Source organism: Streptomyces sp. NPDC002926, assembly GCF_053591755.1.
Genome location: NZ_JBSFUK010000003.1, coordinates 226,343 through 283,045, shown reverse-complemented (window position 1 = coordinate 283,045; position 56,703 = coordinate 226,343). Strand labels below are relative to the sequence as shown.

Sequence of the window (56,703 nt, the reverse complement as noted above, 5' to 3'; positions counted from 1 at the left end):
CGAGGGCTTTGACGGCTTCGAGGGCGCGGAACTGTATCCACCGGACTCCGCCGAAGAGAACGAGTGGGTAGTGGTCTTCCGGTTCGCCCATGTCGAGCAGCTGACCGCATGGCTGGATTCCGGTGCTCGCCGCGACCTCATGGAGGAGGCGCGCCTGCTGTTCGAGGGTGCCCCGACGCAAGAGGTGCTGGCCGGCGGAGAGCCCGCCCCTCAGGAGCAGGAGGCGGTCACGGCGGTCATCTCCCATTCCGTGCGGCCGGGAAAGGAACGCGACTTCCTGCGGTGGCAGGACAAAGTCCTGAAGGTGCAGGAAAAGCATCCCGGTTTCAGGGGGACCGAGTTGTTCGAGCCGGTGGAGGGAATCCAGGACAAGTGGGTGGTTGTTTTCCGTTACGACACCCGCGACCACCTCGACGACTGGCTCGCCTCCGCCGACCGCGAAAAGCTGCTGGAAGAGGGGAACCAGTACTTCTCCGCGTACGACGTGCGCAAGATCGGGTCGGCGTTCAGCGGCTGGTTCCGCTTCGGGGAGGGCGACGAGGCAGGGATTCCGTCCAACTGGAAACAGGCCATGTCCGTCGTCCTGGCGCTCTATCCGACCGTGATGGTCCTGAATCTGACGGTGGGAAAGGTATTCGACGAATGGGGCATTCCCGGATATCTGGGCCTGTTCATCTCCAATGTGCTGAGCGTTTCCATCCTGACCTGGGTGCTGATGCCGCTCGTCAACAGCGCCCTCGCATTCTGGCTGCTGCCCGACCGGGCACGTTCCGCGCGTACGCATGTGGCCGGCGCCCTGGTCGTGATGCTGTGCTGGGCTGTCTTCCTCTTGATTTTCGGCCTGACCACGGACTGACGACTAGTCGACCAATGGGGTCATCATGGGCGGACGGACGCCGGCGCGGGCTATCGGGGGAGACATCGTCCGGCGGGGCGATCCCGGATACGAGAGCGCCTGGCAGGGCATTTTGTGGAACGGGATCAAGCCCCCGCGCTTTCCGGATGTCATCGTCCGGGTCGCCTCGGAACGCGATGTCCCGGAAGCCGTCGCACTGGCCCGCTCCGAGGGCCTGCGCATCGCCGTACGGTCGGGCGGGCACAGCTGGTGCGGCTCGCCACTGCGCGACGGCGGCATGCTCATCGACCTCTCCGCGCTCGGCCGGACCCATATCGACCCGGACTCCGCGACAGCGACCGTCCAGCCCGCCGCCACCGGCGGCACACTCGCCGCCGAACTCTCCCGCTACGGCCTGGCCTTTCCCACCGGGCACTGCGGATCCGTCGCCGTCGGCGGATATCTCCTCAGCGGCGGCCTCGGCTGGAATTCCGGCGCGCTGGGACCGGCGTGCGCGAGCGTGCGGCAGATCGAAGCCGTGACCGCTGCCGGCGAGGTCGTCACCTGCGACGCGAACGAGAACTCCGACCTGTTCTGGGCGGCGCGCGGAGCCGGCCCCGGCCTGTTCGCGATCGTCACCGGCTTCCGCCTCGCCCTGTACCCACGCCCGGCGGCCATCGTCACGACCACGTACGCCTTTCCACTGGCGGATGTCGTACCCGTGACCCGATGGGCCACCGCGGCGGCCACCGAACTTCCGCCGACCGTCGAGCTGTCCTTCGTACTCGGCACCGCCGACCCGGCCATGTCGGCGGCCACACCGAGGCCCAAGGTGATCATCGTCGCGGCCACCTCCTTCGCGGACAGCCAGGACGAGGCGACCCGCGCCCTCGGGCCGCTGCGGGTCTGCCCGCTCGCCGACCGTGCCATCTTCAGCCAGGCCGACGAACCGACCACCTTCGAGGCCCTTTACGACACCTCCGGGTCCCTGTGGCCGACGGGTCACCGCTGCAGCGCAGACACCCTGTGGTCGGGCGCGGACTACGAGATCCTGCTGTCCAGGCTCGCCCCTGTGGTCGCCACGGCCCCTTCGGAGAAGTCCCTCGTACTCGCCCCCGTGTCACCGGTCTCACAGGAGAAGACCCTTCAGCAGGAGATGGCCTTCTCGGTTCTCGGCGACAGCTATGTCGTCCCGTACGCGATCTGGGACTCCCCGGTGCGCGACGAGGCCAACATCGAGTGGCTGCGCCATGCCATGCGAACCGTCGAACCCCTCGGTACGGGCCACTACATCGCGGAAGCCGACCTCACGGCCGACCCCTCCCGGGCCCGCCGTTCCTTCAGCCCGTCCGACTGGGACCGCCTGGGCCGGCTGAAGGCGCGCTACGACCCCGAGGACCTCTTCTTCTCCTACCTCGGGCGATCGATAACCTGGGCCGCTTGACAGCTCCAAGCGGCGAGGTGACACGCGTTGTTCACGACCCGGCCCACCCTCCAGGGCACTTTCGGCATGGTGTCCTCCACCCACTGGCTCGCCTCGCAGTGCGCGATGGCTGTCCTCGAGGACGGCGGCAACGCCTACGACGCTGCCGTCGCCGCGGGATTCGTCCTGCATGTCGTCGAGCCGCATCTGTGCGGCCCCGCCGGCGAGGTACCGATCATCCTCGCGCCGGCCGACGGCGAGGTGCGCGTGCTCTGCGGGCAGGGGCCCGCACCCGCCGGAGCGAGCGTCGGCCACTACCGCTCCCTGGGCCTCGACCTCGTGCCCGGTACGGGGCCGCTGGCCGCCGCCGTGCCCGGGGCGTTCGACGCATGGATGGTGCTGCTGCGCGACCACGGCACCAAGTCCCTCTCCGACGTGCTGCGTTACGCGATCGGATACGCGGAGGACGGGCACCCGCCCGTCGAGCGGATCGGCGAGACCGTGGAGAGCGTCCGCGAACTCTTCGAGACGGAGTGGCCCTCGTCCGCCGAGGTGTACCTGCCGGGCGGCAGGGCCCCTGCCCCCGGTGAGCTGCTGCGCAATCCGGCGCTCGCCGCGACCTGGCGGCGGCTGATCGCCGAGACGTCCGGCGGCGGGCGCGTCGCCGGGATCGAGGCCGCGCGGAAGGTGTGGAGCGAGGGGTTCATCGCCGAGGCGCTGGTACGCCAGTCCGCCCGCCCCACCCTGGACACCAGCGGCGAACGCCACACGGGCACGCTGACGGCGGCCGACCTGGCCGGCTGGTCCGCATCCTACGAAGCCCCGGCGACGTACGACTGGAACGGCTGGACCCTGTGCAAGGCGGGTGGCTGGAGCCAAGGTCCCGCATTCCTGCAGCAGTTGGCGCTGCTTCCGGAAGAACTGCCGGAGTACGGCTCGGCCGCCTACGTCCATCTGCTCGTCGAGGGCTGCAAGCTGGCCATGGCGGACCGGGAGGCCTGGTACGGGGACGCGGCCGAAGTGCCCCTCGAGGCGCTCCTGTCGGAGCCGTACAACGCGGGCCGCCGCGCGCTCATCGGTTACAAGGCCTCGTACGAACTGCGGCCCGGCAGCCCCGCCGGCCGCACCCCCGTACTGAGCGCGCATGCCGGGGACGCGGCCGGCGGTGAGCCCGGATTCAACCCCATGGGGGTCGGTGAGCCCACCGTCGCCAAGGACGGCGGGACCCGCGGAGACACGTGTCACCTCGACATCGTCGACCGCTGGGGCAACATGATCGCCGCCACGCCGAGCGGCGGCTGGCTGCAGTCCAATCCCGTCGTCCCCGAGCTGGGCTTCCCGCTCGGCACGCGCCTCCAGATGGCCTGGCTCGACCCCGGCCTGCCCAACACCCTCACCCCGGGCCGCCGGCCCCGCACCACCCTCACGCCCTCGCTCGCACTGCGCGACGGCGTGCCGGTGATGGCCTTCGGAACGCCCGGCGGCGACCAGCAGGACCAGTGGCAGCTGCACTTCTTCCTGGCCGTGGCGCTCCGTCCGCCGGTACGCGGCGGGCTCGACCTGCAGGGCGCGATCGACGCGCCGGGCTGGCACAACGACAGTTTTCCGAGCTCCTTCCACCCACGTGGTACGCGGCCGGGCAGCGTGACCGTCGAATCCCGGACGGACCCTGATGTGATCACGGAGCTGCGGCTCCGTGGTCACGATGTGACGGTCGGTGACGGCTGGTCGGAGGGCAGGCTGTGCGCGGTCGCCCGGGACCCGCGTACGGGCGTGCTGTCGGCCGCGGCGAACCCGAGGGGAATGCAGGGTTACGCGGTGGGGCGCTGAGCGGACAGCGCGATGTCAGCGGGCCGTGCTTAGCTGGAAACATGATCGATGACTTTTTGAACGGTGATCTGTCCGACGTCGAGGAGGCGGTCCGCAAGGCGGCCGCCACCGAGATCACGCCGCGATTCCGGCAGCTTGCCGCGCACGAGATCGTCGAGAAGAGCGGTCCGCACGACCTGGTGACGACCGCGGACCGGCTCGCCGAGGAGCACCTCGCCGCGTCACTGACCGCGCTGCTCCCCGGCTCCGTGGTGGTCGGCGAGGAAGCGGTGCACGCGGATCCTTCCGTGTACGAGGCGCTGCGTGGTGACGCGCCCGTGTGGATCGTCGACCCGGTCGACGGCACCCGGCAGTTCGTCCGCGGTGAGGCGGGTTTCTGCACGCTGGTCGCCCTCGCCCAGCACGGCGAGGTGCTCGCCTCCTGGACGTACGCCCCGGTGCTGGAGGAGATGGCGATCGCGCTGCGGGGCGGCGGCGCCCGGCTCAACGGCGCGCCCATACGCTCGGGCTCGCCCGCCCCGGGCGCGGTGATCGAGGTGGCCATGTCCCACCCGGACTACACGAGCCCGGACCAGAAGAGCGCACTTCTGGGCCTGGACGTGCCCGGAGTGCACGGTCGTCCCTGCGGTTCGGCGGGCCTGGAGTATCTGGCTGTTGCCCGGGGCGAACTGGACGCCATTGCCTTTTCCTGGGAGAACGCATGGGACCACGCGGCGGGGCTCCTTCTGGTGACGGAGGCGGGCGGAGCGCAGACGACGGTGGCGGGCGAACCCTTCCGCATCGTGGGCGGCAATGCTCTCCCGTTCACGGCGGCGCGGGACGCGGACACGGCACGCCGGGTACGGAGCCTGTTGCTGGGATGAGGGGGCGGTCGAGCTGACGCCCGTATGGCTACCGCCGCCCCTACTGTCGGTGCCCGGGAATATCCTGGGGACCTTGGCCATCGGCTGACAAAGGAGTCCGAAGGTGCCGTCGATGCTCGATGCCGTCGTCGTGGGGGCGGGACCTAACGGACTGACCGCCGCCGTGGAACTGGCCCGCCGGGGCTTCTCCGTGGCGGTGTACGAGGCCATGGAGACGGTCGGCGGGGGCGCGAGGACCGAAGAGCTCACCCTCCCCGGCTTCCGCCACGACCCGTGCTCAGCCGTCCACCCGCTCGGCGCAGGCTCGCCCGCCTTCGCCGCCATGCCCCTGGCCCGGCACGGCCTCGAGTGGTTGCATCCCGAACTACCTTTGGCCCACCCCTTCCCCGACGGCACGGCCGCCGTGCTGAGCCGCTCGGTCGGGGAGACCGCCATGTCCTTCGGTGCCGGCGACGCCGGAGCGTACCGACGCCTCGTCGCCCCCTACATCGGCCACTGGGAAAGCCTCGCCGCCGACCTGCTGCGCACGCCCTGGGACGGGTTGCCCCGGGACCCGTACCGCTTCGCCCGCTTCGGGCTGACCGCGCTGCAGCCCGCCGACTGGCTGTCGCGCCGCTTCGAGGGCGAGCGGGCTCGCGGCCTGTTCGCCGGGCTCGCCGCCCACGCCATCGCCCCCACCAGCGGGCTCGCCACCGGCGGCGTCGCCCTGATGTTCGCGCTCGCCGCCCATGAGGTGGGGTGGCCGGTGCCGCGTGGCGGTTCGCAGGCGATCTCCGACGCGCTCGCCTCCTATCTGCGCGAACAGGGTGGCGTGATCCACACCGGCACGGAGGTGAAGCGGCTGGACGAGCTGCCTCCGGCCCGCGCGTACGTCTTCGACACCTCGCCGACCGCGCTCGCCCGGATCGCCGACCTCGGCCAGGCGTACAAGCACTACCGGTACGGCCCCTCGGCTTTCAAGATCGACTATGCGCTGTCGGGGCCGGTGCCCTGGACCGCAGAGGAGGCCCGCGCGGCGGGCACCGTCCACCTCGGCCCCACGGCCGGTGAGATCGAGGCGGCCCTGGCCGCCGCCGTCGGGGGCCGCGACCCCGAGGTCCCCTTCCTGATCACCGCCCAGCCGAGCATGATCGACCCGTCCAGGGCCCCCGCCGGCAAGCATGTCCTGTGGGCGTACGGCCATGTGCCGGCCGGGTGGGAGGGGGACGCCACCGAGGTCATCGAGCGGCAGCTGGAGCGCTTCGCGCCCGGTTTCCGCGATCTCGTGCTGGCCCGCGCCGTCGCCGGCCCGCCCCGGATCGCCCGGCGCAACGCCAATTACGTCGGCGGCGACATCGCCTGCGGTGCCTATGCCGGACTCCAGACGCTGATCCGGCCCAAGCTCGCCCGTGTCCCGTACGCCACCAGTCACCCCGCCGTATTCCTCTGCTCCTCCGCGACCCCGCCGGGCCCAGGTGTGCACGGCATGTCCGGCCACCACGCGGCGAAGGCGGTGTGGCGCCGCCTCCGCGCGGCCCGCTGAACCGGCGCATCATGGCCGTATGACACAGCACGACCCGGCCATCACCCTCGTACGCGGCGACATCACCCAGCAGCGGGTCGACGCCATCGTCAACGCCGCCAATTCATCGCTGCTCGGCGGCGGTGGCGTCGACGGGGCGATCCACCGGCGCGGCGGCCCGGAGATCCTGGCCGAGTGCCGCGCCCTGCGCGCCTCGCGTTACGGCAAGGGGCTGCCCACCGGCCAGGCCGTCGCCACCACCGCGGGCAACCTCGACGCCGGCCATGTGATCCATACGGTGGGCCCCGTCTGGTCCCGCGAGGAGGACAGGTCCGCCCTCCTCGCCTCCTGCTACCGCGAATCGTTGCGCGTGGCGGCCGAGTTGGGAGCCGAGACCGTCGCCTTCCCCGCCATCTCGACCGGCATCTACGGCTGGCCGATGGACGACGGGGCGCGCATAGCGATCCGCACGGTCCGCGCGGCGGCCCCCACGACGATCACCGAGGTGCGGTTCGTGCTCTTCGATGAACATGCGTACAAGGAGTTCGCGACGGCCCTGGCAGCGCAAGGATGACGTCGTTTTCTCGCTAGCTCCAGCCGTTCGGCATCCCCGATGCTTGACCCATGCACACCGACACCGAGCGCTGCGTACGTGCCGTCCGGTCGAAGGACGCCCGATTCGACGGCTGGTTCTTCACGGCCGTACTGACGACCCGGATCTACTGCCGCCCCAGCTGCCCGGTGGTGCCGCCGAAGGTCGAGAACATGACCTTCTACCCGAGCGCCGCCGCCTGCCAGCAGGCCGGATTCCGGGCCTGCAAGCGCTGCCGCCCGGACACCAGCCCGGGCTCGCCGGAGTGGAACGCCCGCGCCGACGCCGTCGCACGCGCCATGCGGCTCATCCGTGACGGGGTCGTCGACCGCGAAGGCGTACCCGGCCTCGCCGCCCGCCTCGGCTACTCCACCCGGCAGATCGAGCGCCAGCTCCTCGCCGAGCTGGGAGCGGGCCCGCTCGCCCTGGCCCGCGCCCAGCGCGCCCAGACCGCCCGCCTCCTCATCGAGACCACCGGCCTCCCCATGGCCCAGGTCGCCTTCGCGGCCGGTTTCTCCTCCATCCGCACCTTCAACGACACCGTTCGCGAGGTGTTCGCGCTGGCCCCGAGCGGACTGCGTACCCGCGCCGCGCGCAGCAAGTCCGCTCCACCGCGGACTCCCGGCGTGATCGCACTGCGCCTGCCGTACCGCGCGCCGCTCAACCCCAGCAACCTCTTCGGGCATCTCGCCGCGACCGGTGTCCCCGGCGTCGAGGAGTGGCGCGACGGTGCGTACCGCCGCACCCTGAGCCTCCCGTACGGCCACGGCATCGTCGCCCTCACCCCGCGGCCCGACCACATCGCCTGCCGGCTCTCCCTCACCGACCTGCGCGACCTCACCATCGCGATCAGCCGCTGCCGCTGGATGCTCGACCTCGATGCCGACCCGGTCGCCGTCGACGAGCAGCTTCGCAGGGACGGGCTGCTCGCCCCGCTGGTCGACAAGGCGCCCGGCCGGCGGGTGCCGCGGACCGTGGACGCCGCGGAGTTCGCGGTACGGGCGGTGCTCGGCCAGCAGGTCTCGACGGCCGCCGCCCGCACCCACGCCGGCCGGCTGGTCACCGCGCACGGCCGGGCGGTCGACGACCCCGAGGGCGGCCTCACCCATCTCTTCCCGTCCTCCGAGGCACTGGCCGCGCTGGACCCGGAAACCCTGGCGCTGCCCCGCAGCCGCCGCACCACGCTGACGACCCTCGTCGGCGCGCTCGCCGGCGGCTCGCTGCGGCTCGGCCCGGACAGCGACTGGGAGCAGGCCCGCGCCCAGCTGACCGAGCTGCCCGGATTCGGCCCCTGGACGGTCGAGGTGATCGCGATGCGCGCCCTCGGCGACCCCGACGCCTTCCTGCCCGGAGACCTCGGGATGCGGCGCGCGGCGGCTGAACTCGGTCTGCCCTCGACCCCGGCCGCGCTCACCGAGCGCGCCGCGGCCTGGCGCCCCTGGCGGGCGTACGCCGTCCAGTACCTCTGGGCCACCGACGGCCATGCCATCAACCACCTCCCCGCGTAAGGAAGTTCACCCATGACCAAGCGGCACACGGTCGTCGACAGCCCCTACGGCCCGCTGACCCTGGTGGCCACCGACGGGGTGCTGAGCGGCCTCTATATGGTCCAGCAGCGCCACCGCCCGGACGAGGAGACCTTCGGAGAACCCGATCCCGCGCCGTTCACCGGGACGATCCGGCAGCTCGATGCGTACTTCGCCCGCGAGCTGACGGAGTTCGACCTGCCGGTGCGGCTGGCCGGTACGCCCTTCCAGCGCGCGGTCTGGGACCAGTTGCGGCAGATCCCGTACGGCGAGACACGTACGTACGGCGAGCTGGCGGAGGCGCTCGGCAGCCCCGGCGCCTCCCGGGCGGTGGGACTGGCCAACGGCAAGAACCCGATCGGGATCATCGTGCCGTGCCACCGGGTCATCGGTTCGACGGGCAGCCTGGTCGGCTACGGCGGCGGACTCGACCGCAAGCAGCGGCTGCTGGCGTTCGAGTCCGGCATGCCGGACGACGTGCTGTTCTGATGTTCAGGCCCGTCCGATGTTCAAGCCCGTCCGGCGATTGAGGACGACCGGCTGCCGGGCGGGCCCGGTGACCAACGAGACTCCGGACGCACCGGACTACGCAAGCCGCTTCAGCAGCGCCGGCAGGCTCGTGCCGATCGGCTCGCGCACGATCTCGTCCGCCAGTTCGTCGTACGGCGTCGGCTCCGCGTTCACGATGGCGAGCCGCGCCCCGTGCTCCGCCGCGATGCCCGCCAGCGAGGCGGCAGGCTGGACCTGCAGGCTCGTACCGACCGCGATGAAGACCTCGCACGCCTTCGCGATCCCCATCGCCTCGGCCAGCACCGCCGGGTCGAGCCGCTGCCCGAACATCACCGTCGCGGACTTCAGGATCCCACCGCACGCCAGGCACGGCGGGTCCTCCTCGCCCGCCTCGACCCGGGCCAGCGCGTCCTTCATCGAGGAGCGGGCCTGGCAGCGCGTGCAGACCACCGTCCGTGCCGTGCCGTGCAGTTCGAGCACCTTGCGGGCGGGCATGCCCGCCAACTGGTGCAGTCCGTCGACGTTCTGGGTGATCACCCGGACGGCGAACCCGGGCTTCCGGTCCAGCTCGGCGACGGCATGGTGTGCGGAGTTCGGCTCGGCGCGCCAGGTCGTGCTTTCGCGCCGCATCACCCAGGAGCGGCGGCGGATCTCCGGATCGGCCATGTAGTACTCGTACGTGACGAGCTTCTCGGCCTCCGGATCGCGCCGCCACAGACCGTCCGGCCCGCGGTAGTCGGGGATGCCGGAGTCCGTGGAGATGCCGGCGCCGCTGAGGATCGCGACGAGAGTCATGTGGCGAGCCTACGCAGCGGTCCCTCGCGGCGGCGAGCCGATATTGACCGCCCTGGAGCAGCCCGACGGTCCGCGCGGTCAGGCGGGCCGCTGCCCGTTCTCCAGCTCCACCGTCCCGCTGCCCGTCTCCAGAGCGTCGAGAGCGGCCAGCACCCGGTGGCCCAGCGACCCCGGAAGGTACTCGCGGATCTCGTCACGGGGCACCAGCCGCCAGGAAACCAGCTCCTCCTCCTGCAGCCGGATCGCCGTGAACTGCGCCTCGGTCAGCACCCCGCCGTCGTACACATACGCGGCGATGGGCGGCCTCGCCTCGCCGGGCACCCAGTCGACCGCCAGCAGTGCGCCCGGCTCCACATCGAGCCCGATCTCCTCGAGCGTCTCCCGCCGCGCCGCCTGTCGCGGGGTCTCGCCCCGGTCCGACTCGATGGTTCCGCCCGGCAGCGCCCAGCCGGCACGGTAGTTGGGTTCGACGATCAGCACACGCCCCTGGCCGTCACGGATGAGAGCGGCGGCGCCGGCGAGGATGCGGGGCAGGGAGGCGATGTACGTGGCGTAGTCAGGAGTGGTCACTCGGGGAAGCGTAACGGGATGCAGAAGGGCGGCCCCTGACGCCCGGAGGGCGTTCGCGGGTCACCAGGATGTCGGTGCGGTCGGCGACGAACGCTCCGGCCCGGCGGAGTCCGCCGCCAACCGCACCGTGTGCTCCGCCAGTTCGCTGATCCGTACGCCGTCGAACCCGAACACCGCGCTGCGCACCCGGTCCTCCAGCGGTTCCGTCCACTGCGGCGGGATGGCGGAGGCCCCGCACAGCACACCCGCCACCGAGCCCGCCGTCGCCCCGTTGGAGTCGGTGTCCAGACCTCCGCGGACCGTGAGGCCGATGGTCGCGGTGAAGTCCCCTGCGCCGTACAGCAGTCCGGCCGTGATGACCGCGGCGTTCGGAACGGTGTGGATCCAGCCGAGGCCGCCCGTCTGCGCGGCCAGCTCGGTGAGCGTGTCGGACCAGGACGTCCCGGTGGCGTGCAGGGCTGCGGTATGGCGTACCGCGCGGGCGAGGCGGCAGCTCGCGGGGATGTGTTCCAGGGCCGCTTCGATCGCCTCGCGCGGGGTCTTGGCGGTGAACGCGGCGGCGATCAGGGCTGCCGCCCACATCGCGCCGTACACGCCGTTGCCGGTGTGGGAGAGGACCGCGTCGCGGCGGGCGAGCGAGGCGGCGCGGCGCGGATCGCCGGGGGAGGTCCAGCCGAAGATGTCGGCGCGGATGAGGGCGCCGATCCACTCCTGGTAGGGATTGTCGTGCGTGGCGGTGAGCGGGGGTCTGAGGCCGTTCGCGAGGTTGCGGTAGGCGGCCCGCTCGGCGGTGAACGTCTGCAGGAACGGGAGATGCAGCAGCCATGCCTCGCCCACCTGCTCGGTCGTGAAGCCGAAGCCGTGGGTCCGAAGGAGATGCAGGCCGAGGATCGTGTAGTCCACGTCGTCGTCCCTGCAACTGCCGTGGATCCGGCCCCGTACGCACTGGCGCCACTCGGGACGTAGCTCGAACTCGTCGGCGTCCGCGTCGGGCGGCGGCTCGGGGAGGTAGTCGGTGAGCGGAAGGGCGTCGGTGCGGCGCAGATAGCGGTCGATGCGGTCGCGGGTCCAGTGGTCGCCGCGCTCGACGGGTTTGCCCAGCATGTTGCCGGCGACTCTGCCCAGCCAGCCGCCGAGGATCCGGTCGGCGAGGTCGGCGCGCTGAAGGCCCATACGTCCGGTTTACCGAATCGGCGCCCGAACCGCGCGGTGGTGGGGGCATGGAGGTTTCGGCGGCCGGGCGGCGACGGCGGCCGGGCGGTGCGCCCGTTGCCCGGCTCGCGGACGCCGGCCACCGGGCAGCACCCCACTATGTTGCGGAATGTCGTGCCATGGTGGGGTGGCCTGCCCTCTGACCTGGCCGATAGGGTCGGGGAGGCGCGACTGCCTGTTCGAAAGCAAGGGATAGCAAGGTGACGGACGGAGCAGTTATTCAGCCCGCGCGTGTGCTCGTCGCGGCTGACAAGTTCAAGGGCTCTCTCACGGCCGTACAGGTCGCTGAGCGGGTGACGGCGGGCCTCCAGCGGGTGGTGCCCGGTCTGGCGGTCGAGACCCTGCCCGTCGCGGACGGCGGTGACGGCACGGTCGCCGCCGCGGTGGCAGCGGGGTTCGAGCGCCGGGAGGTCCGGGTGACCGGGCCGCTCGGTGAGTCCCTGACAGCGGCGTATGCCCTGCGGGATGGCACCGCGGTGGTGGAGATGGCGGAGGCCTCGGGCCTCCAGCGCCTCCCGGACGGCGTGTTCGCGCCACTCACCTCGACGACATATGGCTCCGGCGAACTGCTGCGCGCGGCGCTCGACGCGGGAGCGCGGACGATCGTCTTCGGCGTCGGCGGCAGCGCGACGACGGACGGCGGCGCGGGCATGCTGGCGGCGCTCGGCGGGCGCTTCCTGGACGCGGACGGCGCGTCGGTGGGGCCCGGCGGCGGCGGTCTGCGCGACCTTGCGTCCGCCGACCTGTCCGGCCTGGACCCCCGCTTCAAGGACGTGGAGCTGGTCCTGGCGAGCGACGTCGACAACCCCCTGACCGGGCCGAAGGGGGCGTCGGCGGTGTACGGCCCGCAGAAGGGCGCGACGCCCGGGGACGTCGCCACGCTGGACGCGGCGTTGGCGCACTACGCGTCCGTCCTCGGCCCGGAGCAGGCCGAACTGCCCGGCGCGGGTGCGGCGGGCGGTATCGGCTACGGCGCGCTGGTCGCCCTCGGCGCGAGCTTCCGGCCGGGCATCGAGGTCATGCTCGACGTGCTCGGCTTCGCGTCGGCGCTTGAGCGGGCGACCCTGGTCATCACGGGCGAGGGCTCCCTCGACGAGCAGACGCTCCACGGCAAGGCCCCGGCGGGCGTCGCGGCGGCGGCCCGCGCTCGGGGCATCGAGGTCGTGGCGGTCTGCGGCCGCCTGGCCCTGCCACCGGAGGCGCTGGGCAGCGCGGGCATCGGCCGTGCATACGCCCTCACGGCACTGGAACCGGACCCGGCCCGCTGCATGGCGGAGGCGGGGCCGCTGCTGGAGCGGGTGGCGGAGAACGTCGCGCGGGACTTCCTGAGCTGAGGCGGTGGGCCTGGGCGCCGCCCCGGCCTCCGGTCTGAGGGCCGGGGCGGGGGCTCACGCCCCCGCACCCCAGGGCGCCGGCTTCGCCGCGCGCAGCGAGCAGCTGAGACAAACGGCCACCGGCCCATGACCGGTCACCTCGGGCGTAGCCGCCCGCACAGGGCCGTGCACCCGGGGCGCGGCCACCGGCCCATGACCGGTAACCCGGGCGTAGCCGCCCGCGCAGGGCCGTGCACCCAGGGGAAGGTCATCCGCCCCCCATCACCCCCCGGTCAGGCGGAACGCGTCGAGTGCCAAGGTCATTTCGATCAGGTCCCGCGGGCGGCCCAGCGACCTGGACGTCAGCTGTTCGAGACGCCGCAGGCGGTTGAAGACCGTGTTCCGGTGGCAGTACAGCCGCGTGGCAGCCCGGCCCGCCGAGCCCCCGCACTCCAGCCATGCGTCCAGCGTCTCCAGTAGCAGCGCACGGTCCGCCGGGTCCAGGTCCAGCAGCGGGCCGAACACGTCCGCGATCAGGCGCGCCGCCAGTTCCGGCTGGCTCACCACCAGCGCCGCCGGGAGGCGTTCGTCGAGGCGTACGATCCGCTGCGCGCCGGGGCCGCAGGTACGCAGGGCCGTCTCCGCCAGACGCCGCGCCAGGCCCAGGTCCGCGAGGCCCGGCACCACCGGGCTGATCCCGCCAGGACCCGGGCAGTGCCGGTGAAGCACCTCCGCGAGCTCCGTCAGCCCCACCCCCGCCTCCAGCGCGACGACCGCGATCTCGTAATCCGTGCGCATCCGCCAGAAGAACCGGAACCCCTCCGACGCCGCGACCCGGCGGAACGGCTCACGGCCCGCCGCGCGCTCCACCCGAACCGCGACCACCGCGTACCGCCCCTGCTCCGGCAGGTCCAGGCCCGCCGCGGCACTGGCCGCCAGCCCCGGCGTGGACCTGCCCTCCAGCAGCGCGTCCAGCAGCGCCTGCACGCGCTCGTCGCTGCGCCGCTGCATCCCCTGTTCCGTACTGCGGTAAGCCTCCGCGGCCGTCGACGACTGCCGGTCCACCCCCGCCCACATGGTGGACGCCAGATGCACCAGCACCGGCAGTGCCTCCGGATCCTTCGCGGAGACGATCTCCAGCAGCTCGTCCCAGACGAGATAGCCCGCGTGCCGGTACGCGTACAGCACCAGATCCAGCGGAAGCCCCTGCTCCGCGCGCCGTCGGCCGAGCCGAGCCGCGTACTGGAGGTCCCGCCGTGGCGCCGACCGGGTCGCGGCCAGCGCTTCGATGCCGTACCGCATCGCCTCGCTGATCTGCTGCCAGTGCTCGTCCGGCGGCACAGCGAGATCGAACTGCGGTGAATGTGCCTGAAGTTGCTCGATGAGCAGGTCCGTCAGACGCGGCACGCGCTCCAGAAGCACCTGGGCGGCGCTCACCAGGACGGACCACTCACGCTCGGTGCGCGCTCTGCGACCACCCATGACCTGTGAGGATGCCAGCCCTTGTGCCCGTGCACAATGCGCGCGCCGCACCGCTGGTCATCCGCAGCGATTCGGGCATACCGCCTGGACGGTACGTCCGGCCGGTGCTGGTGTGTGCCCCCACAGGCAATTTCGAACAAGTCCGGAAAGGGGGTCTGCATGGCAGCCGCCTCACTCGAAGTGCGTGCGCTGTCCGTCGGCTACGGGCCGGTGCGGGCACTGCGCGACGTCACGGTCGATGTACCCGAGGGCGCGATCGTCGCCGTCCTCGGCGGCAACGGTGCCGGCAAATCGACCCTGCTGCGAGCCGTCTCCCGCACCCTCGGCTTTCAACGCGGCCACGTCACGTCCGGCAGCATCAGCTTCGACGGCCGCCCGCTCGACAGGCTGAGCGCAGCGCGGATCGTCGCCGCCGGCGTCGTCCAGGTACCGGAGGGGCGGCAGGTCTTCGCGCGGATGACCGTCGCCGACAATCTCCGGGCGGGCGCACTGGGCTCGGCCGGCGGGCGCCGGTCGGGCGCCGAGGCCCTCGCGCGGGTGCATGAGCTCTTCCCCGTCCTTGCCGACCGAGCCCACCAGCGGGCCGGACTGCTGTCCGGTGGCGAGCAGCAAATGCTGGCGATGGGACGGGCGTTGATGGCCCGGCCACGGCTGCTGCTGCTCGACGAGCCGTCGCTCGGCCTCGCCCCGCTGATGGCGGCGCGGATCGCCGAGACGGTGCAGGAGATCAACGCCACCGGCACATCGGTCCTGCTGGTCGAGCAGAACGCGGCGATCGCGCTGCGGCTGGCCTCGACGGCGTACGTACTCGACGTGGGTGAGGTCGCCCTCTCGGGTCCCGCGGACGAGCTCGCCTCCTCGGACGAGGTGCGCCGGCGGTATCTGGGTGTGGTGGACGAGGACGCGGCCGCGGATGCGTCCCGCGCGCAGGCGGCGGCGCCGACCTTGAGGAGGTGGCCGGCATGAGCATTCTGGAATCCGGCCGGCACGTTCGGCGCGAGATCCAGTTCGGGGCCCCCGCGCGCGGGCGGCAGCCCGCATCCGGCGGGGGGAACCGATGACCGACACCGCATCCGGCGGCGCCGTGCCCGCCCTCGAGGTCACCGACCTCACCGTCCGCTTCGCCGGGCTCACCGCCCTCGACTCCGTCTCCTTCACCGTCCGGCCCGGCAGTGTCCACGCCCTCATCGGCCCCAACGGCGCCGGCAAGTCCACCTCGTTCAACGTCCTGTCCGGCGTCTACCAGGCCACGTCCGGCAGCGTGCGCTTCGGCGAGACGGAGCTCACCGGGCTCCCTCCCGACCGCATCGCCGCCCTCGGCATCGCCCGTACCTTCCAGAACCTCGCGCTCCCGCCGCACGCCACGGTCGCCGACAGCCTGCTGCTCGGCCGGCACCGGCTCACCCGCGCCGGGTTCCTCGCCGCCGGGCTGCGGCTGCCGTCCGCCGCCCGCGAGGCGCGGCAACACCTGGAGCGGGTACGGGAGATCGCGGAGTTCACCGGACTCGGCGGCGATCTGGACCGGCCCGCGGGAGCACTCCCGTACGGAAAGCAGAAGCTCGTCGAGCTCGGCAGGGCCCTGTGCATGGAGCCGCGACTGCTGCTCCTCGACGAGCCCGTCGCCGGGATGACCGCGGACGAGCGGCGGCAGACCGCATCCGTCATCGCGGGCGTACGCGACAGCCTCGGCATATCCATCGTGCTCGTCGAACACGACATGGGGGTGGTGATGCGGCTCGCGGACGCCGTGACCGTACTCGACTTCGGGCGCCGGATCGCCGACGGCACCCCCGCACAAGTACAGAGCGACCCGGCCGTCGTACAGGCCTATCTAGGAACGGAGGCCCAGGCATGACGACCTTCACCGAACTACTCCTCGGCGGACTCTCCATCGGCGCCGTCTACGCGCTGATCGCGCTCGGCTTCGTCGTCATCTTCAAGGCCACGGAAGTCGTCAACTTCGCCCACGCGTCCCTGCTTCTCGCAGGCGGCTACGTCACCGCAGTACTTCACGACGACATCGGCTTCTGGGGCGCGCTCGCCGTCGGCATCGCGGGCGCGGCCCTCGTCGGCGCGGCCGTGGAATTTCTCGTCATGCGCCGCTACCGGGGCTCCGACCACAGCGTCCTTGCCATTGTCACCATCGGCGTCGACATCCTCCTGACCACCGAACTCACCCGGCGTATCGGCACGGACGTGCTCGCGCTCGGTGACCCGTGGGGTGACCGCGTCGTCACCATCGGGGACATCACCATCGCGGAGACCCGTATCGCCGCGTTCGTTTCGGCGGCTCTGCTCATCACCGTGTTCCTGCTCGCGTTCCGGTACACATCGTGGGGCGTGGCGATGCGCGCGGCGGCGGAGAATCCGCAGACCGCGGCGCTGATGGGAGTACGCCTGGGCCGTGTCTCGCTCGCCGCCTGGGCGGTCGCGGGCGCGCTTGCCGCGGTCGCCGCGCTCTTCCTCACCGTGTTCCCGACCCCGGGGCTCGAACGAGCCACCTCGCTCGCCGCACTCAAGGCCTTCCCGGCGGCGATCCTCGGCGGGCTCGACTCCACCACCGGCGCGCTCGCGGGCGGTCTGATCGTCGGTGTCACCGAGTCCTTCGCCACCGGCTACCAGAGCGAACTGTCCTTCATGGGCCGGGGGATCGGCGATCTCGCGCCGTATCTGGTGATGGTGCTCGTCCTGCTGCTCAGGCCCGCAGGGCTCTTCGGCACCAAGGAGCCCGCCCGTGTCTGAGACGCTGAAGACCCCCGAGGCAGACGCGGCACAGAGCCCCAAGGCGTACGTGAAGAGTCCCAGGGCGTACGTGAGGAGTCCCAAGGCGTATCTCTGGATCGCCGGTGCCGTCCTGCTCTTCGCTCTGCCCTTCTACCTCGACCGCTTCTGGCTGCAGGCCGGACTCTTCGCGATGGCCGCCGCGATCGGCGCGATCGGCATCAACCTCCTGACCGGCGCCACCGGGCAGTTGTCCATGGGGCACGCCTTCTTCCTGGCGGTGGGCGCGTACAGCTACTGCGTCCTGGCGGGCGACAGCGGCGTGGAGAACGGCCATCGCCTCGTCGGACTCGGACTTCCGACCTGGCTCGCCGCCGTACTCGCGGTGCTCGTCGCGGGCGCGGCGGGCGGCCTGTTCAGCCCCATCGCGGGACGGCTGCGCGGCGCGTATCTCGGCATCGCCACGCTCGCGCTGATCTTCATCGGCCAGCACGTCCTCTTCAACGCCCATGATCTGACAGGAGGGTTCAACGGCCGGGCCGTTCCGCCCCTCTCGCTCTTCGGCATCGTCTTCGACGACAGCGAGACCGTCATCGCAGCCGTCCCGTTCCAGTCCGCCGAGAAGCTCTGGTACGTGGCACTCCTCGCCCTCATCGGCTGCGGCCTGTTCGCCCGCGGAGTGCTGCGGGGCCGCCCCGGCCGCGCCATGAACGCCATCCGCGACCACCGCATCGCCGCGGGTGTCATGGGCGTCCCGGTCGCCCGCTACCGGGCCGCCGTCTTCGTCCTGTCCTCGATGTACGCGGGACTCGCCGGCGTACTGATCGCCCTGGTCTTCCAGCGGACCGTCCCCGAGTACTTCGGTGTGATCCTTTCGCTCGAATTCCTGGCGATGATCGTGATCGGGGGCCTCGGAACGGTCGCCGGCGCCGTCGTCGGCGCGGCCTTCGTATCCCTGCTGCCCCAACTCCTCACCCACTACAGCGACACCCTCCCGCTGGTCTCCGCCCCCGGTACGGGCGGCATCTCACCCGGCGAGGCATCGCGCTATCTGTACGGGGCCGCGATCGTCGCGGTCGTCCTCTTCCTGCCCGGCGGACTCACCCGTCTCATCACCTCACGCAAGACCCCTCGGGAGTAGACATGAAGCCACGTCTGTACGCGGCGGCGCTGGCCGCCGCCCTGACCCTGACCAGCGCCGGCCTCGCCGGATGCAGCTCGAAGGCCACCGACGGCGGCGGGAGCGAGAAGGACGCCGGAGGGGTGAAGACCGGTGACGGCGTCACGGCCAAGACCATCAACCTCGGCGTGCTGACCGACATGACCGGCGTCTACGCCTCGCTCGGCAAGAGCGTCACCCAGGCGCAGCAGCTGTGGGCGAAGCAGACCAACGCGGCCGGCGGCATCTGCGGCCGCACCATCGAGCTCACCGTCCGGGACCACGGCTACGACCCGCAGAAGGCCGTCGCCGCGTACACCGAACTCGAACCGAAGGTGCTGGGCTTCTCCCAGTTCATCGGCTCGCCCTTCGTCGCCGCGGTCAAGGGCCGTATCGACGGCCAGGACAAGGCACTCGTGGTGCCGCAGGCCTGGTCGGCATCGCTGCTGGGCAGTCCGTACATCCGGGTCGTGGGAGCGACGTACGACATCGAGACGATCAACGCGGTCGACTATCTGCTCAGCGAGAAGCGCATCGCCAAGGGCGACAAGATCGGTCATGTCTACTTCGAGGGCGACTTCGGGGAGAACGCGCTGAAGGGCTCGAAGTACGCGGCGCAGCAGGCGGGTCTGACCGTCGTCGAGCAGAAGATCAAGCCGACCGACAACGACATGTCCGCCCAGGTCGCCGCGCTCAAGAAGGCGGGCGTCAAGGCCGTCATGATCAGCGCCGGACCACGTCAGGCGGCCTCGCTGGTCGGCGTCGCCGCGGCGGGCGGCTTCAAGGTGCCCATGATCGGCAACAACTCCGCCTTCGCTCCGCAACTGCTGGCCACCGCGGCGGCGCCCGCGCTGACGAAGGACTACTACGTCGCCGCCTCCACCCTCCCCATCGGCGACTCGGGCGCCGGCCCGGCGAAGCTCGCAAAGGAGTACAAGGCCGCCTACCCCAAGGACGGGCTCGACAACGGAGTGGTCGCGGGCTACACCGCCGCGAGCGTCTACGGCGAGGTGCTGAAGAAGGCCTGCGCGGCCAAGGACCTGACCAGGGAGGGCATCGACAAGGCCCTGCTCACCGTCTCCTCGTACGACAACGGCTTCGGTATCACGAACAACTTCTCCGACCCCGCGGCACCGTCGACCCGGCAGAGTCTGATCATGAAGCCGGACCTCAAGGTGCCGGGTGGTCTGAAGGTGGTGCGGCCGGCGGCGGTGTCCAAGTCGGCGGAGTCGTACAAGACGGGCGGCTGAGTCACCCGTCCGGGGCAAGCCCCCGCCCCCTGCGCCGGCTCAGCGGCGCAGGGGGCCAGGCCCCCAGACCTCCGTATGCGGTCCTTCGGCCGCATGTCCTCAATCGCCGGACGGGCTTGAAAATCAAGCCCGTCCGGCGATTGACGCGCGTCCACAAAGAGGATCAGCCGTCCGCCGAGACACGGTGTGCCATCCGGCCCCGGAACTCCAGCGGGCCCGAGCCGTCCTCCCGCTCGAGATCCCCGGTGGGCACCGCCTCACCGCCGCATGGCGGTGTGAGCCAGATCTGCCCCTTGGGGATCTGCGCTGCGCGCCCCGGGAACGGCTGCCCGAGACAGGCGTCCCGCGCGGGAGCCCCGACCGGCCGCGGCAGCCGGCCGGGTCTCGAACCAGGTCTCGCACCCGGCGACCTCGGTGGGCCCGTACACGGGGATCAGGCCGCGCGCCCGGGGCGAGCTCCCGCCCCAGCCGCACCTGCGCGTCGAGCCGGAGCCGTTCTCCGCCGATCGCGGCCGGCGGCGGCCCCTACAGCTCCGTGCCGTCGTCCGGCAGCGAGGCCGCGGTGACCGGATCGGTGTCGGCCACGGGACATGACGAGGGCCCGGGTGCGGATCGCACCCGGGCCCTCGTCATGCACACGCACGGCTCTACGGGAGCTGCGCCGCCCTCGCCTCGCGGCGGTGCTCGCGGCGGTTGTCGCGGAACGTGTTCACACGCCGCGCCGTCGCGAAGAGCGGAATCGTCGCGGCCATCACGATCTGCAGCGCGCAGCCGGTCTGGAGCAGCACCTGACCGCCCGGAGCGTCGAACGCCCACGCCGCCAGCATCCCCATCGCCGCGACGATCCAGCCGAGCATCGCCACCGCGAGGACACCTCGCGGCTTGGGGTACTCGACCCGGCTCACCATCAGCCATGCCGTGCCGATGATCGCCAGCAGCGTCGGGATGAACGGCAGCTCGAGCAGCACGATCGAGACGACCGTGAGCGCCCCGAAGGGGCTCGGCATGCCCTGGAACATGCCGTCCTTCATGGTCACGCACGAGAATCTGGCAAGCCGCAGCACCACCGCCAGCAGCACCACGATCGCGGCCACCGCCGAGACCTTCTGCTGGGCGTCGTCCGCGACCATTCCGTACACGAGTACGAAGTACGCGGGGGCCAGCCCGAAGCTGATCAGGTCGGAGAGGTTGTCCAGCTCCGCGCCCATCGGCGAACTGCGCAGCTTGCGCGCCACGAGTCCGTCGCAGAGATCGAAGATCGCCGCGAGCAGCATCAGGATGACGGCGGTGGCGGCGCTGTTGCGCGCCATACCGCTCTCGTTGCTGCCGGTGAGGTGCGGGATGAGGATGCCGGTGGTGGTGAAGTACACCGCCATGAAGCCGCACGTCGCGTTACCGAGCGTGAGGGTGTCCGCTATTGACAGCCGCAGTGAGAGCGGCATGTCCTCCGCGTCGTCCTCAGCCTCGGCGACCCAGCCTGCCTGTGTATCAGGATCAATCACGGTCAATTCGAGTCACCCCCGCAGTCGTGGTCTGGCCGACCTCGACAGCGACGTCGACACCTTCCGGAAGGTAGATGTCAACGCGCGATCCGAAACGGATCAAACCGATGCGCTCGCCCTGCTCGACCTTGGTCCCCTGCGGCAGATACGGCACGATCCGCCGGGCAACCGCGCCCGCGATCTGCACCATCTCGATGTCGCCGAGCTCGGTGTCGAAGTGCCAGACAACGCGCTCGTTGTTCTCGCTCTCCTTGTTGAACGCGGGAACGAAACCGCCGGGGATGTGCTCGACGGAGGTCACGGTGCCCGCGAGGGGAGCGCGGTTGACGTGCACGTTCAGCGGGCTCATGAAGATCGCGACGCGAGTGCGTCCGTCCTTCCACGGCATGATGCTCTGCACCACACCGTCGGCGGGTGAGATGACGCGGCCCTGGGCGATCTCGCGCTCGGGGTCGCGGAAGAACCACAGCATGCCCGCCGCGAGCGCGGTGGTGGGCACGGCAATGGCCGCGGCACGCCTGGAGCGGCGTGCGCGGACCAGGCTGAGTGCGGCGGTGGCGACGGTCGGCAGAAGCCACGGCGATGCTCCGCGCGCGAGGCGGACACGGCCGCGTGGTGCAGAGGTTTGGCTGTGGGGCATGGATGACCTTCGTAGCGGATGATGCCGCGCTGGCAACGGGGGACGGCGGCTTTCGGGCGATGATATCGGTTGCCGGCCGCAACTGGGTAAGCCAGCAGCCGAGTCGGCGGCCGGAAGATGATGACAGGGTGTGATCCTCTTCGCGGCCATATCGACCCGAACGTGACATCAACCCTGGAAGCGGTACTCCTCGAGCAGCCGACGACCAATGATCATTTTCTGGATCTCGGCGGTACCTTCACCGATCAGCAGCATCGGAGCCTCACGGTAGAGGCGCTCGATCTCGTACTCCTTGGAGAAGCCGTAACCGCCGTGGATACGGAAGGCGTCCTCGACGACTTCCTTGCAGTACTCGGAGGCGAGGTACTTCGCCATCCCTGCCTCCAGGTCGTTTCGTTCCCCGGAGTCCTTTTTGCGTGCCGCGTTAACCATCATCGCATGTGCGGCCTCGACCTTGGTAGCCATCTCGGCCAGCTTGAACTGGATCGCCTGGTGCTGGGCGATCGCCTTGCCGAAGGTGTGACGCTGCTGGGCGTAGGAGACGCCCAGCTCGAAGGCACGCTGCGCGACTCCGCAGCCACGTGCCGCGACGTTGACGCGGCCGACTTCAACGCCGTCCATCATTTGGTAAAACCCGCGACCGGTGGTGCCGCCGAGTACCCGATTGGCCGGAATGCGCAGTCCGTCCATGATGAGCTCGGTGGTGTCGACACCCTTGTAGCCCATCTTGTCGATCTTCCCGGGGATGGTGAGGCCGGGGCGGACCTCTCCGAAGCCGGGCTCCTTCTCGACCAGGAAGGTCGTCATCGACTTATGGGGGGCTGTGCCCTCCGGGTGTCCTTCGTCACTCCGGCACAGAACGGCGACCAGATTGGACGTTCCGCCGTTCGTCAGCCACATCTTCTGGCCGGTCAGGACGTACTCGTCGCCGTCCTTGACGCCCTTGGACGTGATCGCCGACACATCGGAGCCGAGAGCCGGCTCGGACATGGAGAACGCGCCGCGCGTCTCGCCCAGCGCCATCCGCGGCAGGAAGGTGTCCTTCTGCTCCTGGGTGCCGTGCTGCTTGAGCATGTACGCCACGATGAAATGCGTGTTGATGATGCCCGAGACGGACATCCAGCCACGCGCTATTTCCTCGACGCACAGCGCGTACGTGAGCAGCGACTCGCCCAGGCCGCCGTACTCCTCCGGGATCATCAGCCCGAACAGGCCGAGTTCCTTGAGTCCTTCGACGATCTGTGTCGGGTACTCGTCGCGGTGCTCCAGCTCGGTGGCGACAGGAATGATCTCCTTGTCGACGAAATCCCGGACGGTGGAGAGGATTTCCTGCTGCACGTCGGTCAGACCGTGCGTCTGGGCGAGTCGGCTCATGGCTACTTCTCCTGTGCCTTCAGCTCCGGGCGGCCGGGCTGCTCGCCGCCGCGCTCCTTGATGTACGTCTCGGTCGGGACCATCACCTTGCGCCGGAAGACGCAGACGAGGGTGCCGTCCTGCTTGTAGCCCTTGGTCTCGACGTAGACGATCCCGCGGTCGTTCTTGGACCTTGACGGAGTCTTGTCGAGGACCGTGGTCTCGCCGTAGATCGTGTCGCCGTGGAAGGTCGGCGCGACGTGCTTGAGCGACTCGACCTCCAGGTTGGCGATGGCCTTGCCGGAGACATCCGGGACCGACATGCCGAGGAGCAGCGAGTAGATGTAGTTCCCGACGACGACGTTCTTCCCGAAATCAGTCGTCTTCTCCGCATAGTTGGTGTCCATGTGGAGGGGGTGGTGATTCATGGTGAGCAGACAGAAGAGGTGGTCGTCGTACTCGGTGACCGTCTTCCCGGGCCAGTGCCGGTAGACCGCGCCGACCTCGAACTCTTCGTACGTGCGTCCGAACTGCATCGCTTACGCCTCCGGGGCTTCGAACTTGGACGTGCGCTGCAGGCCCGCCGCGCGGCCCTTGCCCGCGACGACCAGTGCCATCTTGCGGCTGGCCTCGTCGATCATCTCGTCGCCGAGCATCGCCGAGCCCTTCTTACCGCCGGCCTCCGAAGTGCACCACTCGTAGGCATCCAGGATCAGCTCGGCGTGGTCGTAGTCCTCCTGGGAGGGCGAGAAGACCTCGTTGGCCGCGTCCACCTGGCCGGGGTGCAGCACCCACTTGCCGTCGAAGCCCAGCGCCGCCGCACGGCCCGCGACCTCGCGGTACGCGTCCACGTCGCGGATCTGCAGGAAGGGGCCGTCGATCGCCTGGAGGTCGTGTGTGCGGGCCGCCATCAGAATCCGCATCAGGATGTAGTGGTAGGCGTCCGCGCCGTAGCCGGGCGGCTGCTGGCCCACGACCAGCGTCTTCATGTTGATGGAGGCCATGAAGTCGGCCGGGCCGAAGATGATGGTCTCCAGCCGCGGCGAGGCGGCGGCGATCTCGTCGACGTTCACCAGGCCCTTGGCGTTCTCGATCTGCGCCTCGATGCCGATCCGGCCGACCTCGAAGCCCATCGTCTTCTCGATCTGGGTCAGCAGCAGGTCCAGCGCCTTGACCTGGGTGGCGTCCTGGACCTTCGGCAGCATGATGCAGTCGAGATTGGGGCCCGCGCCCTCGACGACCGTCACCACGTCGCGGTAGGTCCAGTGCGTCGTCCAGTCGTTGACCCGCACGACCCGGGTCTTGCCCGTCCAGTCGCCGTTGTTGAGCGCGTCGACGATGGTGTGCCTGGCGCCCTCCTTGGCGAGCGGTGCGCACGCGTCCTCCAGGTCGAGGAAGACCTGGTCGGCCGGGAGGCCCTGGGCCTTCTCCAGGAAGCGCGGGTTGCTGCCCGGCACGGCGAGGCAGGAACGCCGCGGACGGAGACGGTTCACGGACCCCGGGGAGCCGGTCGCGGAGCGGCCGTCAGACGGGGCGGTGGTGGGCGACGGGTGGGCGGTCATGCGGGGACCTCCAGAGGGTCGAGCTTGTTCGCTTTCCGGATCTCGTCGACAATACGGCCGATGATCTCGGTGATACCGAAGTCCTTCGGGGTGAAGACGGCGGCGACACCCGCCGCCTTCAGATCGGCGGCGTCGGCGTTGGGGATGATTCCGCCGACGATCACCGGAATATCGGCCGCGCCGGCCTCGCGCAGCCGGTCCAGCACATCGGGGACCAGCTCGGCGTGCGAGCCGGAGAGGATCGACAGGCCCACACAGTGGACGTCCTCCGCGAGCGCGGCGTTGACGATCTGCTCGGGCGTGAGCCGGATGCCCTGGTAGACCACTTCGAAGCCCGCGTCACGGGCACGTACGGCGATCTGCTCGGCGCCGTTGGAGTGACCGTCCAGGCCGGGCTTGCCGACCAGCAGCCGCAGCCTTCCGGAGCCCAGCTCGTCGGCGGTACGGGACACCTTCTCGCGTACGAGAGCGAGCGGCGTGCCCTTCTCTGCGGTGACCGCCACCGGCGCGCTGCTCACGCCCGTCGGCGCGCGGAACTCGCCGAAGACGTCGCGCAGCGCCCACGACCACTCGCCGGTGGTGACACCCGCACGGGCGCACTCGACGGTGGCGGCCATCAGGTTCATGGAGCCCGCGGCGGCCTTCTTCAGCGCGGCCAGGGACTCGGTCGCCCGGGCCTCGTCGCGGTTGTCGCGCCACTCGTGGAGCTTTGCGACGACACGTGCCTCGTTCGCGGGGTCGACCGTCATGATCGCGGTGTCGAGGTCCGCGGTGAGCGGGTTCTCCTCGGTGGTCTCGAAGATATTGACGCCGACTATCTTCTCGTCGCCGCCCTCGATCCTGGCCCGGCGCTCGGCGTGCGAGGAGACCAGCTGCGACTTGAGATAGCCGGACTCGACGGCCGCCATCGCGCCGCCCATCTCCTGGATCCGGCCGATCTCGGCGAGGCACTCGGTGACCAGGGACTTCACCTTGGCCTCGATGACATGCGAGCCCTCGAAGATGTCCTCGTACTCCAGCAGATCGCTCTCGTGCGCAAGCACCTGCTGGATACGGAGCGACCACTGCTGGTCCCAGGGCCGGGGGAGACCCAGGGCCTCGTTCCACGCCGGGAGTTGTACGGCCCTGGCGCGCGCGTCCTTGGAGAGTGTGACGGCCAGCATTTCGAGGACGATGCGCTGGACGTTGTTCTCCGGCTGAGCCTCGGTCAGACCGAGGGAGTTGACCTGGACGCCGTAGCGGAAACGGCGTTGCTTCTCGTTCTCGATGCCGTACCGCTCGCGGGTGACCTGGTCCCAGATGCGGCCGAAGGCGCGCATCTTGCACATCTCCTCGACGAAGCGCACACCCGCGTTCACGAAGAAGGAGATACGCGCGACCACATCGCCGAACTTCTCCGCCGGCACCTGGCCGGAGTCCCGCACCGCGTCCAGCACGGCGATCGCCGTGGACATCGCGTACGAGATCTCCTGGACCGGAGTGGCGCCCGCCTCCTGCAGGTGATAGCTGCAGATGTTGATCGGGTTCCACTTGGGGATGTTGGCCACCGTGTACGTGATCATGTCGGTGGTCAGGCGGAGCGAAGGACCGGGCGGGAAGACATGCGTCCCGCGCGACAGGTACTCCTTGACGATGTCGTTCTGCGTCGTCCCCTGGAGCTTGGTGACGTCGACGCCCTGCTCCTCGGCGACCACCTGGTAGAGCGCCAGCAGCCACATCGCGGTGGCGTTGATGGTCATCGAGGTGTTCATCTGGTCCAGGGGGATGTCCTGGAACAGCCGGCGCATGTCACCGAGATGCGAGACGGGGACCCCGACCCGGCCGACCTCGCCACGGGCGAGGATGTGGTCCGGGTCGTAGCCCGTCTGCGTCGGCAGGTCGAACGCGACCGACAGGCCGGTCTGCCCCTTGGCGAGGTTGCGCCGGTAGAGCTCGTTGGACGCCTCGGCGGTCGAGTGACCCGCGTACGTCCGCATGAGCCAGGGCCGGTCCTTCTGACGTTCAGTCATCTAAGGGCCTCAGATGTTCCGGAAGCGGTTGATGGCGTCGATGTGCTTCTCGCGGAGCTCCTCGTCGCGCACGCCCAGACCCTCGCGGGGTGCCAGCGCGAGCACGCCGACCTTGCCCTGGTGGAGGTTGCGGTGCACGTCGTACGCGGCCTGGGGGGTGTCCTCGAGGGAGTAGACCTTCGACAGCGTCGGGTGGATCTTGCCCTTGGCGACCAGGCGGTTGGCCTCCCACGCCTCGCGGTAGTTGGCGAAGTGCGAGCCGATGATCCGCTTGAGCGACATCCACAGGTAGCGGTTGTCGTACTCGTGGTTGTAGCCGGAGGTGGAGGCGCAGGTGACGATGGTGCCGCCCTTGCGGGTGACGTACACGCTGGCGCCGAAGGTCTCGCGGCCCGGGTGCTCGAAGACGATGTCCACGTCCTCGCCGCCGGTCAGCTCGCGGATGCGCTTGCCGAAGCGCTTCCACTCGCGCGGGTCCTGGTTGTGCTCGTCCTTCCAGAACTTGTAGCCCTCGGCGTTGCGGTCGATGATCGCCTCGGCGCCCATCGCGCGGCAGATGTCCGCCTTCTGCGCGCTGGAGACCACACAGATCGGGTTGGCGCCACCGGCCAGCGCGAACTGGGTTGCGTACGAGCCGAGGCCGCCGCTGGCGCCCCAGATCAGCACGTTGTCGCCCTGCTTCATGCCCGCGCCGTTGCGCGAGACGAGCTGGCGGTACGCGGTGGAGTTGACCAGACCCGGAGCCGCTGCTTCCTCCCAGCTGAGGTGCTGGGGCTTGGGCATCAGCTGGTTGGACTTGACGAGCGCGATCTCGGCGAGGCCGCCGAAGTTCGTCTCGAAGCCCCAGATGCGCTGCTCGGGGTCGAGCATCGTGTCGTTGTGGCCGTCCGAGGACTCCAGCTCGACCGAGAGACAGTGCGCGACGACCTCGTCGCCCGGCCGCCAGGCATTGACGCCGGGTCCGGTGCGCAGCACGACGCCCGCCAGGTCGGAGCCGATGATGTGGTACGGCAGGTCGTGGCGCTTGGAGAGCTCGGAGAGCCGTCCGTAGCGCTCGAGAAAGCCGAAGGTGGACACGGGCTCGAAGATCGAGGTCCAGACGGAGTTGTAATTGACGGAGCTCGCCATGACCGCGACGAGGGCCTCGCCCGGGCCGAGCTCGGGCACCGGCACGTCCTCGAGATGGAGGGACTTGCGCGGGTCCTTCTCGCGGGTCTCGAGACCGGCGAACATGTCGACCTCGTCCTTGTGCACGGTCACCGCGCGGTAGGACTCGGGGATGGGCAGTGCGGCGAAGTCGGCAGACTTGCTGTCGGTCGACTGGATCGCGTCCAGGATTTCCTTCACGGGGTGCCTCCGGCGAAGCGCGTTTGAGGGAACGCTGAGGGGAAACGTCGGGGTGCTGCTGCTGTGGAGGTGTGCCGTCGGTTCGGCGGGTGGTGCTGGTGGCAGCGCTGGTGTGCGCGTGAGGTTGCCTGTGACGCAGGCGTCCGGGCGCACAAACCGATGGTTTGCGGGGACAGCCGGCGTACGAATGGTCTCTGCACGCCGGCCGCCCGGACAACATCAACGTATGGCACCCCGTGCCAGGCCGCAAGACACTCGGTGCCAACAATTTCTCTCGCTTGTCATCTGGCGGGCACGTATGAGCAACAAACGGCCACCTGGAAGAGGGGTGGTCGTCACAATCCGTGTGCTCTTGTGCGCGGTCGGCCGCCGCTCTCCAGGCGAGGTGGAGGCATGTGCCAGGACCACGCCTCCGGTGACCCTGGTGATGGCGTCGGCCGGTGCGAGGGGTGATGGAGCGTCAGGAGCGCTTATTTCCGGGGGACTTGCCGGATCCGATGCGGAGGGTTCAACGGGTCCGCCGGAAGCGCCGGATACAGCGCGATCGCCGCACTCGGATCGCGCCCCACCCCGACAGCCGCTCGATCCTGTCCAGCCGGCACCGCATCTGTTGCGGTGGGCCCTGAGACGTTCCGCCGCGTGTAACGGACAGAAGTCGCTCTCGCTCCGGGCGACAAGCGTCCCGCGCGGCGCCGCCCGGTCGCCGCCCGCTCACGCAACGTGCCGGGCAACCACTCCGTGTATCGCCGGACCGGCCGGCTCTCCGGCCGGTCCGGCGAATTGAGGGGTCCCCACGCCCGCCGGGGCGGAGGGGTGGCGTCTCCGGGGCGGAGGCCCCGGTCAGGGGCTTGCGGCGGCCGGTCAGCCCCTGCGGTCGCCCAGCGCCCGCTCGATGGTGCGCATGACCTCGCTCAGCGGGGCGTCGGTACGGGCCACGGCCACCAGAACCTCGCCCTGTGTGCTGACCGAGGCGGCCGGTGCCGAGTCCGACGTGGCGCCCGGGGTGCGGCCGGCCTGGGAGCGGCCCGCCCCGATGCCCGTGCCGAAGGTGTCGCGGACGATCGCGAACGCGTGGTCGAGCTGGGACTCCACATCGCCCTGGCCGCCCGCCCGCAGCCAGCGGCGCAGCACATGGTTGTGCGCCGTGACGACCGCGGACGCGGCCACCTCCGCCAGCAGCGGGTCGTCGTTGCCGGCGTCGTGGTCGCGCTCGTCGAAGTGGCCCAGCAGATAGCGGGTGAACAGCCTCTCGTAGCGGGCCACCGAGGCGATCTCCCGCTCCCGCAGTGTGGGAACCTCACGGGTCAGCCGGTAGCGCTCGACGGAAACCGCCGGAGAGGCCGCGTACATCCGCATGACCTCCTTGATTCCCCTGCAGACCGTGTCCAGCGGATGCTCATGGGCCGGGGCCGCGTTGAGCACCGCCTCGGCCCGTACGAGTGTGTCGTCGTGGTCCGGGAAAATCGCCTCTTCCTTGGAACGGAAGTGGCGGAAGAACGTCCGGCGGGCGACCCCGGCCGTGGCCGCGATCTCGTCGACGGTCGTCGCCTCGTACCCCTTGGTCGCGAACAGCTCCATCGCCGCGGCCGCCAGCTCGCGCCGCATCTTGAGGCGCTGCGCGGCGGCGCGACTGCCCGCGGCACTCTCCGGAGCGTCGGTAGTGGCCTTCGTACGGCTGGGCTTGGCGGGCTGGGGCATGACCTGAACGTACTGCATTCGTGCAGGAGATCGCGCCTGCGGGGGCGGGTCGCCCGAAGGGCCGAGCAGCCCGCCCCAGCCCGCGCCGTGATCAGCGCCGGGCATATTCGCGGAAGCCACGTCCCGTCTTGCGGCCGAGGCAGCCCGCGGCCACCAGGTGCTCGAGCAGCGGCGCCGGCGCAAGGCCCGGGTCACGGAATTCGCGGTGCAGAACCTTCTCGATGGCGAGCGAGACATCGAGTCCGACGACGTCGAGGAGCTCGAAGGGGCCCATCGGGTAGCCGCCGCCCAGCTTCATCGCGGTGTCGATGTCATCGAGCGTCGCGTAGTGCTCCTCGACCATCTTGATCGCGTTGTTCAGGTACGGGAAGAGCAGGGCGTTGACGATGAAGCCGGCCCGGTCGCCGCAGTCCACCGGGTGCTTCTTGATCTTCGTGGTGACCTCGCGCACGGTGGCGTGAACCTCGTCGGAGGTCAGCACCGTACGGACCACCTCGACCAGCTTCATCGCCGGGGCCGGGTTGAAGAAGTGCATCCCGATGACGTCCTGCGGGCGCGAGGTGGCGCGGGCACAGGCGACGACGGGCAGCGAGGAGGTGGTGGTGGCGAGCACCGCACCCTCCTTGCAGATCTTGTCGAGGGTGGCGAAGAGGGCCTGCTTGATCTCCAGATCCTCGGCCACGGCCTCGACGGCGAGGTCGACCTCGGCGAAAGCGTCGAGCGAACCGGCCGGAGTGACCCGGGCCAGGGTGGCCTCGCGCGCCTCGGCCGTCATCCGGCCCTTGTCGACCGAGCGGGCAAGGGACTTGGCGATACGTGCCTTCGCCGTCTCCGCCTTCTCCGGGCTGCGGCCGGCGAGCACGACGTCGTAACCGGCCTTGGCGAAGACCTCCGCGATACCGCTCGCCATGGTGCCGGAGCCGGCCACGCCGACGGACCGGACCTCGCGGCCGCCCGTCGACGCCGATTCGGGCTGCGGCGTCAGGGCGTCCGGCACCGGGACCGAGCTGCCGGGAGCGGCGTACGAGTAGAAACCGCGGCCCGACTTGCGGCCGGTCAGGCCGGCCTCACTGAGCTGCTTGAGGATGGGGGCGGGCGCGTGCAGCCGGTCGTGGGACTCGGAGTACATCGCCTCCAGCACGGTACGGGCGGTGTCGATGCCGATCAGGTCGAGCAGGGCGAGCGGGCCCATCGGCAGTCCGCAGCCGAGCTTCATCGCGGCGTCGATGTCCTCGCGGGAGGCGTACTTGGCCTCGTACATCGAGGCGGCCTGGTTGAGGTAGCCGAACAGCAGACCGTCCGCGACGAAACCGGGGCGGTCGCCGACCGCGACGGGCTCCTTGCCGAGCTCGCGGGCGAGCGCGGTGACGGCCTCGACGGCGAGCGGGGAGGTCAGCACCGAGGAGACGACCTCGACGAGCTTCATGGCCGGGGCCGGGTTGAAGAAGTGCAGGCCGAGCACGCGCTCCGGGTGCTGGGAGTCGGCGGCGAGCCGGGTCACCGAGAGGGCGTTGGTGCCGGTGGCGAGGATCGCGTCCGGGCGGACGATGCCGTCCAGCGCCCGGAAGACCTGATGCTTGGCCTCGTACGACTCGGGCACGACCTCGATCACGAGGTCGGCCTCGGCCGCGGCCTGCAGATCGGAGAAGGTGCGGAAGCGGGCGAGGGTGTTCCGGCGCTCCTCCTCGGTGCTCCGCTCGCGCTCCACGGCACGGGCGGTGGAGGCCTCGAGCGCGGTGACGGCCTGGCTGGCGGCGGCGTCGCTGATGTCGATGCCGATGACCTCACGGCCGGCGCGGGCGAGGACTTCGGCGATGCCGGTGCCCATGGTGCCGAGGCCGACGACGGCAATGGTGTGGAGAGGGGTGTCCATCGGGGGACTCCAGGGATGAGTGACGACTGATGAGGAGCGCGCGCGAGCGGGAACGCCGAAGGGCGCCTGCCTGGCGGCATGGCTGCATAGAACGGGCGCACGGAAATTCGGCGCACCGGAAATGCGTGTCGAGGTGCGGGCCGACGGACCCTGTCCCGGAGTCACGTCGTACGTAATGCAGAACTACCGAACCGACAAAGCACTCGCGGCGGCTGCGTCACCAGGCCACCGTGAGCTGCGGGGGTTACCCGCTCACTTGAGCTTAACCCGCCGGTAACGAGCGCGCCATACCTGAGCGGGTGTGATCTGGATCGCCGGTCCTTCGTTGTCTCTCCCGCGGCCGTGGCCGGTCCTTGCCCAGTCCTTGGCCGGACCTGGTTGTCCTGGCCGGTCCGTCGCCTGTCTCCCGCCGATACGCTGACCGCCATGGACGAGGAGTTACGGTCGCTCGCGGGGCGGCTGCGCGGTGAGTCGGGCGGCTCGGTGGCGTACGAGCGACTGCTGGTGACCGAGGACCAGGAGGAGCTCGCCGGGGTCCTCATCGAACACGAACGGCCTCTGTGGGCACGGGAGATCGCCGCCTTCCGGCTGGGCTGCGCGGGAGACCGGCGGGCCTTCGAGGCGCTGGTACTGCTCCTCAACCACCGCGATCCCGCGCGCTGTGTCTCGGCGGCACACGCTCTGGCGAGGCTGAACGACCCCCGCACGCCCCGGGCGGCGGCCGCGCTCGCCACGAATGAGCTCCGGGTCGCCTACGCCCTGCTTCCGGTCCGGCTGCTCACGCGGCTGCGCGCGCCGGAGTCCGTACCGGCGCTGATCACGGTCCTGAGACGCCGGCTCGCTCCGGGCGACCCGCACTGGCGGGTGGCCCTGGCCTGCGTCGAGGGTCTCGGTGCACTGGGCGACAAACGAGCGGCCAGCATCCTGGGCTCGGCCCGCACGCACCCCCGGCTCACCGCGGCGGCGGAGGCGGCACTGGCCCGGCTGGGCTGAGCGCCCGGGCTGAAGGCCGAGCTCGCCGGGTGGGCCGGCCCTCGCGGGGGACAGCGCGCGGCCCCGGGTGCGAGCTGTGCCTGCCGGCCGCGGGCTCACGCCCGACCGTCCATGGCTCTACGCGGTCAGGGCGCGGGCGTACCGAACCTCCGGGACCGCAACGCCGTCCATCTCGAAAGGCTCCTCCGCGCCGTCGGGTGCGAAGCCCGCCTTCTCGTAGAAGCGGCGGGCGCGGTCGTTCTCCTTGAGGACCCAGAGCCGCATCTCACCGAACCCGTCGGCCGTGGCCCGCCCCGTCAGCTCCGCCATCAGCGCCTGCCCCACGCCCGTGGAGATCTGTTCCGGCAGCACGTAGATCGCGTACAGCTCGCACCGACTCGCCGTCGTGTCCTCGTCCCGGCCCGGTCCGCAGCAGCCCCACCCGACGACCTCGCCGTCGCGCTCGGCGACCACATTGGTGATGCGTCTGCCGCCCGTCGCGAGGAAGGCGCGGCGCTTCGCCGCGTCCTCCTCGACGCTCATCGCGTCCAGATACGACGACGGCATCAACCCGGCGTACGCGTGCTGCCAGCCCCGGACCCGGACGGTCGCGACCGCGTCGCAGTCGTCGATGCCCATGTCCCGTATACGGACCGTCATCCGCTAACCCTCCTCGGCGGTGATCGCGAACGCCTCTATCTCGACGAGCAGTTCGGGCCGGAACAGGGCCGCCACCTGGACCGCCGAGCTCGCCGGCAGCCGTCCGGAGTCGATCACCGCGTCACGTGCCGCACGGACGGCCGGAAGGTGCGCGACATCGGTGACGAAGTACGTCAGCTTGACCACGTCGTCGAAGGAGGCGCCCGCCGCGGCCAGGCAGCGGCGGAGGTTCTCGAAGACCTGCCGCGCCTGCGCCGCGGGGTCACCCTCACCCACGACCTTGCCGTCCTCGTCGAAGGCGCACTGCCCCGATATCGCCACGAACCGGCCGGTGCCCCAGACGACATGGCTGTATCCGGTGCCGGGAGCCACGCCTTCGGGTGCGTGAATACGCGTGAGTGGTGAAGTCATCCGTTCATCCTCGCCCACACCACTGACAATCCCGGCAGATTTCCCGGCCGCCCGCCTCAGAGCAGAGTCAGCTGGGTCGGCTCCGGCGTCGAGAGCTCCGGCTCCTGCGGTACCGGGATCCGCCGCGGCACACCCCGGTCCGCCGGGCCTATGCCGAACTCCGCGGCCAGTTCATGGACATGACGCGTGATGCGGCGCTGGTACCACTTCGGCGCGTACGCTCCCTCCGCGTACAGCCGCTCGTAACGCCGCACCAGATGCGGATGGTGCTGTGCCAGCCACGCCATGAACCACTCGCGCGCTCCCGGTCGCAGATGAAGGACGAGAGGCGTCACCGACGTCGCCCCGGAGGCGGCGATCGCCCGTACCGTCGCGCGCAGTTGGTCCGGGTGGTCGCCGAGGAACGGGATGACCGGCGCCATCAGCACCCCGCAGCCGATGCCGTGCTCGGTGAGGGTGCGTACGACATCGAGGCGCCGCTCGGGCGAGGGCGTGCCCGGCTCGACCGTGCGCCACAGTTCGGGGTCGGTGAATCCGACGGAGACGGAGATCCCGATCTCGGTCACCTCGGCCGCCTGTCGCAGCAGCTCCAGATCACGCAGGATCAGCGTGCCCTTGGTGAGGATGGAGAACGGGTTCGCATGATCGCGCAGAGCGGTGATGATGCCCGGCATCAGCCGGTAGCGACCTTCCGCCCGCTGATAGCAGTCGACGTTCGTCCCCATGGCGATATGAGCGCCCTGCCACCGCCGCGACGCCAGCTGCCGGCGCAGCAGCTCCGGCGCGTTGATCTTCACCACGATCTGGGAGTCGAACCCGAGCCCGGTGTCGAGGTCCAGATAGCTGTGGGTCTTGCGGGCGAAGCAGTACACACAGGCGTGCGAGCAGCCCCGATAGGGATTGACCGTCCACTCGAACGGCATCCGTGAGGCGCCCGGCACCCGGTTCAGGATCGAGCGGGCGCGGACCTCGTGGAAGGTGATGCCCCGGAATTCGGGGGTGTCGAAGGTCCTGGTGGTCACCGCGGACGCGCCGAAAAGCGCGGTGTCCCCGGCCGTCGTGGGGTTCTCGGCCAGATTGTCCCAGCGCATGCGCGCCTCCTCGATAGCACTGACCACATAATAGAACACATGTTCCCTTGATCGCTTGTCCCGCGGGTGGACCACGACTGCGGTACCCCTCAGATTTGGGGCGCCGACCCCGAGGTGATTGGCTAGCGGCACCCCGAAGAACCGAGTGCTGGAGGAACGCGAATGGCGCAGGTCGAGGCCACCACGGAACGGATCATCGCGGCGGACGCGGAGAAGGTGTTCGATGCGCTGGCCGACTACGAGAACACCCGCGCGAAGCTCCTGCCCGAGCACTTCAGCGAGTACGAGGTCCGTGAGGGCGGCGACGGCGAGGGCACCCTCGTCCACTGGAAGCTCCAGGCGACCAGCAAGCGGATCCGCGACTGCCTGCTCGAGGTGGCCGAGCCGACCGACGGCCAGTTGGTCGAGAAGGACCGCAACTCCTCGATGGTCACCACCTGGACCGTCACTCCGGCCGGCGAGGGCAGGTCGAAGGCAGTCGTCAGCACCGTCTGGAACGGCGCGGGTGGCATCGGCGGCTTCTTCGAGAAGACCTTCGCCCCCAAGGGACTTGGCCGGATCTACGACGCGCTGCTCGCCAAGCTGGCCACCGAAGTCGAGAAGTAGCCCGTGAGGTAGCCGTGAAGTAGCCCTGTGGGATTGCTGTAACTCTCACCGTTTCGAGTGGTTTTTCCCGCGGCCCGTGATGCGCCCCGCGCGCCACGGGCCGCGGGAAAGCCCCTGATGAGCGCCCGAAGTGCGCCCCGCCGGCGCCAGTTGGGCCCCGTCGCCCGCCCCGGCATGGATAACGTCCCGCTTGCTCCCCCTTGGCGCGTAATGCGAAGAATTACGCCGCGCAGGCGTGACGAGGGGAGCAGATACGTGGGCGGCATCACTCTGGTGAAGGACGAGCAGGCGGCTCCGGCCGCGACTGCACCGCCTCCGCCTGCCGGACCGGCCGAAGCCGCCGCGGTCAGCCCGCGCCGCGTACGCCTCGTCTTCACCGGGCTGATGCTCGCGCTGCTGCTCGCCGCGCTCGAGCAGATGATCGTCGCCACCGCCCTGCCGAAAATCGTCGGCGAACTGCACGGCCTGGACCGGATGTCGTGGGCGATCACCGCCTATCTCCTCACCGCCACCATCGGCCTGCCCGTCTACGGCAAACTCGGCGATCTCCTCGGCCGCAAGGGCGTTTTCCAGTTCGCGATCGTCGTCTTCGTGATCGGCTCCGCGCTGGCCGGCCGGTCGCAGAGCATGGACCAGCTCATCGCCTTCCGCGCCATTCAGGGAATCGGTGCCGGCGGCCTCATGATCGGCGTGCAGGCGATCATCGCCGACATCGTGCCGCCCCGGGAACGCGGCCGTTTCATGGGTCTCATCGGCGCCGCCTTCGGACTCGCCTCCGTCGCCGGACCGCTGCTCGGCGGCTTCTTCACCGACCACGCCTCCTGGCGCTGGTGCTTCTACTTCAATGTCCCCTTCGGCCTGGTCACCCTGATCGTGGTCACCGTGGTGCTGAAGCTCCCGAAGCCCGCTGCCAGAGCCCGACTCGACGTCCTCGGCGCGCTGTTCCTCGCCGCCGCGTCCACCTGCCTCGTACTGCTGACCAGCTGGGGCGGTACCGAGTACGCGTGGGACTCGCGCGTCATTCTTGGTCTGGCGGCCGGGGCGGCGGGAACCGCCCTGCTCTTCCTGGTCGTTGAGTCCTTCGCTCCCGAACCGATCATCCCGCTCCGGCTGTTCCGCGATTCCGTCTTCACTGTCACCAGCCTCGTCGGCGCCGTCGTCGGTGTCGCACTCTTCGGCGCGGCCAGCTATCTGCCGACATTCCTCCAGATGGTCGACGGAGCCAGCGCCACCGAGTCCGGGCTGCTGATGCTGCCGATGATGGGCGGCATCGTCGGTGCCTCGATCATCTCCGGCCGGCTCATCAGCCGTACCGGGCGCTACAAGATCTACCCCGTCCTCGGCAGCGCGATCTCGGCCGTCGGCATGTGGCTGCTGTCGCGCCTCGAGGCCGACACACCCCGGCTCGACCTCAGCATCTGGCAGGCCGTGCTCGGCGTCGGTATCGGACTGGTGCTGCCGGTGCTGATCCTCGCCGTGCAGAACGCCGTACCGGCCGCCGACCTCGGTACCGCCACCAGCGCCAACAACTACTTCCGCCAGATCGGCGGCAGCGTGGGCGCCGCGATCTTCGGCACGCTCTTCGCCAACAGGCTCACGGACGCGCTCGCCGACCGACTCCCGGCCGGCGCGGGCCTGCCCACCGCATCCCTTCCCGGCGTGGAGTCCATCACTCCGCAGATGGTGCACGCGATGGAGCCGGCGCTGCGTGACAGCTACATCCAGGCGTACGCAGACGCGATGCCGCGGATCTTCCTCTACTTCGTGCCGGTGCTCGCATTCGGCCTCCTCATCGCCTTCTTCCTCAAGGAGAAACCGCTGGTGTCCCAGAACGCCCCGGCCGCCGAGCCCTCTGTCGCCTCCGCCTCGGTCCCGCCGGCCCGCAGCGCGCGCACCGATCGCGCCGCCCGCACCACGCCGGCGTACACCTCGGGCGTCCCGGTCTGCGGCACTGTCCAGCACCACGACGGCAGCATCGTGCCGCGCGCCGCCCTGACCCTCATCGACGTACAGGGACAGCAGATCGGACGTGGCGCGAGCGGGGAGGACGGGCGGTACGCGCTCAGCGTGCCGGGCTCCGGCTCGTACGTCATGATCGCGGCGGCCGGCGGACACCAGCCGCAGGCCGTCACCGTCACCGTCGGCGAGCGGCCCGTCGAGCTCGATGTGGTCCTCGGCGGCGCGGGCAGGCTCGCCGGGACCGTCGTGACGGCCGACGGATCGCCGGTACGCGACGCCGCCGTCACCCTCACCGACGTACGCGGCGACGTCGTCGTCACCACCCGCAGCGGCCGCGAAGGCGGCTATGCGATCACGGAGTTGGTGGCCGGGGAGTACACGCTGGCCGCCAGCGCGCCCGCCTTCCGCCCCGCCGCGCAGACCGTGAGCGTGCAGGCGTCCCGCGAGACCAGGCAGGACATCGAGCTCGCGGGCGGAGCCGTGCTGCGCGGCACGGTACGGGCCGGTGGCGGCCGCCCCGTCGAGGACGCGCGGGTCACGCTGCTCGACGCGGCGGGCAATGTCGTGGACACCCTCACCACAGGCCCCGACGGCACCTTCCGGTTCGTGGATCTGTCATCGGGGGAGTACACGGTGATCGCTGCGGGCTATCCGCCGGTCGCGACGGTCCTGCAGGTCGCGGGCGGCGGACGTTCCGAGCGCGATCTCCAGCTGGGACACGAGGATTGAGTGCTCGTCAGTTTCGTGCCCCCGCGCACGACCCATTTCGGCGTTGCCCCGCGCGCTGCCCGCGCCGCGCCGTACCGTAGTGGCAGGGCCGCAGATCCCGGCGGCGGGGAAGGAGCCTCCCACCCATGGACAGTGGTGTTCCGCCGACACCGCCGCGGGAGTACGCCGTGGCCGGCCGGATTCCGCTTGCCGTGGTCGTCGTGGACGGCGACGGCTTGGTGTCGCACTGGTCGACCGGTGCGAAGCGCCTCTTCGGCACCACCAGGGAGCAGGCGGTGGGCCAGCCCGCCGTTGAACTGCTTCCGGTCTCCGGCGCGCTCGCGGAGGACGCTGAGTACGAAACGTACGACGACTACGGCGGTCTGGGCCCCGGACTCGACGCCTCGCTGAACGGCCTCACCTCCTACCCCGCGGCAGGCCGGGCCCGGCTCTCCGAACCGGGACGCGACCGGGTCGATGTGCTGTGGTGGGCGTACCCGATGGTCGGGCCTGGCCACGAGCGGCTGCTCGTACTGGCCGCGGACGCCGCGCAGTTCGGTGGCGAGGACGAAAGCGTCGAGCGCATCGCGCCCGGATTCGCCCTGCACACGGAGTTCCCCGGCTTCGAAGAACTGGCGCGCCGGCTCCCCGAGATCCTGCCGAGCATGAGCGTCCATCAGTCCACACGGATCGTCTCCCAGATCCTGGACCTGGGCTATCCCGTGCTCGAGTTCAGCCATCACGACCGGGTGCCGGTCACCCCGGACTGGGGTGTGCCCAGGCGTGCGGAGCGCAAGGCGCGGCAGCGGGCCGCCGAGGAGGCGGCAGCGGCGGGGCGACCGGTCGACACGGCCGACCTCGAGCAGGATCTCGAGTACGCCGCGGTCCGCGAGCGGCTCGAATTCCTCAACGAGGTCAGCGGCCGCATCGGTTCCTCGCTCGACCTCGCCCGTACGATCCAGGAAGTCAGCGCGGCCGTCGTGCCGCGCTTCACCGATGTCGCGGGCACCTATCTGCGTGAACAGGTCATCGCGGGCGAAGGCTTCCCGGACGGACCTCCGGACGCCACCACCATGTGGCACCGCGTCGCCGTCGAGCATGTGGACGAGCCGGGCCGCTGGGACGATGTGGTGCCGGTCGGCGAATCCATGCCGTTCCCCGAGCACACCCCGTTCTTCCAGTGCATGACCACCGGCGATCCGGTGCTGGTGCCCCGGATAAGCGAGCAGATGGGCAATGCCATCGCCTCGCAGTTCGAAAAGCGCGACATCCGGCCGCTGATCAACAACCGTTCGATGCTCGTCGTGCCGTTGAAGGCGCGCAATGTGGTGCTGGGCTTCATGATCCTGCTGCGCCATGCGGAGCGCCCGCTGTTCAACGACATGGACCGGGTCACCGGGGCCGAACTGGCGGCCCGCGCCGGGCTCGTCCTCGACAACGCCCGTATGTACACCTACCAGGAGAGTGTGGCCGAGACCCTCCAGGACTCGATGCTGCCGCAGGTCACCCCGCGAATGGCCGGCTGCGACACCGCCACCCGCTATCTGCCGGGCACCCTGCTGGGACGGGTCGGCGGCGACTGGTTCGACTCCGTCAAGCTGCCCGGCTCGCGCACCGCGCTCGTGGTGGGCGATGTGATGGGACACGGGCTCAACTCCGCCGCGATGATGGGCCAGTTGCGTACGGCCGTACAGACCATGGCCGCCCTGGACCTGCCGCCCGAGCAGCTCCTGCGGAACCTCGACGACCTCGCTCAGCGTCTCGGCGAGCACTACCTCGCGACGTGTCTGTACGCGGTCTACGACCCGATCCGCAATGAGCTCCGGATGGCGAACGCCGGCCATGTGCCGCCGGTGATCGTCCGTGCGGCGGACGGGCGCAGCGAGCTGTTGGAACTGCCGACCGGCGCGCCGATCGGGGTCGGCGGAGTGCCGTTCGAGAGCGTGCGAGTTCCCGTGGCACCCGGCGACCGCCTCGTGATGTGCACGGACGGCCTGGTGGAGGTCCGCGGCGAGGACATCGGTGTCGGGCTTGCGACGCTCTGCGAATCCGCGGCCCATCCCGCCGCCTCCATGGATGACGCCTGCGACACCATAATCCGCTCGCTGAACGTCCGTGGCGGACGCAAGGACGACGTCGCCCTGCTGATGGCCCGGCTGAACGGCATCGAGGCCGAGTCGGTCGCGGTCTGGGAGCTGTCGCTCGAGCCGCGCGAAGCGGCGCGTGCCCGGCGGCTGGTCCGTGGACAGCTGCGGTCCTGGGGTCTCGGTGATGTGACGGAGACTGTGGAGCTGCTGGTCAGCGAAGTGGTCACCAACGCGGTGCGGCACGCGCGGGGCCGTCGCGCGGAGCTGCGGCTGGTACGGGCCGGATCCCTGCTGTGCGAAGTGGCCGACGAGGACCACACCCTGCCGACGCTTCTCGACGCGGGCCCGGACGCCGAGCTGGGCCGCGGACTGCGCGTGGTGAGCGGCCTGGCGCGGGAGTGGGGCACCAGCCGTACGGCCGACGGCAAGACGGTCTGGTTCGAGATGGCACTGCCGTAGCGGCTCTCGGGGCGTCTGAGCGCTCGGCCGCGGGCTCGAACGCCAGGTGAAGGAATGTTCCGGGTACTTGTCGCCGCAACCCGGGCGCGATAGACCGATCTTGACGTCGTGTCACACCTGGGGAGCTGGTCATGAGCGTGACGAGTCGGTACAAGGACGCCTGGGAGGGCTTCTGGAGCGAGGCCCCCGGCGAGCCGGGCGCGGTCTTCTGGGATGCGGAGCCGGCCCTCACCGCGGGGCCCCATCTCGCGGTCTACGAACCGCATGTGATGGATCCCGGGCTGACTCTGGTGGATCTCGGCTGCGGCAACGGCACACAGACCCGATTCCTGGCCGATCGCTTCCCTCAGGTGCTCGGCGTGGATCTCTCGGCCGCCGCGATCGAGCTGGCCAGACAGCAGGACAAACAGAGCGAGACACGGTTCCGGGAGATCGACGCGGTGGACGGGGCGATGGTGGCGCAGCTGCACGCCGAGCTCGGCGACACCAATGTCTATATGCGCGGGGTGCTCCACCAGTGCGACGCGCAGGACCGGCAGCCGCTGGCCGACTCGATCGCCACACTGGTGGGTGAGCGCGGACGCGCCTTCGTGGTGGAGCTCGCGGAGGCGGCCGGGCAGCACCTGAGGACTCTGGCGCAGGCCTCCTCGGGACCGCCGCCCAAGCTGCAGCCGGTGTTCCGGCACGGCATCCAGCCGGGTGTGGTGGCCGACGCGGACGTGGCGGAATTCTTCCGGAGGGCAGGTCTCGCCGTGCTCGCGAGCGGTGAACTGCCGCTGACGACAACGGAGTACGCGCCGGACGGCTCACGTATCGAGCTGCCGTCGAAATGGCTGGTCCTCGGCCGGGACGGATAGCGCCCCCGGCGGACCGAGCCGGCGGCTGTCGATGAGGCGCCGGGCGGCGGAGCGCGCCCGCCGGGCAATGCCGGGCGGGCGCACTCGGAGCTGCGGTCCTGGCCGCTGCGTTCCACGGCGCGTACCGTGATGCCGTGAAGATCCTCATCAGCGCCGACATGGAAGGCGCCACCGGTGTGACCTGGCCGGCCGATGTACTGCCGGGCACTCCCCAGTGGGAGCGCTGCCGGTCCATGTTCACCTCCGATGTGAACGCGGCGGCCCTCGGCTTCTTCGACGGCGGTGCCGACGAGGTGCTCATCAACGAAGCGCACTGGACCATGCGCAATCTCCTGCTCGAGCGGCTCGACGAGCGGGCCCAGATGATCACCGGCAAGCACAAGTCGCTGTCCATGGTGGAAGGCGTGCAGCACGGCGACGTGGACGGCATCGCCTTCGTCGGCTACCACACCGGCGCGGGCACGGAGGGCGTGCTCGCGCACACCTACCTCCCCAACTCCATCACCGGCGTGTGGCTGAACGGCGCGCGGGCGAGCGAGGGCCTGCTCAACGCCCATGTCGTCGCGGAGTACGGCGTGCCGGTGGTGCTGGTCACCGGTGACGACCTGACCTGCGTGGATGCCGGCGGCTATGCGCCGGACGCCCGCACGGTCGCGGTGAAGGACCATGTGTCGCGGTATGCGGCGGTGTGCCGCACTCCGGCACGTACCGCCTCCGACATCCGCGCCGCCGCGAAGGAGGCCGCGGCGCTCGCCGTACGGCACGAACCGGTGCTCGGCGGCCCGTTCGCCGTGGAGCTGGAGTTCGACGCGGCCCATCTCGCGGGGGCCGCTACGGTCGTCCCCGGGGTGACAAGCGGCGGTGAGCGGCGGGTCGCGTACACCAGCGAGACGATGTATGAGGCTATTCGTACCTTTAAAGCGGTCACGACGATCGTGTCCGCGGCGGTGGAGGAGCAGTATGGCTGACGTGACAACGCCCATGGACGGCCATGCACTCGACGAGGTGGTCACTTTCACCTCCGAGCTGATCCGCATCGACACCACCAACCGAGGCGGCGGGGACTGCCAGGAGCGGCCCGCCGCGGAGTACGTCGCCGAGCGGCTGGCCGGCGCCGGCCTCGAACCCATCCTGCTCGAGCGCACGCCCGGGCGCACCAATGTGGTGGCCCGGATCGAGGGCACCGACCCGTCCGCCGATGCGCTGCTCGTCCACGGTCATCTGGACGTGGTGCCCGCCGAGCCCGCCGACTGGTCCGTGCACCCCTTCTCGGGAGAGGTCCGCGACGGCGTGGTGTGGGGCCGGGGCGCCGTCGACATGAAGAACATGGACTCGATGGTCCTCGCGGTCGTACGGGCATGGGCGCGCGCGGGCATCAGGCCCCGGCGCGACATAGTCATCGCGTACACCGCCGACGAGGAGGCCAGCGCCGTCGACGGCTCCGGCTTCCTCGCCGACCACCATCCCGGCCTCTTCGAGGGCTGCACGGAGGGGATCAGCGAGTCGGGCGCCTTCAGTTTCCACGCCGGGCACGGGATGACGCTCTACCCGATCGCGGCCGGCGAGCGCGGCACGGCATGGCTCAAGCTCACCGCGGGCGGCACGGCCGGCCACGGCTCGAAGGTCAACCGCGCCAATGCGGTGAGCCGGCTGGCCGCGGCCGTCGCCCGGATCGGCGAGCACCAGTGGCCGGTGCGGCTCACCCCGACCGTGCGGGCCGCGCTGGCCGAGCTCGCCGTGCTGCACGGCATCGAGATCGATGCGTACGCGGCAGGATTCGACCCGGACGCGCTGATGGCGAAGCTGGGCCGGGCCGCCGCGCTGGTCGAGCCGACCGTGCGCAACAGCGCCAACCCGACCATGCTGGAAGCCGGTTACAAGATCAATGTCATTCCCGGGCACGCCACCGCGTACGTCGACGGGCGGGTGGTGCCCGGCGGTGAGGACGAGTTCCACCACACCATGGACCTGCTGACCGGACCGGACGTCGAGTGGGAGTTCCACCACCGCGAGACGGCGCTGCAGGCACCCGTCGACTCCCCGACCTACGCCAAGCTGCGTGCGGCCGTCGAGCGCTTCGACCCGGACGGCCATGTCGTGCCGTACTGCATGCCGGGCGGCACCGACGCCAAGCAGTTCTCCCGGCTCGGCATCACCGGCTACGGCTTCTCGCCGCTGAAACTGCCCGTGGGTTTCGACTATGCGGCACTGTTCCACGGGGTCGACGAGCGCGTCCCGGTCGAGGCGCTGCACTTCGGCGTGAAGGTTCTTGACCACTATCTGCGGTCCGCATAGGGGGAGTCGGCAATGGTACCCACGGGAGCCTACGGAACCTGGCCGTCACCGATCGACGCGGCGCTGGCCGCCTCGCGCGACGGGCGCCCGGAGTACCTCGGCATGGTCGGCGACGAGGTGTGGTGGACCGCGCCACGCCCCACCGAGGGCGGCCGGCGGGCCCTGATACGCAGACGGGCCGACGGCGCCGAGGAGTCGGTGCTCCCGGCCCCGTGGAACGTCCGCAGCAGAGTCATCGAGTACGGGGGCCGGCCCTGGGCCGGAGACCTGCGCGCCGAAGGCACTCCGCTCATCGTCTTCGTCCACTTCCCCGACCAGCGGCTGTACGTGTACGAGCCGGACACGCCCGAGGCCGGGCCCCGTCCGCTCACGCCGGTGTCGGCACTCGGCGGCGGGCTGCGCTGGGTCGACCCGCAGCTCCGGCTGGACCGCGGTGAAGTCTGGTGCGTGCTGGAGGAGTTCACCGGCGCGGCGCCCACGGACGTACGCCGGGTGATCGCGGCCGTGCCGCTGGACGGCTCGGCCGCCGAGGACCGTGCAGCGGTGCGGGAGCTCTCCGACGACCGGCACCGCTTCGTCACCGGGCCCCGGCTGTCGCCGGACGGGCGGCACGCGGCCTGGATCGCCTGGGACCATCCGCAGATGCCCTGGGACGGCACGGTGGTGATGGTCGGCGAGGTGGCGGAGGGCGGGCCGTTCCGTGCTGTGCGGCCCGTCGTCGGCGATACGGACGAGTCGGTCGCCCAGGTCGACTGGGCCGCGGACGGCTCGCTGCTCTTCGTCTCCGACCTCGGCAACTGGTGGGAGCTGCAGCGCATCCGGCTCGACGGGCCGACGCCCGGGGCCGTAGCGCGCACGAGTCTCTGTCCCGGTCGCGGTGAGGAGTTCGGCGGACCGCTGTGGAAGATCGGTCTCAAGTGGTTCCATCCCCTGGAGAACGGGCTGATCGCCGTCATCCACGGCAAGGGCGCCACCGCGCTGGGGATTCTCGATCCGGAGACCGGTGAGCTCGTCGATGCCGCCGGACCCTGGACCGAGTGGTCGTCCACCCTCGCCGTCCACGGAGACCGGGCGATCGGGGTCGCGGCCAGCCCGCGCAGCGCCTACGAGGTCGTCGAGCTCGACACCAGGACCGGGCGGACCCGGGTCATCGGCTCGGCGCACGACGACCCGGTGGACCCGGTGTACTACCCGGAGCCGCAGATCCGTACCTTCGCCGGTCCCGACAACCGCGAGATCCACGCCCATATCTATCCGCCGCACAGCCCGGACCGGATCGCACCCGACGACGAACTGCCCCCGTTCGTGGTGTGGGCGCACGGCGGCCCCACCGGTCATGTCCCGCTCGTCCTCGACCTGGAGATCGCCTACTTCACCTCGCGCGGCATCGGCGTCGCCGAGGTCAACTACGGCGGCTCCACCGGCTACGGCAGGGAGTACCGCAACCGGTTGCGCGAACAGTGGGGCGTCGTCGACGTCGAGGACTGCGCGGCCGTCGCCGAGACGCTGGCCGCCGAAGGCACGGCGGACCCGGCGCGGCTCGCGATCCGCGGTGGCAGCGCGGGCGGCTGGACCACCGCCGCCTCCCTCACCACCACCGATGTGTACGCCTGCGGCACCATCATCTATCCGATCCTCGACCTGACGAGCTGGGCCACCGACGGGACCCATGACTTCGAGTCCCAGTACCTGGAATCGCTGATCGGCCCGCTCGCCGACGTGCCCGGCCGCTACCGCGAGCGCTCGCCGCTGCAGCATGTCGACCGGATCACCACGCCGTTCCTGCTGCTGCAGGGCCTCGACGATGTGATCTGCCCGCCCGTGCAGTGCGAGCGCTTCCTGGCACAGATGGCGGGGCGCGGCATCCCGCACGCGTACATCGCCTTCGAGGGCGAGGGCCATGGCTTCCGCAGGGCCGACACAATGGTCCGCGCGCTCGAGTCCGAACTCTCCCTCTACGCCCAGACCTTCGGCATCGTCCGCAGCGACGTCCCCCTGCTGGAGCTCAAGAAGTGACCCTGCCGAGTCCTTCTGGTGTACAGCCGCCGAACCGCCGGCCCCTGGCCCGGCCCGCGCGGCTGAGGCCGGGTGCCAGGGTCGCCGTCGTGGCGCCCAGCGGCCCCGTCCCCGAAGAGCGGCTCGAAGCGGGTCTGAAGATCCTGCGGAGCTGGGACCTGGATCCGGTCGTGATGCCTCATGTCCTCGGCCGGCACCCGGAGCTGTCGTATCTCGCCGGCGCGGACGAGGAGCGGGCCCGGGACCTGAGCGAGGCCTGGTGCGACCCGTCCGTCTCCGCGGTGATCTGCGCCCGCGGCGGATACGGCGCACAGCGCATGGTCGAGCTCCTCGACTGGACGGCGATCCGCGCGGCCGGGCCCAAGATCCTCGTCGGGTACAGCGACATAACGGCCCTCCATGAGGCCTTCGCTGTCCGGATGGGCCTGGCCACGCTGCACGGTCCCATGGTCGGCGCGCAGGCCTTCCACCAGGACGTCCGCACCCAGGAGTCGCTGCGTGCCACGCTCTTCGAGCCCGAGTCGGTCCGGACGCTCGGCCTGGAAACAGCCCGCACGATGGTCCCCGGCCGTGCCCGGGGCATCACGCTCGGCGGCTGTGTCAGTCTGCTCGCCGCCGAACTCGGCACTCCGCACGCCCGCCCCTCGGCCCGCGGTGGTCTGCTGCTGATCGAGGACGTGGGGGAGGAGGACTACCGGCTCGACCGGATCCTCACCCAACTCCTGCGTTCGGGCTGGCTGGAGGACGTGGCGGGTGTCGTGCTCGGCTCGTGGGTGGACTGCGGTCCGTACGAACAGGTGCGTGCGGTGCTGCAGGACCGGCTCGGCGGCCTTGGCGTGCCGGTCGTGGAGGAGTTCGGCTTCGGGCACGGGGTGACCGCGCTGACATTGCCGTTCGGGGTGCCGGCAGTGCTGGACGCGGATGCGTGCACGCTGACGCTGGAGGTGCCCGCCCTGGTCTGACACCAGCGGGCGCTCCAACTCGCCTTCGGTGGGGACTCATGGGCAGGACGGTGAACGACATCCGCACCCGGACCGGCGGCTGAACCTGCCGATCAGCCGCCGGGCGTGGTCCTCCGGGTTACCGGCCGAGCGCCGCGTACCCCGGCCGGATCACCTCGTCGATCAGCCGACGGCGCTCCGGCAGCGGCAGGAACGCCGACTCGACCGCGGCGACGGTGAACTCCTCGAAAACCTCGGGGCCGTAGCCGAAGGCGTCCACCATGTGCTGGAACTCCTGGCTCATGGTGGTGCCGGAGACCAGGCGGTTGTCCGCGTTGAGCGTGATACGGAAGCCGAGACGGCGCAGCAGGTCGATGGGGTGCGTGGCGTAGTCCTTCGCCGCCCCCGTCTGGAGGTTGGACGTCGGGCAGACCTCCAGGGTGATGCGGCTGTCGCGTACGTACGCGGCCAGATGGCCCAGGGTCGCCGTGCCGTCGTCGTGCACCGTGATGTCGTCGGTGATGCGGACGCCGTGCCCGATCCGCTCGGCGCCGCAGATCTGCACCGCCTCGTGGATCGATTCGGCGCCGACGGCCTCGCCGGCATGGATCGTGAAGTGGCAGTTGTGCCGCCTCAGATGCTGGAAGGCCGGCAGATGACGGGCCGGCGGGTTGCCGATCTCGCCGCCCGCGATGTCGAAGCCGGCCACCCCGCGCTCGCGGTGTGCCACCGTCAACTCGGCTATCTCCAGTGAGCGTTCGGTGTGGCGCATGCCGGTGAGCAGTGCACGCACCGTGATCCGGCCGCCGCTGCGGCGCTCGCCCTCACGGAAGCCCGCGTTGACCGCCTCGACGACCTCGTCGAGGGTCAGACCGCGCTCCAGGTGCTGCTCGGGGGCGTAGCGCACCTCGGCGTAGACGACTCCGTCCGCCGCCAGGTCCTCCGCGCACTCGGCCGCGATCCGCCGCAGCGCTTCGCGGGTCTGCATCACCGCGCAGGTGTGGGCGAAGGTCTCCAGATACCGCTCGAGCGAGCCGGAGTCCGCGGCGTCGCGGAACCAGATCGCGAGTGCGGCCGGGTCCTCGGTGGGCAGCTCGCGGTAGCCGCACTCCCGGGCCAGCTCGATGATCGTGGCGGGGCGCAGACCGCCGTCCAGGTGGTCGTGGAGCACGGCCTTGGGCGCGCGCGAGATGTCAGACAAGTGCATGGCCCGGGAGTGTACGGCACGTCCGGCCGCGGCGCCGTGACAGCCGTCTCCCGGCTCGGCCGGCCGTCGGTAGAGCTGTCAGTTCGACTGGATCACGGGCAGGGCGGGCGCCCCGCTCGGCAGCATGTGCTTGGCCGCCATGATCGGCGTGTCCTCGACTCGTACCACCTGCGTGACCAGCACGGCAGGGGTGTCGGCCGGCCGGCCCAGCTGCTCTCCGCGGCGCTGTCCGAGCAGCGTGGCGCTCACCCCGCTGTGTGCGGTGAGCATCACACCGCGAGAGGCCCCGGACAGCACCGCGAGCATCGAGGTGGCCGGTGCGGGGACGGCCCGCAGAGCCGCGGCGAACGCCGGATGCGCCTTGTCCAGCACCTGCTCCGCGGCCGCCCACTCCTGGCTGAGCGCCGCCGCCGTACCCTCTCCGATCAGCAGTGACTCCCAGAACCGCAGCTCCGCACCGGCCGGTGCGAGCAGATGCTGAGTGGTGAAGTCCGTGGGCTCCTCGACGGCGCGCAGCAGCGGTCGCAGGCGGAGCGGGGTGCCGGTGGACAACAGGTCCTCCAGCGGCTGGATGTGTTCGTAACCGCGCCGAGGCGGCCGGTCGTTGACGGTCCTGCCGACCCCGCGGCGCACCGTGAGCAGCCCGTCCTCCTGGAGCAGCAGCAGTGCCTCGCGCAGCGCCGGCCGGCTGACTCCCAGTTCGGCGGCGAGCCGGGGCTCGGACGGGAGCGTGGAGCCCGGGGGATAGGTGCCTTCGTGGATGGCGTCCGCGATCCGCTCGTACAGGACGACGACCGGCCTACGCTGCTGTCCGGTGACTGCCACCGATCCTCCTCGGTTCTGCACCTGCGGATCTTCGATCTTTTTGAGCCTAGCTTGTCTGACAAGGCGGGCCGCAGCCGGTCCTCGCCCGCCACTGACGGACGGCACGGCTCACCCGTACGGCCCGCTCCACCGCCCTCAGGGGACCGGGATCCGTTCATGCTGGTCCCATGAGCTACAGGGAAGCACCGAGCAGCAGGAAGGCCGGCGCCGGGCCCCGGCTCACGCCCGCCATGATCACCGGCGGCGTGCTCGCGATCCTCGCCATCGTCTTCATCTTCGAGAACACCCAGAAGGTCAGGATCCGTCTGCTGATTCCGGAAGTGACCATGCCCCTCTACCTGGGCCTCCTCGCGACCTTCGTGATCGGCGCCCTGTGCGGCGGCATCTTCTTCCGCCGGCGCTCCCGGTGAAAGCACCCGGTTAGTCTGGCGCGATGCCCGAGACCTCCACCCCCTACCTCGCCGCGGGTCCGCGGGTCGGCATACGCCACTACGAGTACGGGGACAGCGAGGAATTCACGGAGCTGGCGAGCCGGAGCAGCGAGCACCACCGGCCCTGGCTCTTCCCGCCCGTCTCGGCGCAGATGTACGCGGTGTACGCGCGGAAACTCATCGAGGACCCGACGAAGGCCGGCTTCCTGGTCTGCGCGCGCGACTCCGGCAGGATCGCGGGCTTCATCAACGTCAACAACATCGTCGAAGGCGGCTTCCGCAGCGGGGCGATCGGCTACGGCGCCTTCGCGCACGCCGTCGGCAGAGGTCTGATGCGCGAAGGCCTCGGCCTGGTTCTGCGCTACGCCTTCGGCCCGATGGGTCTGCACCGGCTGGAGGCCAACATCCAGCCGGGCAACGAGGCTTCGATCGGCCTCGTACGCGGCGCGGGCTTCCGGCTCGAGGGTTTCTCGCCCGACTTCCTCTTCATCGACGGGGCCTGGCGCGACCACCAGCGCTGGGCCATCACCACGGAGATGCTGAAGCGCTGAAGCGCAAGGAGCCCTGCCCCTCAGCAGGTCTTGCGGCCGGTTCGGGGGTCGTGCAGCGGATCCCCGGCCGACGAGCGGCACGGTTCGCGCGGGACGAATACGTCTTGCGCCCCGCGGCCGGCGGCATGGGCCATGATCCCTCGCCCCATGGCAGCTCCGGCCCAAAGCCACTCCGCCCGGCCACCCGCCGGAGCCGGCCACACGCCGCGGGTGGGACGGTCACGCGATGGTGTCGGCCCTGCCCGGGTCGTTGGGGTGGGACTCGACCGCGGTGACCACGGTCGTCATCCACGAGCGCAGGGGAAGCGTGTCCAGCACCTTCGCGTGCAACTCGGTCTCGTCGTCGGCGCGCCACAGGCCGATGCTGCGCAGCTCGCCGACGGGGCGCCATAGCCGCACCAGATGACCGGCGGCGGCCAGTTCCCTGGCGCGGACGGCTTCGGCGGCGCGGCGCCGGTCGACCTCGGCCGGGGGCGTGCCCTCGGGGATGCTGGTGGTGATCTCGACCAGGAACTCCTTCATGACCTTCTCCGTGTCCATGCGGGCGACGGTGGCTGTCCTGCCGGCGGTCACCACGACCAAGCGGTCTGTCAGTCCGTCTCGGGTGAAGCCCAAGGATTCTCATCCCACCGGCACCTGCAACGTCAGGGGGTGGTCAGCACCATTCGGAAGCGGGCGGCGCCGGACATCATCTTTCGGTACGCCTCATCGGCCTGGTCCAACGGCACGATCTCGGTCATCGGGCGGATCCCGTGCAGGGCGCTGAACGCCATGGTGTCCTGCACGTCCTGGGCGGTGCCGGAAGGGTGGCCGCGGATGATCTTGCCGCTCAGAAGCAGCTGGTTGGGGCTGATGCCCAGCGGCTCGGCGGCCGCGCCGATGACCACAAGTTCGCCGCGGGGAGACAGCCCCTCCAGGGTCGCCGTGATGGCCTCGGAGTTCGCGGCGGTCGCCAGGACGACCTTGGCCCCGCCGAGGGACAGCAGCGCGTCCGCGACGGGGGTGTCCGCCGTGCTGTCGATGTAGTGGTGGGCGCCGAGCTTCCTGGCGAAGTCGGCCTTGTCTGCGCCCCGGGCGACGGCCACGGTCTCGAAGCCCATGGCGGCCGCATATTTCACCCCCAGGTGGCCGAGACCGCCGATGCCGAGTACGGCGACCAGATCGCCCGGTCGCGCGGAACTGCGCCGCAGCCCGTTGAACGTCGTCACGCCCGCACAGCCCAAAGGAGCCGCATCGGTCGCCGGGAGTGTGTCGGGGATCCGGGCCAGGGCGTCGGCCGGTGCGACCACCTTCTCGGCGTACCCCCCGTCGTACGCCCATCCTGGAACCTTCAGGTTCTCGCACACGATGAAGTCGCCCTGTCTGCAGGGCCTGCAGTGGCCGCAGCTGCCGCCGAACCAGCCCACCGCCACCCGGTCGCCCACCCGCCAGCCGCTGTACGTTCCCTCGCCGATCTCCTCGATGCGCCCGGCGATCTCATGCCCGGCGACCAGCGGAAACCGGACGCCCGGCAGCATGGCGTTCACGAAAGCGGCGTCGCTGTGGCAGACCCCGCAGGCCTCCACGGCAATCCGTACGTGGCCTGGGCCCGGGCGCTGTACCTCACGCTCGACGATCTCCAACGGACCGCCGGAAGCGGCCACCTGCGCCACTCGATAAGTACTCATCCGAATCTCTCCAGGGGTACGGGTACAACGGCGCCCCCAGAACCAGCAGACCAGGTCAAACCCGATCACGCGCGCCGAAACAAGCAGGTGAGCACTCGGCATCAGGCGTCGGGTAAGGGCGCCTGACGCACCGCGCCGGGGACGAGGCCACGGACATGTCGCCGGGCGGACACCGGCCGGTGCCGGGCCCGATCCCCGGTCTCCCGCAGCCCCGATCCCGGTCCCCGCAGCCTTGATCTCCGCGGTGCGGGTGCCGCGCGCCGCGATCCAGGTTGCAGGTGCTGCCGATACAGAAGTCAGTGACCCTCTGGTTATGAGCACCGCGCAGAAGGTCGCCGTCATCACCGGCGCTTCCCAAGGCATCGGAGCCGCCCTTGTCACCGCCTACCGCGAGCTCGGCTACGGGGTCGCCGCGACCTCCCGCTCCATCGGCGACTCGAGCGATCCCGAGGTACTGACCGTGCGTGGCGACGTGGCCCAGCCGGGCGTCGGCGCCCGCGTCGTCGACGCGACTCTTGCGCGGTTCGGCCGGATCGACACGCTCGTCAACAACGCCGGAATCTTCATCGCCAAGCCGTTCACCGACTACACCGACGCGGACTACGACGCCGTGGCCGGGGTGAACCTGCGCGGCTTCTTCGAGTTCTCCCGCAGCGCCGTCGCCGCCATGCTCTCCCGCGACGGCGGCGGCCACCTGGTGAACATCTCCACCAGTCTGGTCGACCATGCCGACTCGCAGCGGCCCTCAGCGCTCGCGTCGCTGACAAAAGGCGGGCTGAACGCCGTCACCAAGGCGCTGGCGATCGAGTACGCGGCCCGTGGCATCCGGGTCAACACTGTCGCGCTCGGCACCATCCGCACTCAGACGTATCCGGCCGCGACGTACGAGGCCCTCGCCGCGCTCCAGCCGATCGGCCTGATGGGCGAGATCGACGACGTCGTCGAAGCGATCGTCTACCTCGAGAACGCCTCGTTCGTCACCGGAGAGATCCTGCACGTCGACGGCGGCCGGAGCGCGGGGCACTGACCATGCGAGTGTCCGACACCGGCTTCCGGTGCGAGACCGGTGCCCCGGCGAGGAGCCGACCGTGCTCGCTCCTGCTGCCGTGTCGCGTCCCGCCCACGGCCGGGCAGACCTTCACCGAACCATAGTGACCGCGGTCCTCTGCAGCGTGTTCCGGAGCCCCCAACAGCAGGCCGGCGCGACTCGCGGGCGCGGCCCAGGTCCCGCGATCCCTCTGGCTGCCTTCCGCTCGTGGAACGCATTGAAGATGCGGAGTGCGGCGGTGAGGATGGACCGCATGCGGAATATCGTGGTCGTCGACGCCCCCTCGAATCTGGGCCTGCGGCCCCCGGCCCCGGGCGCCGTTCCCGGCTGCTACAAGCTCGCCGGCGCCCTGGGTGAGCAGCGGATCGTGCAGCGGCTCGGGGCGTTCGAAGGCGGCGTCGTCGTACCGCCGCGCTACGACCGCGGCGACTGGCAGGAGGGCGACGGGGTCTTCAACGCCGCCGCCATCGCCTCGTACACCCGTCGTCTCGCCGACCGGATCGAGCGTCATGTGCGGGCCGGTGACTTCCCGCTGGTCCTCGGCGGAGACTGCTCGATCCAGCTCGGCGCCTCGCTCGCGCTGCGCCGTCTCGGCAGATACGGGCTGGCCTCGGTCGACGCGTCCGCCGACTTCAGACACCCCGGCAACTCCGATCGGGTCGGGGCCGCCGCCGGTGAGGAGCTGGCGCTGGCGACCGGTCGTGGCCAGGAGGATCTGACGAACCTGGAGGGGCTCAGGCCCTATCTGCGCGACGAGGATGTGCGGCTGTTCGGGATCCGGGACTGCTTCGACGAAGACCGTTCCGAGCTCGCGGAGTTGAAGATCCCGACGGTGACCGTGCGGGGACTGCGCGAATGGGGCCCGGCGGAACTCGCCGGAGCCGTCGTACAGACCCTCGAAGTACCGGTGCTCGACGGATTCTGGGTGCATCTGGACGCGGACGTGCTGGACCCGAGCGTGATGCCCGCCGTCGACAGCCCCGATCCGGAAGGACTGCTGCCGCCCGAACTCGGCCAGCTGCTCAAGGTGTTGCTGCGCTCTCCGCGCTGCGTGGGGCTGAACGTGACCGTCTACGACCCCGACCTCGACCCGGAGGGCACGGCGGGCGAGATGTTCGCCGATCTGATCGTGGGCGCCTTTGCCGAAGACTGACCCACTGAGCCCCTGGTCAGTGCAGAGCACACCGTGTTCCATGGTCGCCGGGGGTGCCGGTCCATCAGGAGCTGCCGGCGGCCCGCGCGAGCGAAGCGAGGTTGCCTTGGCCACCACTGTGCGGCGTACCGTCCTGACCGTGCCCGCAGCCCCGGTGGGGCCGGCGAACCCGCTGCCCGCCCTGCGGCCGCTGGACGAGATGCACTCTCTCGACGAGCGCGCCAAAGGGGAGCTGCCGCGCGAGATGGCACGGCAGATCGGATACGAGCCGCTGCGCACCCTGCTGCCGGTGCGGGTGCTCGACGGGTACGGCCGTGAGCGCACGCACACGGACCTCGACGCGATCGTGATCGAGAACGAACGGCTGCGGGCCACTGTGCTGCCGGGCCTCGGCGGCCGGATCCACTCGCTGCACCACAAGCCGACCGGGCGTGAACTCCTCTACCGCAACCCGGTGTTCCAGCCCGCGGACTTCGCGCTCAACGGTGCCTGGTTCTCCGGTGGCATCGAGTGGAACATCGGCGCCACCGGCCACACCACGCTCTCCTGTGCCCCGCTGCACGCCGCACTCGTACCGGCCCCCGACGGCGGTCGGATGGTACGGCTCTGGGAGTGGGAGCGGCTGCGCGATCTGCCGTTCCAGGTCGATCTGTGGCTGCCTGCGGACTCCGAGTTCCTCCATGTCGGCGTGCGGATCCGGAATCCGCACGAGAGGCCCGCGCCCGTCTACTGGTGGTCCAACATCGCCGTCGAGGAGCACGGGACCACGCGCGTGCTCGCACCCGCCGATGAAGCCTGGCACTTCGGATACGAGCGCAGCCTGCGCCGGGTTCCGGTGCCGGAGTTCGAGGGTGAGGACCGCACGTACCCGCTGCGCAGCGAGTATCCCGCCGACTACTTCTACGAGGTGCCGGCCGAGGCCCGTAAGTGGATCGCCTCGCTCGACGCCGACGGGAAGGGGCTCGTACAGACCTCGACCGATGCGCTGCGCGGCCGCAAGCTCTTCCTCTGGGGCTCGGGGCGCGGCGGACGCCGCTGGCAGCAGTGGCTGACCGAGCCCGGCTCGACCGGTTACGCCGAGATCCAGGCCGGGCTCGCCCGGACCCAGCTGGAGCACCTACGCCTGGACGGGGGCGAGGAGTTCAGCTGGCTGGAGTCGTACGGACCGCTCGACGCCGACCCGGAGACGGTGCACGGCGAGGGCTGGGGCGCGGCGCGCGCCGAGGTCGAGACCCGGCTGTCCGAGGCGCTGCCCCGCGCGGCGGTGGACGCCGCGTACGAGGCATGGCGGCCGTATGCGGACACCGAGCCGACCGAGTGGCTGGCCACCGGCTCCGGCTGGGGCGCGCTCGAGGTGCTGCGTGAACGGCACAAGCTGCCCGGCACGCCCTTCGCCGAGTCGACACTCGGCGAAGAACAGGCACCCTGGCAGGAGTTGCTGAGGACCGGTGTCTTCCCCGCGCCCCGCAGGGTCGCTCCGCCAGGACCCTCGCTCGTCGCACAGCACTGGCGCGACATGCTGGAAACCGCCCCCGCCGACCCGCTGACCGAGTACCACCTCGGCATCGCCCAGTGGCACGCGGGCGACCTCGCTCAGGCCGTCCGCAGCTGGGAACGCGGCCTCGAACTCGCCCCGTCCCGCTGGCCCTTGCTGCGCTGCCTGGCCGTCGCCGACCAGGAAGGCGGCAATGCCGTACGGGCCGCCGAGCGCTATGCCGAAGCCTTCGACGACCTCTGCGAGGAGCGCCGCGACGACGGGGAGTCCTGGACGGCGGCGACGGCGGCCCTCGGCCGGGAGGCGATCGCCGCACTGCTCGCGGTCCTCCGTACCGCCGAGGCCCGCGCGGTCTGGTCCCGGCTGCGTCCGGCGGTGCAGCAGCGCGGCCGCTTCCGCCTCATCGACGCTCAGCTGCTGATCGCCGAGGGCCGCACGGACGAGGCCCGCGCCGTCTTCGAGGCGGGTTTCGAGGTGGCGGACCTGCGCGAGGGGACGGAGATCCTGGACGAGGTGTGGTCGGCGCTCACCGACGAGCCGCTGCCGGAGACGTACGACTACCGGATGCGGCCTCAGCGGCCGCGCCCGAGTTAACCCGGGGGCGGCGGGGGCGGGCGCGGTGACTTCCGGGTTCCTGCCGGGAACGGAAGGGCGGGCGGTGTCCGTCCTGCCCGTCCCCGGTGGCGCCGCGCGCGATCCGGCCGCGGCGAGTCGTGCCGCCTCTTGACAGTTGCCCCTCGTACGGTTGACGATTCCAGGGTGAACCTGTCAGACAGCCAGACAGCTGGTGATGTGCCCCGGCGGATCAGTGCGCTCGAAGCGGTGCTGACGCACTTGCGCGGAGCCATCGAGCGGGGCGACTACGCCGTGGGGGAGAAGCTGCCCTCGGAGGCGGAACTCTGCCGGCGTCTGGAAGTGAGCAGGCCCGTACTGCGTGAGGCTCTGCGTGCGCTGCAGACGATGGGCCTCACCGTCTCGCGTACCGGCAAGGGCACCTTTGTCCTCTCCAACGGTCCGGTGGAGGACCCGACCTTCGGCGACTACTCGGCCAGCGACCTTCTCGAGGTCCGCCGGCACGTGGAAATCCCGGTGGCCGGGTACGCGGCCCTGCGGCGTACCCCCGAGGATCTCGACCACATCTCTCATCTGCTGGAGCGGATGGAACGGGAGACGGACACCACCGCGTGGGTGGCGATGGACACGCTCTTCCACCTCGCGGTCGCCCAGGCGGCCCAGAACCCGGTTTTCCGCAGAGTCATCGAGGAGATCCGCGACGCGCTGGCCCGCCAGTCGGCGTTCCTCAACGAGCTCGGCGGCCGGCGCGAGCAGTCGAACAGGGAGCACCGCGCGATCGTCGAGGCGCTTCTCGACAGTTCCGAGCACGACGCCGTGGAAGCCATGACGCACCATCTGGCGCGCGTCGAGTCGACGCTGACCACCATCGTGCGGCCGCCCCACCGGAGCGGCGCGCAAGAGCCTCCTGAGCACCGGGGCACCAGACGCGACAGCGACGAGAACACCCGGCGCGACGGAGACGACAAGACCCGGCGCGACAGCGACGAGAACACCGGAAGCTGAGCATGACCCACACCACCCCGTTCCGCCGCCCCCCCGCCGAGCCGCCCGCCGTTCGCCCACCTGCGCACGTCCCGCTCGCCCATGCAGTGCGCGGGGGAGTCATCGAGGGCGTCCACCACG

The 56,703-nt window shown here is 70.5% G+C and carries 50 protein-coding genes (2 of these 50 only partly in view); 30 read left to right on the top strand and 20 right to left on the bottom strand.

The genetic code is table 11. The annotated features are described in order from the left end of the window. The 8 genes from ACWDZ6_RS07640 to ACWDZ6_RS07605 all read left to right on the top strand — a co-directional run. Positions 1–856: the 3' portion of an antibiotic biosynthesis monooxygenase gene (locus tag ACWDZ6_RS07640; protein WP_451502123.1), read on the top strand. The gene continues 77 nt to the left of window position 1, outside the view; 856 of the gene's 933 nt are visible here — the last part of the coding sequence; its start codon lies beyond the left edge, outside the window; its stop codon occupies positions 854–856. A gap of 25 nt (positions 857–881) precedes the next feature. Then, on the top strand, positions 882–2,279 hold the full coding sequence (locus ACWDZ6_RS07635; protein ID WP_451502122.1) for an FAD-binding oxidoreductase: 1,398 nt from the start codon (positions 882–884) through the stop codon (positions 2,277–2,279). Positions 2,280–2,306: 27 nt separating this feature from the next. After that, the gene (locus ACWDZ6_RS07630) at positions 2,307–4,088 is read left to right on the top strand and encodes a gamma-glutamyltransferase family protein (RefSeq protein WP_451502121.1); all 1,782 of its coding nucleotides are present in this window, start codon (positions 2,307–2,309) and stop codon (positions 4,086–4,088) included. Between the two features lie 41 nt (positions 4,089–4,129). Further along, a complete protein-coding gene (locus ACWDZ6_RS07625; RefSeq protein ID WP_389181053.1) occupies positions 4,130–4,951 on the top strand; it encodes an inositol monophosphatase family protein in 822 nt (273 codons plus the stop codon). 103 nt (positions 4,952–5,054) lie between these two features. Beyond that, the gene (locus ACWDZ6_RS07620) at positions 5,055–6,473 is read left to right on the top strand and encodes a phytoene desaturase family protein (RefSeq protein WP_451502120.1); all 1,419 of its coding nucleotides are present in this window, start codon (positions 5,055–5,057) and stop codon (positions 6,471–6,473) included. Between the two features lie 19 nt (positions 6,474–6,492). Continuing rightward, positions 6,493–7,026: an O-acetyl-ADP-ribose deacetylase gene (locus ACWDZ6_RS07615; RefSeq protein WP_451502119.1), complete on the top strand. Its 534-nt coding sequence runs from the start codon at positions 6,493–6,495 to the stop codon at positions 7,024–7,026. A 50-nt stretch (positions 7,027–7,076) separates the two neighbouring features. Next, positions 7,077–8,552 (top strand): AlkA N-terminal domain-containing protein, encoded by a 1,476-nt coding sequence (locus ACWDZ6_RS07610; protein WP_451502118.1) that lies wholly within the window; start codon positions 7,077–7,079, stop codon positions 8,550–8,552. A 12-nt stretch (positions 8,553–8,564) separates the two neighbouring features. Next, positions 8,565–9,059: a methylated-DNA--[protein]-cysteine S-methyltransferase gene (locus tag ACWDZ6_RS07605; RefSeq protein ID WP_451502117.1), complete on the top strand. Its 495-nt coding sequence runs from the start codon at positions 8,565–8,567 to the stop codon at positions 9,057–9,059. 96 nt (positions 9,060–9,155) lie between these two features. Here ACWDZ6_RS07605 and ACWDZ6_RS07600 read toward each other — a convergent pair whose 3' ends face one another. The 3 genes from ACWDZ6_RS07600 to ACWDZ6_RS07590 form a co-directional block, all read right to left on the bottom strand. Continuing rightward, a complete protein-coding gene (locus ACWDZ6_RS07600; protein WP_451502116.1) occupies positions 9,156–9,875 on the bottom strand; it encodes an SIR2 family NAD-dependent protein deacylase in 720 nt (239 codons plus the stop codon). Between the two features lie 78 nt (positions 9,876–9,953). Beyond that, positions 9,954–10,445, bottom strand: a complete 492-nt coding sequence (locus tag ACWDZ6_RS07595) for an NUDIX domain-containing protein (protein WP_451502115.1) — start codon at positions 10,443–10,445, stop codon at positions 9,954–9,956. Positions 10,446–10,505: 60 nt separating this feature from the next. Beyond that, entirely contained in the window at positions 10,506–11,618 is a 1,113-nt protein-coding gene (locus tag ACWDZ6_RS07590; protein ID WP_451502114.1) for an ADP-ribosylglycohydrolase family protein, read from the bottom strand. Positions 11,619–11,875: 257 nt separating this feature from the next. Between ACWDZ6_RS07590 and ACWDZ6_RS07585 the strand changes: the two genes are divergently transcribed. Further along, complete coding sequence (locus tag ACWDZ6_RS07585) at positions 11,876–12,991, top strand: glycerate kinase (RefSeq protein ID WP_451502337.1); 1,116 nt, start codon at positions 11,876–11,878, stop codon at positions 12,989–12,991. A gap of 261 nt (positions 12,992–13,252) precedes the next feature. On the opposite strand, the gene ACWDZ6_RS07580 is transcribed toward ACWDZ6_RS07585, so the two are convergent. After that, the gene (locus ACWDZ6_RS07580; protein ID WP_451502113.1) at positions 13,253–14,452 is read right to left on the bottom strand and encodes a PucR family transcriptional regulator; all 1,200 of its coding nucleotides are present in this window, start codon (positions 14,450–14,452) and stop codon (positions 13,253–13,255) included. Positions 14,453–14,611: 159 nt separating this feature from the next. Between ACWDZ6_RS07580 and ACWDZ6_RS07575 the strand changes: the two genes are divergently transcribed. From ACWDZ6_RS07575 to ACWDZ6_RS07555, 5 genes are all read left to right on the top strand, one after another. Continuing rightward, entirely contained in the window at positions 14,612–15,418 is an 807-nt protein-coding gene (locus ACWDZ6_RS07575) for an ABC transporter ATP-binding protein (protein ID WP_451502112.1), read from the top strand. A gap of 91 nt (positions 15,419–15,509) precedes the next feature. Further along, a complete protein-coding gene (locus ACWDZ6_RS07570; protein WP_451502111.1) occupies positions 15,510–16,307 on the top strand; it encodes an ABC transporter ATP-binding protein in 798 nt (265 codons plus the stop codon). Beyond that, the gene (locus ACWDZ6_RS07565; protein WP_389181023.1) at positions 16,304–17,194 is read left to right on the top strand and encodes a branched-chain amino acid ABC transporter permease; all 891 of its coding nucleotides are present in this window, start codon (positions 16,304–16,306) and stop codon (positions 17,192–17,194) included. The genes ACWDZ6_RS07570 and ACWDZ6_RS07565 overlap by 4 nt, the downstream gene beginning before the upstream one ends. Positions 17,195–17,243: 49 nt before the next feature. Beyond that, the gene (locus ACWDZ6_RS07560; protein ID WP_451502336.1) at positions 17,244–18,314 is read left to right on the top strand and encodes a branched-chain amino acid ABC transporter permease; all 1,071 of its coding nucleotides are present in this window, start codon (positions 17,244–17,246) and stop codon (positions 18,312–18,314) included. A gap of 2 nt (positions 18,315–18,316) precedes the next feature. Then, positions 18,317–19,582, top strand: a complete 1,266-nt coding sequence (locus ACWDZ6_RS07555; protein WP_451502110.1) for an ABC transporter substrate-binding protein — start codon at positions 18,317–18,319, stop codon at positions 19,580–19,582. Positions 19,583–20,229: 647 nt separating this feature from the next. On the opposite strand, the gene pssA is transcribed toward ACWDZ6_RS07555, so the two are convergent. From pssA to ACWDZ6_RS07510, 9 genes are all read right to left on the bottom strand, one after another. Beyond that, positions 20,230–21,084 carry a CDP-diacylglycerol--serine O-phosphatidyltransferase gene (gene pssA, locus ACWDZ6_RS07550; protein ID WP_326655467.1) on the bottom strand — a complete coding sequence of 285 codons (855 nt, stop codon included), beginning with the start codon at positions 21,082–21,084 and terminating at the stop codon, positions 20,230–20,232. Beyond that, positions 21,077–21,724, bottom strand: coding sequence for a phosphatidylserine decarboxylase (locus ACWDZ6_RS07545; RefSeq protein WP_326653640.1), 648 nt, complete (start codon positions 21,722–21,724; stop codon positions 21,077–21,079). Before ACWDZ6_RS07545 ends, pssA begins: the two co-directional genes overlap by 8 nt. Before the next feature lie 168 nt (positions 21,725–21,892). After that, the gene (locus ACWDZ6_RS07540) at positions 21,893–23,098 is read right to left on the bottom strand and encodes an acyl-CoA dehydrogenase family protein (protein ID WP_351457160.1); all 1,206 of its coding nucleotides are present in this window, start codon (positions 23,096–23,098) and stop codon (positions 21,893–21,895) included. 2 nt (positions 23,099–23,100) lie between these two features. After that, on the bottom strand, positions 23,101–23,613 hold the full coding sequence (locus ACWDZ6_RS07535; RefSeq protein WP_326653644.1) for a MaoC family dehydratase: 513 nt from the start codon (positions 23,611–23,613) through the stop codon (positions 23,101–23,103). 3 nt (positions 23,614–23,616) lie between these two features. Further along, positions 23,617–24,639, bottom strand: coding sequence for an HpcH/HpaI aldolase/citrate lyase family protein (locus ACWDZ6_RS07530; protein ID WP_451502109.1), 1,023 nt, complete (start codon positions 24,637–24,639; stop codon positions 23,617–23,619). Next, positions 24,636–26,648 (bottom strand): protein meaA, encoded by a 2,013-nt coding sequence (locus tag ACWDZ6_RS07525; RefSeq protein WP_451502108.1) that lies wholly within the window; start codon positions 26,646–26,648, stop codon positions 24,636–24,638. The genes ACWDZ6_RS07530 and ACWDZ6_RS07525 overlap by 4 nt, the downstream gene beginning before the upstream one ends. Positions 26,649–26,657: 9 nt before the next feature. Then, positions 26,658–27,995, bottom strand: coding sequence for a crotonyl-CoA carboxylase/reductase (gene ccrA, locus ACWDZ6_RS07520; protein WP_451502107.1), 1,338 nt, complete (start codon positions 27,993–27,995; stop codon positions 26,658–26,660). Positions 27,996–28,856: 861 nt separating this feature from the next. Further along, the gene (locus ACWDZ6_RS07515; protein WP_351461661.1) at positions 28,857–29,711 is read right to left on the bottom strand and encodes a TetR family transcriptional regulator; all 855 of its coding nucleotides are present in this window, start codon (positions 29,709–29,711) and stop codon (positions 28,857–28,859) included. A 73-nt stretch (positions 29,712–29,784) separates the two neighbouring features. Continuing rightward, the gene (locus tag ACWDZ6_RS07510) at positions 29,785–31,566 is read right to left on the bottom strand and encodes a 3-hydroxyacyl-CoA dehydrogenase family protein (RefSeq protein ID WP_451502106.1); all 1,782 of its coding nucleotides are present in this window, start codon (positions 31,564–31,566) and stop codon (positions 29,785–29,787) included. Between the two features lie 426 nt (positions 31,567–31,992). On the opposite strand from ACWDZ6_RS07510, the gene ACWDZ6_RS07505 reads away from it, so the two are divergent. Then, positions 31,993–32,559 (top strand): adenylosuccinate lyase, encoded by a 567-nt coding sequence (locus tag ACWDZ6_RS07505; RefSeq protein ID WP_451502105.1) that lies wholly within the window; start codon positions 31,993–31,995, stop codon positions 32,557–32,559. 117 nt (positions 32,560–32,676) lie between these two features. Here the strand turns inward: ACWDZ6_RS07505 and ACWDZ6_RS07500 are convergent, their stop codons facing one another. From ACWDZ6_RS07500 to ACWDZ6_RS07490, 3 genes are read right to left on the bottom strand one after another with little or no spacing between them, the layout of a single operon-like run. After that, the gene (locus ACWDZ6_RS07500; RefSeq protein ID WP_451502104.1) at positions 32,677–33,198 is read right to left on the bottom strand and encodes an N-acetyltransferase family protein; all 522 of its coding nucleotides are present in this window, start codon (positions 33,196–33,198) and stop codon (positions 32,677–32,679) included. Between the two features lie 3 nt (positions 33,199–33,201). Next, positions 33,202–33,609 (bottom strand): RidA family protein, encoded by a 408-nt coding sequence (locus ACWDZ6_RS07495; RefSeq protein WP_451502103.1) that lies wholly within the window; start codon positions 33,607–33,609, stop codon positions 33,202–33,204. Positions 33,610–33,665: 56 nt separating this feature from the next. Continuing rightward, positions 33,666–34,700: an Rv2578c family radical SAM protein gene (locus tag ACWDZ6_RS07490; protein WP_406730584.1), complete on the bottom strand. Its 1,035-nt coding sequence runs from the start codon at positions 34,698–34,700 to the stop codon at positions 33,666–33,668. A 162-nt stretch (positions 34,701–34,862) separates the two neighbouring features. Between ACWDZ6_RS07490 and ACWDZ6_RS07485 the strand changes: the two genes are divergently transcribed. The 8 genes from ACWDZ6_RS07485 to ACWDZ6_RS07450 all read left to right on the top strand — a co-directional run bounded on the left by ACWDZ6_RS07485 (position 34,863) and on the right by ACWDZ6_RS07450 (position 46,649). Continuing rightward, positions 34,863–35,306, top strand: coding sequence for an SRPBCC family protein (locus ACWDZ6_RS07485; protein ID WP_451502102.1), 444 nt, complete (start codon positions 34,863–34,865; stop codon positions 35,304–35,306). Positions 35,307–35,561: 255 nt separating this feature from the next. Continuing rightward, positions 35,562–37,994 carry an MFS transporter gene (locus ACWDZ6_RS07480; protein ID WP_451502101.1) on the top strand — a complete coding sequence of 811 codons (2,433 nt, stop codon included), beginning with the start codon at positions 35,562–35,564 and terminating at the stop codon, positions 37,992–37,994. Between the two features lie 125 nt (positions 37,995–38,119). Then, complete coding sequence (locus tag ACWDZ6_RS07475) at positions 38,120–40,519, top strand: ATP-binding SpoIIE family protein phosphatase (protein WP_451502100.1); 2,400 nt, start codon at positions 38,120–38,122, stop codon at positions 40,517–40,519. A 131-nt stretch (positions 40,520–40,650) separates the two neighbouring features. Continuing rightward, positions 40,651–41,376 carry a class I SAM-dependent methyltransferase gene (locus ACWDZ6_RS07470; protein WP_366734509.1) on the top strand — a complete coding sequence of 242 codons (726 nt, stop codon included), beginning with the start codon at positions 40,651–40,653 and terminating at the stop codon, positions 41,374–41,376. A gap of 134 nt (positions 41,377–41,510) precedes the next feature. Continuing rightward, positions 41,511–42,344, top strand: a complete 834-nt coding sequence (locus tag ACWDZ6_RS07465; RefSeq protein WP_366734508.1) for a M55 family metallopeptidase — start codon at positions 41,511–41,513, stop codon at positions 42,342–42,344. After that, positions 42,337–43,671 carry a M20/M25/M40 family metallo-hydrolase gene (locus ACWDZ6_RS07460; protein ID WP_451502099.1) on the top strand — a complete coding sequence of 445 codons (1,335 nt, stop codon included), beginning with the start codon at positions 42,337–42,339 and terminating at the stop codon, positions 43,669–43,671. The genes ACWDZ6_RS07465 and ACWDZ6_RS07460 overlap by 8 nt, the downstream gene beginning before the upstream one ends. Positions 43,672–43,683: 12 nt before the next feature. After that, positions 43,684–45,687: a prolyl oligopeptidase family serine peptidase gene (locus ACWDZ6_RS07455; RefSeq protein WP_451502098.1), complete on the top strand. Its 2,004-nt coding sequence runs from the start codon at positions 43,684–43,686 to the stop codon at positions 45,685–45,687. A gap of 2 nt (positions 45,688–45,689) precedes the next feature. Then, on the top strand, positions 45,690–46,649 hold the full coding sequence (locus tag ACWDZ6_RS07450; RefSeq protein WP_451502335.1) for a S66 peptidase family protein: 960 nt from the start codon (positions 45,690–45,692) through the stop codon (positions 46,647–46,649). A gap of 118 nt (positions 46,650–46,767) precedes the next feature. On the opposite strand, the gene ACWDZ6_RS07445 is transcribed toward ACWDZ6_RS07450, so the two are convergent. Further along, positions 46,768–47,835 carry an adenosine deaminase gene (locus tag ACWDZ6_RS07445; RefSeq protein WP_451502097.1) on the bottom strand — a complete coding sequence of 356 codons (1,068 nt, stop codon included), beginning with the start codon at positions 47,833–47,835 and terminating at the stop codon, positions 46,768–46,770. A gap of 78 nt (positions 47,836–47,913) precedes the next feature. Then, positions 47,914–48,660 carry a GntR family transcriptional regulator gene (locus ACWDZ6_RS07440; protein ID WP_451502096.1) on the bottom strand — a complete coding sequence of 249 codons (747 nt, stop codon included), beginning with the start codon at positions 48,658–48,660 and terminating at the stop codon, positions 47,914–47,916. Between the two features lie 167 nt (positions 48,661–48,827). On the opposite strand from ACWDZ6_RS07440, the gene ACWDZ6_RS07435 reads away from it, so the two are divergent. Further along, positions 48,828–49,070, top strand: coding sequence for a lipopolysaccharide assembly protein LapA domain-containing protein (locus ACWDZ6_RS07435; protein ID WP_389180974.1), 243 nt, complete (start codon positions 48,828–48,830; stop codon positions 49,068–49,070). Positions 49,071–49,093: 23 nt separating this feature from the next. Continuing rightward, positions 49,094–49,642 carry a GNAT family N-acetyltransferase gene (locus tag ACWDZ6_RS07430; RefSeq protein WP_451502095.1) on the top strand — a complete coding sequence of 183 codons (549 nt, stop codon included), beginning with the start codon at positions 49,094–49,096 and terminating at the stop codon, positions 49,640–49,642. A 219-nt stretch (positions 49,643–49,861) separates the two neighbouring features. Here ACWDZ6_RS07430 and ACWDZ6_RS07425 read toward each other — a convergent pair whose 3' ends face one another. Further along, on the bottom strand, positions 49,862–50,164 hold the full coding sequence (locus ACWDZ6_RS07425; protein ID WP_451502334.1) for a muconolactone Delta-isomerase family protein: 303 nt from the start codon (positions 50,162–50,164) through the stop codon (positions 49,862–49,864). Between the two features lie 122 nt (positions 50,165–50,286). After that, positions 50,287–51,309, bottom strand: coding sequence for an alcohol dehydrogenase (locus ACWDZ6_RS07420; RefSeq protein ID WP_451502094.1), 1,023 nt, complete (start codon positions 51,307–51,309; stop codon positions 50,287–50,289). Between the two features lie 313 nt (positions 51,310–51,622). On the opposite strand from ACWDZ6_RS07420, the gene ACWDZ6_RS07415 reads away from it, so the two are divergent. From ACWDZ6_RS07415 to ACWDZ6_RS07395, 5 genes are all read left to right on the top strand, one after another. After that, positions 51,623–52,336: an SDR family NAD(P)-dependent oxidoreductase gene (locus ACWDZ6_RS07415; protein ID WP_451502093.1), complete on the top strand. Its 714-nt coding sequence runs from the start codon at positions 51,623–51,625 to the stop codon at positions 52,334–52,336. A 274-nt stretch (positions 52,337–52,610) separates the two neighbouring features. Further along, positions 52,611–53,510: an arginase family protein gene (locus ACWDZ6_RS07410; RefSeq protein ID WP_451502092.1), complete on the top strand. Its 900-nt coding sequence runs from the start codon at positions 52,611–52,613 to the stop codon at positions 53,508–53,510. A 106-nt stretch (positions 53,511–53,616) separates the two neighbouring features. Then, complete coding sequence (locus ACWDZ6_RS07405; protein WP_451502091.1) at positions 53,617–55,599, top strand: DUF5107 domain-containing protein; 1,983 nt, start codon at positions 53,617–53,619, stop codon at positions 55,597–55,599. Positions 55,600–55,764: 165 nt separating this feature from the next. Then, positions 55,765–56,583 carry a FadR/GntR family transcriptional regulator gene (locus ACWDZ6_RS07400; protein ID WP_451502090.1) on the top strand — a complete coding sequence of 273 codons (819 nt, stop codon included), beginning with the start codon at positions 55,765–55,767 and terminating at the stop codon, positions 56,581–56,583. Between the two features lie 2 nt (positions 56,584–56,585). Continuing rightward, positions 56,586–56,703 carry the 5' portion of an asparaginase gene (locus ACWDZ6_RS07395; protein ID WP_451502089.1) on the top strand. It continues 926 nt past the right edge of the window, so the window shows 118 of its 1,044 coding nt (coding positions 1–118); its start codon is at positions 56,586–56,588; its stop codon lies beyond the right edge, outside the window.

What these genes read in the sequence shown, in the direction of transcription:
- ACWDZ6_RS07635 (WP_451502122.1), top strand. Translation starts at nt 882, where the DNA reads ATGGGCGGACGGACGCCGGCGCGGGCTATCGGGGGAGACATCGTCCGG.
- ACWDZ6_RS07625 (WP_389181053.1), top strand. Translation starts at nt 4,130, where the DNA reads ATGATCGATGACTTTTTGAACGGTGATCTGTCCGACGTCGAGGAGGCG.
- ACWDZ6_RS07615 (WP_451502119.1), top strand. Translation starts at nt 6,493, where the DNA reads ATGACACAGCACGACCCGGCCATCACCCTCGTACGCGGCGACATCACC.
- ACWDZ6_RS07610 (WP_451502118.1), top strand. Translation starts at nt 7,077, where the DNA reads ATGCACACCGACACCGAGCGCTGCGTACGTGCCGTCCGGTCGAAGGAC.
- ACWDZ6_RS07605 (WP_451502117.1), top strand. Translation starts at nt 8,565, where the DNA reads ATGACCAAGCGGCACACGGTCGTCGACAGCCCCTACGGCCCGCTGACC.
- ACWDZ6_RS07600 (WP_451502116.1), bottom strand. Translation starts at nt 9,875, where the DNA reads ATGACTCTCGTCGCGATCCTCAGCGGCGCCGGCATCTCCACGGACTCC.
- ACWDZ6_RS07590 (WP_451502114.1), bottom strand. Translation starts at nt 11,618, where the DNA reads ATGGGCCTTCAGCGCGCCGACCTCGCCGACCGGATCCTCGGCGGCTGG.
- ACWDZ6_RS07580 (WP_451502113.1), bottom strand. Translation starts at nt 14,452, where the DNA reads ATGGGTGGTCGCAGAGCGCGCACCGAGCGTGAGTGGTCCGTCCTGGTG.
- ACWDZ6_RS07575 (WP_451502112.1), top strand. Translation starts at nt 14,612, where the DNA reads ATGGCAGCCGCCTCACTCGAAGTGCGTGCGCTGTCCGTCGGCTACGGG.
- ACWDZ6_RS07570 (WP_451502111.1), top strand. Translation starts at nt 15,510, where the DNA reads ATGACCGACACCGCATCCGGCGGCGCCGTGCCCGCCCTCGAGGTCACC.
- ACWDZ6_RS07565 (WP_389181023.1), top strand. Translation starts at nt 16,304, where the DNA reads ATGACGACCTTCACCGAACTACTCCTCGGCGGACTCTCCATCGGCGCC.
- ACWDZ6_RS07555 (WP_451502110.1), top strand. Translation starts at nt 18,317, where the DNA reads ATGAAGCCACGTCTGTACGCGGCGGCGCTGGCCGCCGCCCTGACCCTG.
- ACWDZ6_RS07545 (WP_326653640.1), bottom strand. Translation starts at nt 21,724, where the DNA reads ATGCCCCACAGCCAAACCTCTGCACCACGCGGCCGTGTCCGCCTCGCG.
- ACWDZ6_RS07540 (WP_351457160.1), bottom strand. Translation starts at nt 23,098, where the DNA reads ATGAGCCGACTCGCCCAGACGCACGGTCTGACCGACGTGCAGCAGGAA.
- ACWDZ6_RS07535 (WP_326653644.1), bottom strand. Translation starts at nt 23,613, where the DNA reads ATGCAGTTCGGACGCACGTACGAAGAGTTCGAGGTCGGCGCGGTCTAC.
- ACWDZ6_RS07530 (WP_451502109.1), bottom strand. Translation starts at nt 24,639, where the DNA reads ATGACCGCCCACCCGTCGCCCACCACCGCCCCGTCTGACGGCCGCTCC.
- ACWDZ6_RS07525 (WP_451502108.1), bottom strand. Translation starts at nt 26,648, where the DNA reads ATGACTGAACGTCAGAAGGACCGGCCCTGGCTCATGCGGACGTACGCG.
- ACWDZ6_RS07515 (WP_351461661.1), bottom strand. Translation starts at nt 29,711, where the DNA reads ATGCAGTACGTTCAGGTCATGCCCCAGCCCGCCAAGCCCAGCCGTACG.
- ACWDZ6_RS07510 (WP_451502106.1), bottom strand. Translation starts at nt 31,566, where the DNA reads ATGGACACCCCTCTCCACACCATTGCCGTCGTCGGCCTCGGCACCATG.
- ACWDZ6_RS07505 (WP_451502105.1), top strand. Translation starts at nt 31,993, where the DNA reads ATGGACGAGGAGTTACGGTCGCTCGCGGGGCGGCTGCGCGGTGAGTCG.
- ACWDZ6_RS07500 (WP_451502104.1), bottom strand. Translation starts at nt 33,198, where the DNA reads ATGACGGTCCGTATACGGGACATGGGCATCGACGACTGCGACGCGGTC.
- ACWDZ6_RS07495 (WP_451502103.1), bottom strand. Translation starts at nt 33,609, where the DNA reads ATGACTTCACCACTCACGCGTATTCACGCACCCGAAGGCGTGGCTCCC.
- ACWDZ6_RS07490 (WP_406730584.1), bottom strand. Translation starts at nt 34,700, where the DNA reads ATGCGCTGGGACAATCTGGCCGAGAACCCCACGACGGCCGGGGACACC.
- ACWDZ6_RS07485 (WP_451502102.1), top strand. Translation starts at nt 34,863, where the DNA reads ATGGCGCAGGTCGAGGCCACCACGGAACGGATCATCGCGGCGGACGCG.
- ACWDZ6_RS07475 (WP_451502100.1), top strand. Translation starts at nt 38,120, where the DNA reads ATGGACAGTGGTGTTCCGCCGACACCGCCGCGGGAGTACGCCGTGGCC.
- ACWDZ6_RS07470 (WP_366734509.1), top strand. Translation starts at nt 40,651, where the DNA reads ATGAGCGTGACGAGTCGGTACAAGGACGCCTGGGAGGGCTTCTGGAGC.
- ACWDZ6_RS07460 (WP_451502099.1), top strand. Translation starts at nt 42,337, where the DNA reads ATGGCTGACGTGACAACGCCCATGGACGGCCATGCACTCGACGAGGTG.
- ACWDZ6_RS07455 (WP_451502098.1), top strand. Translation starts at nt 43,684, where the DNA reads ATGGTACCCACGGGAGCCTACGGAACCTGGCCGTCACCGATCGACGCG.
- ACWDZ6_RS07445 (WP_451502097.1), bottom strand. Translation starts at nt 47,835, where the DNA reads ATGCACTTGTCTGACATCTCGCGCGCGCCCAAGGCCGTGCTCCACGAC.
- ACWDZ6_RS07435 (WP_389180974.1), top strand. Translation starts at nt 48,828, where the DNA reads ATGAGCTACAGGGAAGCACCGAGCAGCAGGAAGGCCGGCGCCGGGCCC.
- ACWDZ6_RS07430 (WP_451502095.1), top strand. Translation starts at nt 49,094, where the DNA reads ATGCCCGAGACCTCCACCCCCTACCTCGCCGCGGGTCCGCGGGTCGGC.
- ACWDZ6_RS07425 (WP_451502334.1), bottom strand. Translation starts at nt 50,164, where the DNA reads ATGAAGGAGTTCCTGGTCGAGATCACCACCAGCATCCCCGAGGGCACG.
- ACWDZ6_RS07420 (WP_451502094.1), bottom strand. Translation starts at nt 51,309, where the DNA reads ATGAGTACTTATCGAGTGGCGCAGGTGGCCGCTTCCGGCGGTCCGTTG.
- ACWDZ6_RS07415 (WP_451502093.1), top strand. Translation starts at nt 51,623, where the DNA reads ATGAGCACCGCGCAGAAGGTCGCCGTCATCACCGGCGCTTCCCAAGGC.
- ACWDZ6_RS07410 (WP_451502092.1), top strand. Translation starts at nt 52,611, where the DNA reads ATGCGGAATATCGTGGTCGTCGACGCCCCCTCGAATCTGGGCCTGCGG.